Below are 57671 nucleotides of genomic sequence, written 5' to 3' on the forward strand. Positions count from 1 at the left end.
AATGCCGTTGCCGAGCATCAGGGCCAGCGCAGCGCCGATGGCGAGGCCGCCGAGCGCCAGCATCAGCATGAGTCGTTCGGTCTCAACGATGGTGGAATTGGCGCTCGTCTCGATGCGCTGCTGATCGGCAGTCAGTTCCGACCGCAGTTCGTTCGAGAGCTTGAGGATGGACGCCGCGGTCTTGGTCATCTCGCCGTTCAACTTGACGATGACCTTCACGTTCTCGGTCAGCTTCGAGAACGAGGAGCGGTACTGCTTCAGCAGATTGCCGATCTCGGTGACACGGTCGGTGATCTTCTGCTCGTTGGCATAGATCGAGACCAGCAGGGTCTCCAGGAACTTGATGCGGGCGATCACGCCGTCGGCGGTCTTCGGCTCCGGCTTGGCGACGAAGGCGCTCACCGAGGTGGAAACCGCCAGATATTGCGAGGTGACGTCCTTGGCCGTGGTCTGAACCGAATTCAGGCCCGCCAGTGCCGCGGTATCGGCGAGATCGTCGAACTTGAAGCGAATCTTGTTGCCGACGCTGTTGAGCTCGTCGGCCGCGATCTTGCTGTTCTCGCGCGTCAGTGTGATGATCTCGCCGAAAACTTTTGTAAAGCGCTGGAAGTCGGCTTCGAGCTTGCCGACCTGCTCACGGCGCGCCGCGCCCGTGGTCGCCGCCATCGTCTTGGCGATTGCGCCCTTCAGATTCTCTTCGGCCGCCTTGGCCGCGGTCTCGTCATCCGCCGACCCGGTCAGCGTATAGGCCCGCGCCAGACCCTGGTAAGCGATCAGATCACGATCGACCGTCCGCGCGAGGTCCGCTTCCGCCACGCTGGCCCGGTAGGAGGCCACGGCGGCCTGGATCCGCTCGAAGCCGAAATAGGCGAAAGCCATGCTGACGGCGAGAATGGCCAGCACCGCCACGAAACCGAGGATGATTTTTGCACGAAAACGCAAGGTGAGCAGCTTCGATGTGTTCGGCTTCGACTTGACGGGCATTCCCCCACCCCATTCCATTCGCGGAAAACCAGGCGCAGCCCGAAAGCAGCCCGCTTCCCGACTCGTGAGCACGGTAACGGGCAAAGGATAAGCCACGGTAAATTTATAGCGTCGCAACTTGCGGTTAGGTGACGCGGCAAGGTGTGTGGTCCCGGACAAGCGCGCGCAGATCCGGGACGACAATGGTGGATGGCGCTCGGGCGAGGACTTCAGGCGCAGCAAGCCTCAAGCCGCCCGGATATTCCCCATGAAGCGGTCGAGTTCGGCACGGAGGCGGGTGCTTTCGGACGACAGCGTCTTGGCCGAATTCAGCACCTCTTCCGACGCCGAGCCGGTTTCGGCGGCGCCGCGGTTGACCTGGCCGATATCGGTGGCGGCCGTCTGGGTGCCCTGAGCAACGGTCTGGACGCTGCGGGCGATCTCCTGCGTCGCCGCGCCCTGCTCTTCCACCGCGCTGGCGATGGACGTCGAGATCGACGAGATCTGGCCGATGGTGGCGCCGATCTCCTTGATCGCGGCGACCGATTCGGCGGTCGCGCCCTGCATGCCCGCGATGTGGGAGGAAATCTCGTCGGTGGCCTTTGCAGTCTGACTGGCCAGGGACTTCACTTCGCTGGCGACAACCGCAAAGCCGCGGCCGGCTTCACCAGCGCGCGCCGCCTCGATGGTGGCGTTGAGCGCCAGCAAATTGGTTTGCTCGGCGATCGCCGTGATCAGCTTGACGACTTCACCGATCTGCTGCGCGGCATGGGAGAGCTTGCCGATCCGGCCGTCGGTTTCCTTGGCCTGCACGACGGCGGCTTCGGCGATGCGGTTGGAATCGCGGACCTGACGGCCGATCTCCTCGACCGAGGCCGAGAGCTCTTCGGTCGCGGTCGCGACCGACTGCATATTGCTCGAGGCCTGCTCGGACACGCCCGCGACCTGGCTCGACAGTGTCTGCGTGATCTCGGCGGTACGGGTCAGCGTGGACGCGGACGATTCGAGCTGCACGGCGGAAGCCGAGACATTCGACACGATGGCGCCGACAGCATTTTCGAAATCATCGGCGAAACGAATCAGCTCGGAGCGGCGGGCCGCGCTTGCCTCCTTGTTCTGGGCTTCGCTGGCGGCGGCATCGCGCTCGGCCTTGACGACGGCCTGAACCTTGAATTCCTCGACCGCGCCGGCCATCTCACCGATCTCGTCCTTGCGGCCGAGACCCGGCAGCACGACGTCGAAATTGCCCGAGGCGAGCTCGCGCATCGCCTTGCACATCGCGATCATCGGACGCGAGATGCCGGTTCCGAGCAGGAACGCGAGGATCGCACCTAACAGCGTGCCGCCAACGGCCAGCATCAGCACCAGCTGTTCGGTCTTCCCGATGGTCGCTTCCGACTCCGAATCGAGCCGCTGCTGTTCGGCGACGAGGTCAGCCTTCATGGCGGTCGCACCCTGGAGAATCGCGCCGGCCGAGCCGCTCATCTCGGTCACGAGGTCATCGACCATCTTGGCGTTGGCGATCAGCTTCTCCAGCGATTCGCGATAGGCCGTGAGGAGCCCCTTGGCGTCCTTCAGGCCGGCGACAATCTTGTCGTCCATGGAATAGACGGCGCCGAGCGAGTTCTCGACGAATTTCAACCGCGCCAGCGCGCTGGTGGCAATCGCCTGATCCGACGTCAGCACGAAGTTGGTCGCAGCCGAACTTGCGGTCTGGAACTGGGCATTGACCTGCTTGGTGCCGAACTCGATCGCCTGCGCCTCGGAATCGGATGCGTTGTTGCCGATGTCGTCGAGCTTGTATTTCAGGAGGTTGGCGTTGCGCGTGAGCTGGTTCTGCACCAGCAGTGCGCTGTCACGCTTGGCCTGGAGGACTTTTGCGAAGGTCGAGGAGAAGTTGGAGAACTCCTTGGCGAGCTTGCTCAGGCTCTCCTGCCGCGCCGGCTTCTTGGCACTCCTGGTGGCCTGGTCAATGGCGCTCTTCAGGCTGGCTTCGGAATCCAGAGCCGCCTTGGCGTCGTCCTCCTTGCCGGTGACGACGAAATATTTGACGGCCAAACGATAGGCGAGCAGCTCGCGGTCGATGTTGCGGGCAAGGTCGGCCTCCGTCACGCTGGCGCGGTAGAATCCGACCCCGGTCGAGACCCGCTCGAAGCCGAAATAGGAGAAGGCCATGCTGCCGGCGGAGATCACCAGCACCGCGGCGAAGCCCAGGATGATCTTGGCGCGGAACCTGAGGGTCGGAAATATTGTTCGTTTAGACGGCGACGCGATACGCCCGGACATTCCCAACCCCCATTTATTCTATTCGGCCGTGTTCCGGAGGCACCCCGCCTCCAGACCCGGATGCGCAAAACTAGGGCACAATGGATAAGGGGCGGTAAATTCGGCGCGGCCTCCGCAATCTCCGGTATCATCGGCCAAAGGCCGACCGGATGGGGTGACGGCTGGCATCCCACGCGGCCCGCCGACCCGGCCGGCGAATCCCCGGCCTGCCCGACCAAGTCATTGCCCTCACAAGTCATTGCGCCCCCGTCGGGATCGATGACTTTTCCATGACCGCAGCGGCCAAAATCCTAGTTGCAAAGTCCGGGGGCGCTGTCTCTAATTAGAAACAATCAAAATCAATCCCCGGGAGGACTTCACCGTGTCTACAGTCAAACTGACAGTCAACGGCAAGGCCGTTGCTGTCGACATCGAGGATCGCACGCTGCTGGTCCAGCTGCTGCGCGAAAACCTCAACCTCACCGGAACCCATGTCGGCTGCGACACCAGCCAATGCGGCGCCTGCGTCGTCCATATGGACGGGAAGGCGGTGAAGTCCTGCACCATGCTGGCGGGCCAGGCCGACGGCGCCAACGTTACCACCATCGAGGGCATCGCCAAGGGCGACGAGCTGCACCCGATGCAGGCCGCCTTCCGCGACAATCACGGCCTGCAGTGCGGCTATTGCACGCCCGGCATGATCATGTCGGCGATCGACATCGTGCACCGCTACGGCGGCGAGCTCGACGAGACCACGGTCCGTCACGAGCTCGAAGGCAACATCTGCCGCTGCACCGGCTACCACAACATCGTCAAAGCCGTGCTGGATGCAGCCGGACGCATGAAGGTCTCGCAGGCGGCCGAGTAAAGCGGCCCGCCTCGAAAAAGAACCACCGTTGCTGCTTTCGAAGGAAAGCGCAGTCAAAACAATTCCGGTCGGGAGGACCAGACATGGGTGTTGAAGGCATCGGCGCGCGCGTCGTGCGCAAGGAAGACAAGCGTTTCATTACCGGCAAGGGCCGCTACGTCGACGACATCAAATTGCTGGGCATGACCCATGCCCATTTCATTCGCAGCCCGCACGCGCACGCCAAGGTGAAGAAGATCGATTCTTCCGCCGCGCTGAAGATGCCGGGCGTGGTCGCGGTGCTCACCGGACAAGAGATCGTCGACGATAAGGTCGGCAACCTCATCTGCGGCTGGGCCATCACGTCCAAGGACGGCAGCCCGATGAAGATGGGCGCATGGCCTGCGATGGCGCCGGAGACGGTGCGCTTCGTCGGTCAGGCCGTCGCGGTCGTGATCGCCGATACCAAGAATCTGGCGCGCGACGCGGCCGAAGCCGTGGTCGTCGATTACGAGGAACTTCCGGCGGTTGCCGATGTCCACGCCGCCATCAAATCAGGCGCACCGCAGCTTCACCCCGAGGCGCCCGGCAACCAGGTTTATGACTGGGTGATCGGCGACGAGGGCGCGGCGGACGCCGCCTTCGCCAAGGCCGCCAATGTCGTAAAACTCGACGTCACCAACAACCGCCTTGCGCCGAATGCGATGGAGCCGCGCGCGGCGATCGCCGATTATGACGCGGCGGAAGAGCACTTCACGCTCTATACGACGTCGCAAAACCCGCACGTCGCCCGCCTCGTGCTGTCGGCGTTCTACAACATCGCCCCCGAGCACAAGCTGCGCGTGATCGCCCCCGACGTCGGCGGCGGTTTTGGCTCAAAAATCTTCATCTATCCCGAGGAGATGGTGGCGCTGTGGGCCTCGAAGAAGGTCGGCCGTCCCGTAAAATGGACCGGCGACCGCACCGAAGCCTTCCTCACCGACGCGCACGGCCGCGACCATGTGACCCATGCCGAGATGGCGTTCGACGCCCAGAATAAGATCTTGGGCTTGAAGGTGAAAACCTACGCCAATTTCGGCGCCTACATGTCGCTGTTCTCGTCGTCAGTGCCGACCTATCTCTACGCGACGCTCTTGTCGGGCCAGTACAACATCCCGGCGATCCATGCCGAGGTGGTCGGGGTCTACACCAACACCACGCCGGTCGACGCCTATCGCGGCGCGGGCCGTCCCGAGGCCAGCTATCTGATCGAACGTCTGATGGAGACGGCCGCGCGGCAGTTGAAGGTCGATCCGGCCGCGCTGCGCCGGCAAAACTTCATCACCCAGTTCCCCCACCAGACGCCCGTGATCATGGCTTATGACACCGGCGACTTTAATGCCTCGCTCGATGCCGCGATGAAGGCGATCGACTATGCCGGCTTCGCCGGACGCAAGGCCAAGGCGAAGACGGAAGGCAAGCTGCGCGGCATCGGCGTGTCCTGCTACATAGAAGCCTGCGGCATCGCGCCGTCAAAGGCGGTCGGCAGCCTCGGTGCCGGCGTCGGCCTGTGGGAATCCGCGGAAGTGCGCGTCAACCCGGTCGGTACCATCGAGGTCCTCACCGGCTCGCACAGCCACGGCCAGGGTCACGAAACCACGTTCTGCCAGCTCGTCGCGGAGCGTTTGGGCATCCCCATCAGCCAGGTCTCGATCGTCCATGGCGATACCGACAAGGTGCAGTTCGGCATGGGCACCTATGGCTCGCGCTCGGCGGCCGTCGGTCTCACCGCGATCCTGAAGGCGATGGAGAAGATGGAATCCAAGGCCAAGAAGATCGCGGCGCACGCACTCGAAGCGTCGGAGGGCGACATCGTCATCGAGAACGGCGAGTTCAAGGTCGCCGGCACCGACAAGGCGATCGCCTTCCCGATGGTCGCGCTCGCGGCGTACACCGCGCACAATCTGCCTGACGGAATGGAGCCGGGCCTGAAGGAAAGCGCCTTCTACGACCCGACCAACTTCACCTTCCCGGCAGGCTCCTATATCTGCGAGCTCGAAGTCGATCCCGGCACCGGCAAGACCAGCTTTGTCAACTTCGTCGCAGCCGACGACTTTGGCCGGCTGATCAACCCGATGATCGTCGAGGGCCAGGTCCATGGCGGCCTGGTTCAAGGCATCGGGCAGGCACTGCTCGAGCACGCGATCTACGATGCCAATGGCCAGCCGGTCACGGCCTCGTTCATGGACTATGCCATGCCGCGCGCCGATGACGTGCCCTCGTTCAACCTCTCCCACACCACGACGCTGTGTCCGGGCAATCCCCTGGGCATCAAGGGTTGCGGTGAGGCCGGCGCGATCGGCGCCTCCGCAGCCGTGATCAACGCGATCACGGATGCGATCAGCAAGAACAATCTGGAAATGCCCGCAACCCCGGACAGGGTGTGGCGCACGATCCACGCGGCTTAAAGAGGGAGCAACGAAAATGTACCAGACCATTTATCATCGCGCTTCCTCGGTCGACGAAGCCGCCAGCCTGTTTGCCAAGGGCAGCGACGCAAAGTTCCTCGCCGGCGGCCAGACGCTGCTGCCGGTGATGAAGCAGCGCCTTGCCAGTCCCTCCGACGTGATCGACCTCGGCAAGATCAAGGAATTGCAGGGCGTCGAGCTGTCGGGCGACGTGCTGACCATCAAGGCCGGCACGACCTATTTCGACATCATGCAGAATGCCGATGTGAAGAAGGCCATCCCCGCGATTGCCTATCTCACCTCGGTGCTCGGCGATCCCGCGGTGCGTTACCGCGGCACGATCGGCGGCTCGATCGCCAACAACGATCCCGCCGCGGATTATCCGGCCGCACTGCTCGCGCTCGGCGCCACCGTGAAGACCAACAAGCGATCGATCTCGGCGGAGGACTTCTTCCAGGGCCTGTTCACGACGGCGCTTGAGGACGGCGAGATCATCACCGCGGTGTCGTTCCCGGTTCCGGCGAAGGCGGGCTACGCCAAGATGCGGCACCCGGCTTCGCGCTTCGCGCTGACCGCCGTCTTCGTCGCGCAGACCAAGTCGGGCGAGATCCGCGTCGCCGCGACCGGCGCTTCGCAGAGCGGGGTGATGCGCGTTGGCGCGATCGAGGCTGCGTTGAAGGCGAACTGGTCACCGTCGGCACTCGACAGCGTGAACATTTCGGCGAGCAATCTGCTGGCCGATATTCACGGTACCGCGGAGTACCGAGCCAACCTGATCAAGGTCATGGCTCAGCGTGCGGTAACGGCCGCGGGCTGATCTCGCTTTAGCGACTCAACACAAATTTTTCGCGGCGCGCAGCAATGCGCGCCGCTTTTTTGATGCGCCCATGCATGAAAAGCGCTTGCCTCGCTGGCGTGAAGGCTGGAAAAGTTAATCAGCCAATTAACTCGCCCCACAGAGGAACGTCCCGGGCGCTTGCCGATCCATCGGCATCCGCCCGCGATCCGAGGAAACAACAACGTGCTCGATAAATCAGCCCCCTCCGCGTCCGTCCGCACCTCCGGCCCGCTCTCGGGCTTCCGCATCGTCGAATTCGCCGGCATCGGACCGGGCCCGTTCGCCTGCATGATGCTGGCCGACATGGGTGCTGACGTCGTCACGCTCGATCGCGTCGGCGCCAAGAAGAGCATGAAGTCGGTGGCGGGCCGCGGCCGCAAGGTGATCGAGCTCGACCTCAAGGACAAGGCGGCGATCGCAGAGGTGCTCGACCTGCTCGCCAGCGCCGACGCCCTGGTCGAGGGCTTCCGTCCCGGCGTGATGGAGCGGCTCGGCCTCGGCCCCGAATTGGTGCTCGCGCGCAATCCAAAGCTCGTCTATGGCCGCATGACCGGCTGGGGCCAGGAAGGCCCGCTTGCCAACGCCGCTGGCCATGACATCAATTACATCTCCATCACCGGCGCGCTCGCCGCGATCGGACCTAAGGAAGCGCCGGTGCCGCCGCTCAACCTGGTCGGCGATTTCGGCGGCGGCGCGCTCTATATGGTCGTCGGCGTCCTCGCAGCGCTCTTGGAAGCGCAGAAGTCCGGCAAAGGTCAGGTCGTCGACACCGCGATGTGCGACGGCGCGGCATCGCTGATGTCATTCTTCTTCGACATGACCACGCTCGGCCGCTGGACCGAGGGCCGCAACCAGAACTTCCTCGACGGGGGCGCGCATTTCTATGGCGTCTATGAATGCGCCTGCGGCCATTTCGTCTCGATCGGCTCGATCGAGCCGCAGTTCTACGCGCTATTGCGCGAGCACGCGGGCCTCACCGACGCCGATTTCGACGCGCAGATGAACCCCAAGGCCTGGCCCGCACTGAAGGAGAAGCTGAAGGCCGTGTTCAAGGGTAAGACCCGCGAGGACTGGTGCAAGATCATGGAAGGAACCGACATCTGCTTCGCGCCGGTGCTGACCATGTCGGAAGCGACCGAACATCCGCACATGGTCGCCCGTGAGGTCTTCATCGAGCGTCACGGTGTCAAACAACCGGCGCCGGCGCCGCGCTTCTCGCGGACGCCGTCGACGGTTCGTGAGCCGGAAGGTGCGGAGATCGCAGCGGTGACGGCTGCGTGGAAAGCGGGCCGCTAAGGCGCGCCTGAGGGTTGTACGCGGGCACCTTTTGCGTCACTTCGCGTTCCATAAAAGTGACACAAGGTACTTCCCGTGGAACAAACTGACCGCCCGCGTCCCTCTCAAACCATGCGCGTCGGCGCAGCCATTCTCGGCAACGCGCTCGAATTCTACGACTTCACCGTTTACGCGGCGTTCGCCGTCTGGCTCGCCAAGGCGTTCTTTCCAGCGGACAATCCGAACACGAGCCTGCTGCTGACGGTTGCGACTTTCGGCGTCGGATTCGTGGCGCGGCCGCTCGGCGGTATCGTGATCGGCGCCTACGCCGATCGCTACGGCCGCAAGCCGGCGATGACGCTGACCATCTGGCTGATGGCGCTGGGCACCGGCATGATCGGCCTGCTGCCGACCTACGAGCAGATTGGATTGCTGGCGCCGGTCCTGCTGGTGTTCGCGCGGCTGCTGCAGGGTTTTTCGACCGGCGGCGAGATGGGACCGGCGACGACCTATCTGCTTGAGAGCGCACCCTCGCACCGCAAAGGTTTCTTCGGAAGCTGGCAGCTCGCCAGCCAGAACATGGGCAGCCTGTTCTCTGCGCTCGTCGGCCTTGGCCTGGCTTTCCTGATCACCCCTGGTGCCAATGAAAGCTGGGGTTGGCGTGTTCCCTTCCTTCTCGGGATCCTGATTGCGCCGGTCGGCTACTTCATCCGCCGCAATCTCGATGAAACTCTCGATGCCGAGGAGGCCCATGCCAGCGTCGGCGGCGTGCTCTCCGACATCCTGGCGAACCACTCGGGCAAGATCGTGCTGTGCATTTTGCTGATCTCCGGCGCCACCATCGGCCAGTACTTCTTCCTCTACACCGCTACCTACGCCATCAACACGCTGCATTTCAGCCAGGGCTGGGCGATGACGGCCAACTTCGCCACTTTCGCGAGCGGCACGATCTTCGCTCTGGTCGGCGGTGCGCTCGCGGACAGATACAGCCTCAAGACCATCGCCGTGGTCCCGCGCATCATCGTGACATTGCTGTTCTATCCCGCATTGCTTCTGGTGGTGTCGTCGGGCTCGCCGCTCGTGTACGTGGTCACCGTCGCGGTGCTGATGGCGTTCCATGCGATGTCGGGGGGCGCCGGCATCATCCTCATCCCGCTCATCTTCCCCGCGATTGTCCGCACCAGCGGGCTGTCGATCGCCTATGCTCTCGGTGTGACTATCTTTGGCGGCACGGCGCAGCTCGTATTCACCTGGATCATCGGGTCGACGGGCGACAAGCTGTCATGGGTCTGGTACGTCATCGCCATGGGCATCGTCAGCTTGCTCGCCACGATGGCAATACGCGTGCCGGAAGGGGTGGAGCGGCGGCGGGACAGTGCAGCAGCGGGCGCAGTGGCGGCGGGCTCGTCTCGTTAGCGGAGCGACGAGCACGCTCTCGTAGGGTGGGCAATGGCGCAGAGCGCAGTGCCCACCGTCTCTTTCCGATGCCGATAAAAGTGGTGGGCACGCTTACGCTTTGCCCACCCTACGGCGGCGTCGCTACGCAGCGTTATCGACCTTCAACACCCCACGCCGGATCTGGTCCTCCTCGATCGACTCGAACAGGGCCTTGAAATTGCCTTCACCAAAGCCGTCGTCACCCTTGCGCTGGATGAACTCGAAAAAGATCGGGCCGATCGCGTTCGCTGAGAAGATCTGCAGCAGCACCTTGGTCTGGCCGCCGTCGACCACGCCCTCGCCATCGATCAGGATGCCGTTCTTCAGAAGACGTGCGACATCCTCGCCGTGCTTGGGCAAGCGCGCGTCGATTTTCTCAAAATAAGTCTCGGGCGGTGACGGCATGAAGGGCAGGCCGGCGTCGCGCAGGCCTTCGATCGTGCCGTGGATCTCGCGGCAGCCGCAGGCGATGTGCTGGATGCCCTCACCGCGATAGACCTTCAGATATTCCTCGATCTGGCCGGAATCGCCGGCGTCCTCGTTGATCGGAATCCGGATCTTGCCATCGGGGCTCGTCAGCGCGCGCGAGAACAGGCCGGAGGCGCGGCCCTCGATGTCGAAGAAGCGGATCTGGCGGAAGTTGAACAACTTTTCGTAGAAGCCCGTCCACACATCCATGCGGCCGCGATGGACGTTATGGGTGAGATGGTCGAGATAGAACAAGCCGGCGCCGACCGGCCGCGGATCACGCGGGCCGAGCCATTCGAACTCGGCCTCATAGGCCGAGCCCTTGGCGCCGTAGCGATCGACGAAGTACAGCAGGCTGCCGCCGATGCCCTTGATGGCGGGGACATCGAGCGTCTTCTGCGCCGATGACACATCGGCAGGCTCCGCGCCGAGCGAAATCGCGCGGTCATAGGCCGCCTTCGTATCGACCACGCGAAACGCCATCGACGGTGCACAAGGGCCGTGCGCGGCAACGAACTCGTAACCGTGGGTGCCGGGCTCCTCGTTGACGAGGTAGTTGATGTCGCCCTGGCGATAGACCGTGATCTTCTTGGCCTTGTGGCGCGCGACGGCCGCATAACCCATCAGCTTGAACAGCGCGTGCAGCTCTTCCGGATTGGGGTGCGCATATTCGACGAACTCGAACCCGTCGGTGCCCATTGGATTGTCGGCGGTGATCGTGGCCGGCGGTGCATCGTGCGGAAACGGACCCATGGTGTTCTCCCAAATGGCTGCTGGGACGAACTATCCTTCATGGGAGGCGCAAGGAGCGTGCAAACGAGACGTCTTTTGGCTATCATATGCACGATCCGTGCATCAAATGGACGAAACACGCATGATTCCGGTGGATGCCTTCGACCTCAAGATCCTCGGCGCGCTCCAGGACGACGGCCGCCTCACCAACCAGGAGCTTGCCGATCTCGCGGGCCTCTCCGCCTCGCAATGCTCGCGGCGGCGGATGCGGCTGGAGGAGGAGAAGGTGATCGCAGGCTATCATGCCGACCTCTCCAGCGAGGCGCTCGGCTTCGGCGTGATCGCCTTCATCCAGGTCGGGCTTGCGACCCACTCGCCGGACAATTCAAAACGCTTCCGCGCGCTGGTGAACCGGATCGACGAGATCCAGGAGGCCTATTCGCTGACGGGCGATGCCGATTACGTGCTCAAGGCGGTGCTGCGCGATCTCAAGGGCCTTTCCAACCTCGTCAACGACGTGCTGATGCCGCACCAGAGCGTGGCGCATGTGCGCTCCTCGATCGTGCTCGACCGACTGAAGGAAAGCTCAAAGCTGCCGCTAAAGGATTTGAAGGCTGGCTGAAATCGAGGGAACTACGTCATTCGCGCCCCGCGCGCGATCTGCGATCATCCGGCCAATCCGCGGAGATTCAACCATGGCCCTCCAGCTTCGACCGAACTGCGAATATTGCGACCGCGACCTGCCGCCTGATGCAACGGATGCACGGATCTGCTCCTATGAATGCACGTTCTGCGCGGACTGCGTGGAGACAAGGCTCTCCAACGTCTGCCCGAACTGCGGCGGCGGCTTTGCGCCGCGCCCGATCAGGCCGACGCAAGAATGGCGGCCGGGCGTGTGCACGACGAAGCAGGCGCCGTCCGACAAGCGGGTGCATTTGAAGTACAGCGTGGAGGACGTCGCTGCACATTGCGCGAGGATCAAGGACGTGGCGCCGGAGAAGCGATAGCTCTCGTAGGGTGGGCAAAGCGCAGCGTGCCCACGTCTTCGCTGCCGTCGGGAAGATGGTGGGCACGGCGCAAGAGCGCCTTTGCCCACCCTACGAGACCGGAGCGCGTCGCAATCATTCCGCCGCCGAGATCGTCCCCTCGACCTCACCGAACCCGACGCGATAACCGTTGCCCTGGCACCAGCCGCGCATGACGAGGCTGTCGCCGTCCTCCAGGAACGTGCGCCTGGCGCCGCCGGGGAGCTCGACCGGCTCGGTGCCGTTCCAGCTGATCTCCAGCAAGCTGCCGCGCTGGTTCTTCTCCGGGCCGGAGATGGTGCCGCTGCCGAGGAGATCGCCGACATTCATCGCGCAACCGCTGGAGGCGTGGTGCATCAACTGCTGTACCGAGGACCAGTACATGTATTTGAAATTGGTGCGGCTGATGCCCGCGGGCGCATTGGCGCCGGCGGCGCGCAGGGAGATGTCGAGCTCCAGATCGTAGTTCTGCGGCTTCGCTTGCTTGAGATAATCGAGCGGCACCGGCTCCTGCTCCGGCCCCTTCAGGCGGAACGGTTCCAGCGCCTCGCGCGTCACCACCCAGGGGCTGATTGAAGTGGCAAATGCTTTCGCGAGGAACGGCCCCAGCGGCACATATTCCCATTGCTGAATGTCGCGCGCGCTCCAGTCGTTGAGCAGCACGAAGCCGAAGATCATCTCTTCGGCCTGATGCTCGGTCAGCATGCCGCCCATCGGCGAAGGCTGGCCAACCACGACGCCCATCTCCAGCTCGAAATCGAGCCGCTTGCACGGTGCAAAGCTCGGCACCTCAACATTCGGCGGCTTCAGCTGCCCGTGCGGGCGCTTCACTTTTGTGCCGCTGACGACGACAGTCGACGCACGGCCGTTATAGCCGATCGGCATGTGCAGCCAGTTCGGTTGCAGCGCGTTGTCCTTGCCGCGGAACATCACGCCGACATTGGTCGCGTGCTCTTTCGACGAATAGAAATCGGTATAGCCGGAAACGGCGAAAGGCAGATGCAGCTTTGCATCGCGCATCGGCACCAACGCCTGCTGGCGCAGCTCCTCGTTGTCACGCAGTTCCGGATGATCGTGGCGCAGCAGCTCGCTGATCCGCGCCCGCGTCTTCGCCCAGACTTTTGGTCCCAGCGCCATGAAGGGATTGAGCGAGCCCCCGGAGAATACGCCGAGCGGTCCGACGTCGAGCCGGGAGTCCTGCTCGAGCTCCCAGAGATCGAGCACGTGATTGCCGATTGCGACACCGACCCGCGGCGTCGGGTTGGCCTCGGTCGAGAACACGCCATAGGGCAGGTTCTGGATCGGGAAATCGGAGGCGGGATCGACGTCGATAAAGGAGCGGAGGCTGGGATCGTTGGGGTGGGTTGTCACTTTTCGCTCGGTTCTTTTTTCCTTCTCCCCTTGTGGGAGAAGGTGGCGCGAAGCGCCGGATGAGGGGTTCTATCCGCGAGTCCAAATGAGAGAGGTTCACTCGCGGATAGAACCCCTCACCCGTCTCGCCGCTTCCGCGGCGAGCCACCCTATCCCCGGTCTGAACACACACAAGGGGAGAGGGGAAGACCGTCACGGCCTGTTCGGATCGAACCGCTTCTCCAAACCCTTCCAGCAATCCGCGTAATCGTCTTGCAACGTCGCTGAGTTCGCGGCATGCGCTGTCACGCGCTGGGCATAGCGGGTCTCGAACATGAAGGCCATCGTCCCCGTCAGCTTCACGGGCTTCAGCTCGCCGTTGCTGGCGTGCTCGAAGGCGTCGCGGTCGGGGCCGTGCGGCAGCATGCAATTGTGCAGCGAGACGCCGCCCGGAACAAAGCCCTGCGGCTTGGCGTCATAGACGCCGTAGATCAGGCCCATGAACTCGCTCATGATATTCATGTGGTACCACGGCGGACGGAAGGTGTTGTCGGCAACCATCCAGCGTTCGGGGAAAATGACGAAGTCGATATTCGCGGTGCCCGCAGTCTCGGACGGTGAGGTCAGCACCGTGAAGATCGAGGGATCAGGATGATCGAAGCCGATCGCGCCGACCGGCGAGAACGTGCGCAGATCGTATTTGTAGGGCGCATAATTGCCGTGCCAGGCGACGACGTCGATCGGCGAATGCGGCAGCGTCGTCTTGAACAGCGCGCCGCCCCATTTCACGAACAGCTCGGTCGGCGTATCCTTGTCCTCGTAATGCGCGACCGGTGTGAGGAAATCGCGCGCGTTGGCGAGGCAATTGGCGCCGATCGGGCCACGCTCCGGTAGCGTGAAGGCGCCGCCATAGTTCTCGCAGAGATAGCCACGCGCAGGACCATTCGGAATCTCGACGCGGAATTTGACGCCGCGCGGGATCACCACGATCTCGCCGGGCTCGGCGTCGATGCGGCCGAACTCGGTGGCGACGCGCAGCTTGCCCTGCTGCAGCACGAACATCAGTTCGCCGTCGGCATTGTAGAAGTGCTGGTCCACCATCGACTTGGTGATGAGATAGATGTGCGCGGCCATGCCGGCCTGCGTGTTGACATCGCCGGCGGTCGTCATGGTCTGCACGCCCTGAAGGAAGGTCGTGTCCTCCTTCGGGATCGGCGCCGGGTCCCAGCGCAGCTGCGCGATCGGCAGATCGTATTCATGACAGGGCGCCGAGCGCCACAGGCCGCCATCGGCCTTCTCGAAGCGGCCAGAATGCTTCACCGAGGGGCGGATACGATAGAGCCACGAGCGCTCGTTGGTGCCGCGCGGCGCGGTGAAAGGCGAGCCGGAGAGCTGCTCGGCATAGAGCCCGTAGGCGCAGCGCTGCGGCGAGTTGCGACCGATCGGCAGCGCGCCCGGCAGTGCTTCGGTCTCAAAGCTGTTGCCGAAGCCGGACATGTAGCCCGGTGTCACCTGCGCCGAGCTGCGGATGATCTGATCAGGCGAGGTATTGATGTTCATGACTATCCTCCTTGCAAAGCGGCCCACATCTCCTGGTCGCGCTTGTCGGTCCAGATCACGGGATCGTCGATCCCCGATGCTTCGTCATAGGCGCGCGAGACGTTGAACGGCAGGCAGTGCTCGTAGATGGCAAAACTGTGGAACTTCGGATCCATCACTTCGCGCGTCGCGGCCATCGATTCCTTCAGCGTGCGTCCCTTGGCGACCGAGATTTCGGCTGCGCCATAGAGCGAGGTGACGAAATCGCGCGTCATCGCGATGGCTTCGCGCACGGTGGCCGTGCCCTTGAGCGCGTCGCCGCGGCCCGGCGCGATCGCCTTGGGATTGAAGTTGCGGATCTCGTTCAGCGTCAGCGGCCATTCGCGCAGATGCGCATCGCCGCAATAGCAGGCCGAGTGATATTCGATGAGGTCGCCGGAGAACATCACCTCGGCGTCCGGCACCCAGGCGACGATGTCGCCGGAAGTGTGACCGGCGCCCAGCTGCATCAGCCGCACTTCGCGTTTTCCCAGGTAGATCGACATTTCGCCTTCAAAGGTGAGCGTCGGCCAGGTCAGGCCGGGGATGCTCTCGGCATCCTGGAACAGGCGGGGGAATCGGCCATATTCGGAATCCCAATCCTGCTGGCCGCGCTCCTCGATCAGCCGATGCGTTTCCTGCGAGGCGACGATTCCTTGCGCGTTGTAGGCAGAGGCGCCGAGCACGCGCACGGCGTGATAGTGCGACAGCACGACATATTTGATCGGCTTGTCGGTGACGGCCTTGACGCGCTCGATCACCTTGTTCGCCATTGCGGGCGTCGACTGCGCGTCGAACACCAGGCAGCCGTCGTCGCCGACGATAATCGCGGTGTTCGGATCGCCCTCGGCGGTGAAGGCGTAGAGATCAGTGCCGATCTCGGAGAAGGTGATTTTCTTCTCGGAGAGATCGCCGGTGGATGCGAAGTTCTTCGCCATCAGTTTGTCCTTAAGGTCTTGGGTTATTGTTGCTGCTGTTGTTGCTGCTGGCCGTCGATCATGCGGCGTTTTGCCAGCACGAGCGCCTCCCGCAGCACGTCGATGTCGCCGATATGGTTGGCAAGGATCAGCACCAGCGCGGCGTCGAAATCGGCGCTCTGCTCGTCGGTCAGGCCGCGATGCGCCTCGACAATGGCGCGAAAGGCATCGTCGGGCCGCGCGAAGTTGGAACTGGTAGAGAGCGGCATGCAAAACCTCAATTCACGCCTGCCGCCCGCGACAGCGCGGCGGCGATGACCTCGCGCGTCGGATGACGGAAACGTGCTGCGATATAGCCATCGGGCCTGAGCAGATAGGCCGCACCTGGCTCGGCGTCGTAGCGCTTTGCGACAAGGCCCGACGGATCGGCAAGTCCGCCTTCACCACCGATGCGGATGTCCTTCACGCCATCTGGCGCATCGATTGCCGCGCCATTGCTGAACGACAGCAAGGTGAAGTCCGTTCCGTTGCGGCGGAAGGCATCCGTCAAATAAGCCTGCTCGCCAACTGGCGCGTCGAGCATGGAACAGCCCGGCGACGGCCCACCGCGCCACGCATCCACATCGAGCGATGACAGCGGCGAGTCGTAGCTGCACGGCACCGACAGTCGGCCGCCATTGACCATGCGCTTGCCGAACTCAGTTTCCTTCGCCAGCGACAGCACGGCCTTGCGCAGTCGCGCTTCCTGGTGCGAGTTCGGCGCCATGAAATCGGTCGAGCGGGTGGACTCGCGGATATTCTCGTCGGCCGCGAGGCTGCGCTCAACGTGATAGCTTTCGAGCAAACTCGCGGGCGAGATCCCGCGCAGCACACGATCGAGCTTCCAGGAAAGGTTTTCGGCGTCCTCGAGTCCCGAGTTCGCGCCGCGCGCACCGAAGGGCGAGACCTGATGCGCGGAGTCGCCAGCAAAGATCACGCGGCCGTGGAGGAAGCGATCCATCCGCCGGCACTGGAATTTGTAGAGCGAGATCCACTCGAACTCGAACTTGTCGTGCCCGAGCATGCGCGCGAGCCGCGGCCGCACGTTTTCGGGCTTCTTCTCGACGACAGGATCGGCATCGCGGCTGAGCTGAAGATCGATGCGCCAGACATCGTCGGGCTGGCGATGCAGCAGCGCCGAGCGTCCGGCATGAAACGGCGGGTCGAACCAGAACCAGCGCTCGGTCGGAAATTCCGCCGTCATCTTGACGTCGGCGATCAGGAACTGGTCCTCGAACACCTGTCCCGCAAAGTCGGCGCCGACCATCTGCCGCAGCGAGGAGCGCGCGCCGTCGCAGGCGACGACATATTGCGCATGGAGGCGATAGGCCCCCTCGGGCGTTTCGATCGTCAGCACGACGGAATCGTTGCGCTGTTCGAGCGCCGTCACCTTGTTGCGCCAGCGCAGGTCGATGCCGGGCAGATCGCTGATGCGATCGACCAGATAGGCCTCGGCGTAATATTGCTGAAGGTTGATGAAGGCGGGGCGCTTGTGGCCATCCTCCGGCAGCAGGTTGAACTGATAGAGCTGCGACTCCCCGTGAAAGATGCGGCCGACGCTCCACACCACGCCCTTGTCGACCATGCGGTCGGCAACGCCAAGCCGGTCCCAATATTCCAGCGACCGTTTCGAGAAGCAGATCGCGCGGGAGCCCTCGCCGATGCGATCGGCATCATCCAGAAGGACGACGCGCTGGCCGCGCTGGGCGAGATCAATCGCCAGCGACAGGCCCACGGGCCCTGCGCCGACAACCACGACCGGATGCTCGGCCGCGCTCTGGCCGGGACGGTCCTGGTCGGAGTGACGGCGATAGCCGAACTGGGATTTGGCCTGATACGTATTGGCCTGCGCCATGCACTAACCTCGGCTCTGGTCAGGAGCGGACTGATCTGCTAGATAGTCTCACGTGCAACTATTTTGGACCGGAGCCGGCCGGCCGTCAACTGGAATTCGGAGCGCATGCCTTGGCGAGAACATCCAGCGACGCGGCGCTGAAGCGACGAGAGATGGACGAGGCCTCGCCGCAACCGAAGGCGCGGCTCGATCTGTTCAGGTTCGTGCCGTTCCGTCTCAACCGGCTTGCGGCGGAAGTCAGTTCCGCGCTTGCGGTCGAATATCAGGAGCGTCACGGCCTCGACATTCCGGCCTGGCGCGTGATCGCAACGCTCGGCTTCCGCAACGATGCCTGCAGCGCGCAGTACATCTCGCAATGCACCCGCACGCACAAATCCACCATCAGCCGCGCCGTGACCACGCTGTTGCACGAAGAACTGATCGAGCGGGTCGAGAACGAAGCCGACCGCCGCGAATTCCGCCTGCAACTGACGAAGAAGGGCCGCACGCTTTACGAAGAACTGTTCCCGCAATTGTTGCGGCGGGAAGACGAGATCCTCGCCTGCCTCTCCGCGCAGGAGCGCAAGCAGCTCTCGGCCCTGCTCGGCAAGATCGAGCAGAGCCTCGATTTGATCCAGACCAGCGAAGAGGCGGATGCCAAGCAGGCGTATTAGCCTGCACCGTCATTTCGCAAACGACCGCGACGGCGGCAAATGCAGCGCCCAGGCGTCGACCTTGTCGCTGGCGCGCGGATAGATTTCCGTTACGATCGGATCGTGGCCGGGAATGAACCTGTCAGGATGGCCGGCGAGGCGTTCGACCGTCTCCCAGCCCTGCGCCATGTCGCCGACATTGTAGACGATCGGGAACGGACTGCGACGCTGGAGATTCGCGTAGTAATGCGCGGCATCGGACGCCAGCACCACCGGCCCGCGCGCAGTCTCGACCTTGACCACCTGCAAGCCGTCCGAATGGCCGCCGACGCGGTGCACGGTGACGCCGGGCGCGATCTCGCCGTCGCCCGAATAGAAATTGACGCGCTCGCCATAGACATGGCGCACCATCTGCGTGACGTGCTCGACCGAGAACGGATGTCGCAATAAACCGCTGCACATGCACCGGCCCGTCGCGTAGGCCATCTCGCGCTCCTGGAGATGGAAGCGTGCATTCGGAAAGCGATCGAGATTGCCGGCGTGATCGTAATGCAGATGTGTCACGATAATGTCGCGAATGCTCGATGCCGCGACGCCAAAGCGCTCCAGGGCATCGACCGGATTGAGCGTCAGCTTGCGCGCCCGCGCGCTCGCCTCCTCGGCGTTGAAGCCGGTATCGACCAGAATCTCCCGGCCCTGCCCGCGGATCAGCCAGACGAAATAGTCGAGATCCTGCGCCGCACTGTCATGCGGGTCGGGTTGAAGGAAGTTCATGCTGGGGGTGCGCGGCGACATCGTCGCATAGCGCAGTGCGTAGATTTCGTAGGCGTTTCCCATGGCTCTTGCTTTTCTGAGTTGGATCTTGGGGGACGATCGCGGGCACCAAGCCATTGTCCGCCGGAAAGGTCAAACGCGGCGCGCCACGACAGCGGCAGGCCTGCCATGTGAGACCAATCACACTAACGTCCCCATCGCTGCACTAACATGGCACCCGTCAGACCCAACCAGATCGTATCGAGTGCAACCGTGACAGTCCGTTTATTCCCCTCGCAGCGTTCCCATGCATCGCGGTCAATTGTCGCGATAACCCCTGAACTCCAAGCGGTTGACGCCTTCCTTCCCCGGTTTGATAATGCACTTTGCGTAAGTTAAGGTCGCCGCGGCGCAAGCTGGTAACGGCGCCTTTTTGGCTGGACCGCGCTCATTATGAAAATTCGCTTCCTTTTTCTTCTGCCCCTGCTCGTCTCGCTGGTCCCGGCCACGCCATCCTTGGCCGCCGGCGACCGTTTTGCGCTGATCATCGGCAACTCCAAATACCCGGACGCGGACGCCCCGCTGAAGGAACCGCTCAACGACGCACGCGACGTCGCCGACGAGCTCAAACGCGACGGCTTTTCCGTCGAGATCGGCGAGAACCTGACCGGCGACGGCATGCGCCGCGCCTTCGACAAGCTCTACGGCAAGATCAAGCCGGGCTCGGTGGCGCTGGTATTCTTCAGCGGTTTCGGCATCCAGTCGGCGCGCCAGAGCTACTTGCTGCCGATCGACGCACAGATCTGGACCGAATCCGACGTGCGCCGCGACGGCGTCAGCCTCGAGACCGTGCTCGGCGAGCTCAACACCCGCGGCGCCGGCGTCAAGATCGCGTTGATCGACGCCTCCAGGCGCAACCCGTTCGAGCGCCGGTTCCGCAGCTTCTCGGCCGGCCTGACGCCGGTCATCGCGCCGAACGGCACGCTGGTGATGTATTCGGCGGCGCTGGCCTCGGTGGTGTCGGATGCCGGCGGCGAGCACAGCCTGTTCGTCCAGGAACTGCTCAAGGAGATCCGCGTCCCCGACCTGATGGCCGAGGAGACGCTGAACCGCACCAAGATGGGCGTCACCCGCGCCTCGCGCGGCGAGCAGGTGCCGTGGATATCCTCTTCACTGGCTGAAGATTTCTCGTTCATTCCGGGTGCCGCCGGGTCCCGCCCACCGCCGCCTCCCGCGCCGCCGCCGGTCGTAGCCAACAACCCGCCGCCGGCACCACCATCACCGCCTCAGCCGCCGAAGCCAGCCGATACGGTTGCAGCTCCCGCACCTCCCCCGACGCCGAAGCCGCAGGTCGAGGCCGCCTTGCCGCCGCCGCCCCCGCCGGTGAAACCGACCGAGACCACCCCCGCGCCGAGCATGGATAGCGGGCCGAACCCGGCCGTGCTGGCGGAAGACCCCACCATCAAGGGCCTGACGGCCAAGATCGCAGCCAATCCTGATGACGTGAACGCGCTGTACCGGCGCGGCCAGGTCTATGCCAGCAAGGGTGCCTACAACCTCGCGATCAAGGATTTCGACGAAACGCTCCGGATCAACGCGAAGGATGTCGAGGCGCTCAACAACCGCTGCTGGACCCGCACCGTGATCGGCGACCTCCAGGGCGCGCTGAAGGATTGCAATGAGGCGCTGCGGCTGCGCCCGAACTTCGTCGATGCGCTGGACAGCCGGGGACTCGTCAATCTGAAGTCGGGAGCGGCGAAGAACGCCATCGCCGATTTCGACGCGGCCTTGCGGATCAACCCGCGCCTGACCTCCTCGCTCTACGGCCGGGGCATCGCCAAGCAGCGCAACGGCTCGGCCCAGGAAGGGGCACTGGACATCGCCAATGCCAAGGCGATGGACCCGAACATCGTTCAGGAATTCGCAAGCTACGGAGTACGCTAGTATTTTTTTGAGTTGAGGCCACAGGCGCCTCGAACCCTCGGCGACCCCAGACAGACTAATGAACGGATGCCGCAGGCGGCCTTTCCGGGGGCCTATTGCAGGAATTTTGGAACGAGCAGGTTAGCTGCGCAGGAGGGACTGGCAATGAGATTGGCTGCAAAAGGATTTACCGCGATCCTGTCCATCATCACCGTCAGCGCTGCTCTGTCGCTGACGATCCCGTTCGCGTTTGCCGGCGATGACGGCAACAGCAAGAACGTCACCGAGGACGAGATCGTCCGCGCGCTGGCGCCGGCGCCGAAGAAGCCGCTGACCCGCGGCCTCTCGATCGCCGCCCCGCAGGCCGATCCCGCCCCGAGCGCGGCTGAGACCAAGCTGATTCAGTCCGTGCGCGGCCGCTCGACACGGTCGCTGTCCTCGACCGAGCGTGAGGAAATCGCTTCAGTCGCCAAGGACAAGCCGAACATCGATCTCGAGATCACCTTCGACTACAATTCGGCGAACATCAGCGCCAAGTCGACGGCTTCCGTGCAGGCGCTCGGCCGCGCGCTGACCAGCCCCGACCTGAAAGGCTCGACCTTCGTGGTCGCCGGCCACACCGACGCCGCCGGCGGCGAGGGCTACAATCAGGATCTGTCGGAACGCCGCGCGGATTCGATCAAGCGCTATCTGGTTGAGAAGTACAGCATCCCGGCGACCGATCTCGTCACGGTCGGCTACGGCAAGAGCAAGCTGAAGGATCCGAGCCAGCCGATGGCGGAGGTCAATCGCCGCGTGCAGGTCGTCAACATGGAAAACAAGACCACCGCATCGAAGTAAGCACGACGCAATCCGTTGAAGTGACCCGTCGTGATGTGGTGTAAAGTCATGCTTCCAAAGCGCGTCCCGCAGCCTTGCGGGACGCTGCTTTGTTTCAGGGAAATGCTCTCAGCGGGCCTCGTGCGGACGGCCGTGAGCCAGGCCAGGATGATCCGGCGATGAACCTCTCCGACTATCTCAAGCCGGCCGGAACCGTGGTCTTCGTCGTGGCCCTCGGCGTCGGCTATTATCTGTTTGAGCATCGGCATCGGCCCGAGGCGAAGGAAACGCCGGGCGAGGCGCTCGTCATCGTGACGAAGTCGACCAATGCCTGCTTCTCCGACCTCGTCCGCGTGACCGGATTCTTCGTGCCCCGCCGCGAGGCCGTGGTCGTCGCCGACCAGGAGGGATCCAGGGTCACCGACCTCTTCGTCACCGAAGGCACCATGGTCACCGACAACCAGGAACTGGCGCGCCTGACGGCGCCGCCGCAGATCCCGGGCCAGCCGCAGCGACCCGGTGCGCAAGGCCCGGTCTCGCTCAAGGCGCCGGCGCCGGGCCTCGTCACCGAGGTGCGCACCATCGTCGGTGCGCCCGCTTCGCCGCAGGCCGGGCCGATGTTCCGCATCGCGGTCAATAACGAAATCGAGCTCGACGCCCAGGTCCCGGCCGTGCACATGCCCAAGCTCAGCGCCGGCGCCACCGTGCGGATCAGCCGCGACGACGCGCCCGATCTGATCGGGCGGGTCCGGCTGGTCGCCCCGGAAATCGACCGCGCCACGCAGCTTGGCCGCGTCCGCATCAGCGTCACCAACAATCCCTCGCTGAAGATTGGCGTGTTCGCCCGCGCGTCCATCGACGCCAAACGAAGCTGCGGCGTCGCGGTTCCCAAGACCGCGATCGACCATCTCACCGTGCAGGTCGTCAAAGGCAACACGGTTGAAACGCGCAAGGTGCGGGTCGGACTGACGTCCGACAGCCAAACGGAAATTCTGGAAGGGCTCGACGTCGGCGAAATCGTCGTGGCCGACGCCGGCTCTTCGCTGCATGACGGCGACCAGATCAAGACCATGTTCGCCGATGAACTCGATCGCACGCGGGTACGCTGATGGCTCTCAATATCTCGGCATGGTCGATCCGGAATCCGCTGCCGTCGGTGGTGTTTTCGATCATCCTCCTGATCCTCGGCTGGACCTCCTTCAGCAAGCTCGCGATCACGCGACTGCCTTCGGCCGACATTCCCGTGATTTCGGTCGCGGTATCGCAGTTCGGCGCCGCGCCGACCGAGCTCGAATCCCAGGTCACCAAGACGGTTGAGGACGCCGTCTCCGGCGTCGAGGGCGTGCGGCACATCACCTCGTCGATTACCGACGGCGTGTCCGTGACCACCATCCAGTTCGCGCTGGAGACCAACACCGATCGCGCGCTCAACGACATCAAGGACGCGGTGACGCGCGTCCGCTCCAACCTGCCGCAGAACGTCACCGAGCCCCTGATCCAGCGCGTCGACGTGATCGGCCTGCCGATCGTCACCTATGCCGCGATCTCGCCGGGCAAGACTCCGGAGCAGCTGTCCTATTTCGTCGACGACGTGGTCAAGCGCGCACTTCAGGGCGTGCGCGGCGTCGCCCAGGTCGAGCGCATCGGCGGTGTCGAGCGTGAGATTTTGGTCTCGCTCGATCCCGACCGGCTCCAGGCCATGGGCCTTACCGCCGTCAATGTCAGCCAGAGCCTGCGCGGCACCAATGTCGACGTCGCCGGCGGCAGGGCCGAAATCGGCAAGAACGACCAGGCGATCCGCACGCTCGCGGGCGCCAAGACGCTGGGCGATCTCGCCGGCACCATGATCCCGCTGTTCGGCGGCGGCGAGGTCCGGCTCGACGATCTCGGCACCGTCACCGACACCATCGCCGACCGCCGCACCTTCGCCCGCTTCAACGGCGAGCCGATCGTCGCGCTCGGCATCAAGCGCTCCAAGGGCGCCAGCGACGTGAAGGTGGCGGAGGCCGTGCAGAAGCGCATCGACGCGCTGAAAGCCGCCTATCCCGACGTCGACCTGAAGGTGATCGACACCTCGGTCGAATACACCAACGGCAATTACGAAGCGGCGATCTCGACACTGTTCGAAGGCGCCATCCTGGCCGTCGTCATCGTGCTGCTGTTCCTGCGCGATTTGCGCGCCACAATCATCGCCGCGATCTCGCTGCCGCTGTCGATCTTCCCGGCGTTCTGGGCGATGGACCTTCTCGGCTTCTCGCTGAACCTCGTCAGCTTCCTCGCCATCACGCTGTCGACAGGTATTCTCGTCGACGATGCCATCGTCGAGATCGAGAACATCGTCCGGCACATGAACATGGGCAAATCGCCCTATCGTGCCGCACTCGAAGCCGCCGACGAGATCGGCCTCGCCGTGATCGCGATCTCGCTGACCATCATCGCGATCTTCGCGCCCGCGAGCTTCATGTCGGGTATCGCCGGGCAATTCTTCAAGCAGTTCGGCATCACCGTCTCGGTGCAGGTGTTCTTCTCGCTGCTCGCCGCGCGCTTCGTCACGCCGGTGCTGGCCGCCTACTTCCTCAAGCACGGCAATCACGAAGAGCCGCCGCCCGGCCGCGTGCTGCGATCCTATCATCGGATCGTCGCCTGGTCGGTGAAGCACTATTTCATCACGGTGCTGATCGGCTTCGGCATCTTCGCCGCCTCGATCTGGAGCATCACGCTGCTGCCACAGGGCTTCCTGCCGGCGCAGGACAGCTCGCGCTCACTGGTTGCGCTCGAGCTGCCGCCGGGCACGCAGCTCGCCTACACCGAAAAGGTCACCGAGGACATCGTTGCGCGCCTGCGCAAGCGGTCCGAGGTGAAGAGCATCTTCGTCGACGGCGGGCGCGTTCCACCGGGTACCCAGGAAGTCCGGCGCGCCGCCCTGATCATCAACTACACGCCCAAGGCCGATCGCGACATCACCCAGCGCGAGCTGGAATTCTCGATCAGCCAGGAACTCGAGAACATTCCCGACATCCGCTTCTGGTTCCTCGACGAGAACGGCCTCCGCGCCATCTCGCTGGTGGTGACCGGTGTCGACGCCAACATCGTCAACAACGTCGCCAGCGAGCTTGCGACGCAGATGAAGCGGATTCCGACCATCTCCAACGTGATTTCTGAAACCACGCTGGAGCGGCCCGAGCTGCGCATCGAACCGCGTGCCGATCTCGCCGCGCGCCTCGGCGTCTCGACCGAAAGCCTGTCGCAGACCATCCGCGTCGCCACCATCGGCGACGTCGGGCCTGCGCTTGCCAAGTTCGACGTCGGCGACCGTCTGGTGCCGATCCGCGTCCAGCTCGAGGATGCCGCGCGCGGCAATCTCAAGACGCTCGAACAGTTGCGCGTGCCGCTCGGCGAGCACGGCGAGAAGGGCGGCGTACCGCTCTCGGTCATCGCCGACGTCAAGCTCGACCAGGGTCCGACCAGCATAAACCGCTACGATCGTGAACGGCAGGCAACCGTCGCAGCCGATCTCGTCGGTTCTGCCGCACTCGGCGACGCTACCAAAAAGATCTCCGAGCTGCCGGTGATGAAGAGCCTGCCGAAGGGCGTGAGGGTCTCACCGTCCGGCGACGCCGAAAGCCTGAACGAACTGTCCGACGGCTTCGCCACCGCGATCACCGCGGGCCTGATGATGGTCTACGCGGTGCTGGTGCTCTTGTTCGGCACTTTCCTGCAGCCGATCACCATCCTGTTCTCGCTGCCGCTCTCGATCGGCGGCGCGATCGCGGCCCTGCTCATCACCGGCAAGCAACTCACCACGCCGGTGTGGATCGGCATCCTGATGCTGATGGGCATCGTCACCAAGAACGCGATCATGCTGGTGGAGTTCGCGATCGAATCCATTCACTCCGGCAGGCCGCGCGACGAAGCCATGATCGACGCCGGCATGAAGCGCGCACGCCCGATCGTGATGACCACGATCGCGATGGCCGCCGGCATGATGCCGAGCGCACTCGCGGTCGGCGCCGGCGGCGAGTTCCGCTCGCCGATGGCGCTCGCGGTGATCGGCGGCCTGATCTTCTCGACCATCCTGTCGCTGGTGTTCGTGCCCGCGATGTTCATGGTGATGGACGATCTCGGCGCCCTGATCTGGCGTTTCGGCAAGCGGCTGGTCGTCCACAGCGAGGATATGGAGACCGCCGGTCATCACGGAGCTGCGCCAGCCGAGCCGCCGCCCGTGTCGAAGAACATCGTGCATCCTGCGGCGGAGTAGCCTAGGTAGCGAGCTGGGGCTCTTCTGAAGAATTGCCTCGTCCCGATGGGATTAAGGTGAGCAGCTAAAGCCTTACTCGTTCCGCGCGATCGCGGTCAGCCTGGTCATGTTCCGCAACAGGATGCGGCCGCGCTGGAGATCCAGGATCGCTTCCTTGCGCCAGGCCTGAAGCTGGCGGTTGACGCTTTCGCGGGCGGCGCCGACGAAGACGCCGAGCTGCTCCTGCGAGATGTGCACCTCGGAGCCGAAATCGGCGGCAAGCGCGCAGAGCCGCCGCGCCAGGCGAACCGGCAGCGGCTGTAACATAGATTCTTCCATGCGCTCGCTCTGCCAGCGGATGCGCTGGCACAATAATGCGATGATCTTGATCCCGACCTTCGGCTCGCGCTCGAGAAAGGCGAGAAAGTCTTCGCGCCGCAGCACGAACAATTCGCTGACTTCGCCCGCGGTGGCATCCGCGGTGCGGCTCTGGCCGTCCAGCACCGCGACCTCGCCGAACAGGTCGCCCGGGCCCATGAAATTCAGCGTCAACCGGCTGCCGTCCGAGGCGCCGGTCTCGATGCGGACTTGGCCTCGGCGCACGCCGAACAGCGCGTCCCCGGCATCGCCCTTCTGGAACAGCACCTCGCCATTCCCCAGATGCTGGGTGTGGCAGAGATTGGACAGCCGCTGGAGCTCGTCCCCGCCGAGGTCGGCGAACATCGGGTTCATCTTCAGGATGACCGCAAATTCGGCCTGCTTGCTCATTTCAACTTCCTTGTGAACTTGCTTGTCAATTTCGTCGTCAAATTGTCTGGAACCGGCAACGTCAGAATCGTGTAAAACCGTGCCGGAGAAGTGTGTCATAAGTCACATAACTTTGCAGCACCCCCAGACTATTTTTGATCGCTTGGAGCGGCTTGCCGTCCCGGGATAAACTCACGCGCAACGGGCGGGTGGGCGGCCGGGTTCGGCGCGGTTCGTCCGTCGTTGGAAAGTCGACATGAGAGCAGTGAAATTCGCCGGCGCCGCAGTCGCCGCAATCATCATCGTGATCGCGCTTCTGCTCGTGGTCGGAATCCCGTCGGGCTTCCTGACCTCGACGATTGCCGCGCGCGTCGAGAGCGCGACCGGCTATCGCCTGTCGATCGACGGCACCACCAAGATCAGCCTGTGGCCGACGCTGAACGTCACCTTGAACGATCTGACGCTTGCCGACCCCAAGGACCGCAGCGGCATCACGCGCGTCACGATCGACAGGGTGCAGGCCGACATGTCGCTCTCGAGCGTGTGGTCGGGCAGCCCTGAGATCAGCGAACTCGTCGTCACCCATCCCGTGCTCTACCAGCCGCTGCTGCGCGAGCGCCTGCCGAATGCGAGCGCATCGTCGAAGCCGCTCGCGCTCGACGCCAATGCTGCGAGGATCGACCGCGTCAAGGTCACCGACGGCGAGGTCGCCTTCGCGCGCCAGCGCGATCGCGTCGAGGGACGTATCAGCGCCATCAACGCCGACGCGACCGTTGGCCGGGATCGCAAGATCAACATCACCGGCACCGCGCGCGTCGGTGAGCACCCGACCAAGTTCGACATCAAGGCGACGGCGCCGGCGCCGCCCGCCGATCGGCCGACGATCCCGGTGGATTTCGCCATCGACATGCCCGATGTGCTGAAGTCTCAGCTCGCAGGTCACGCCGAGATGCGGCTGAGCGGCGATCTCGTGATGATCAACGGCGTGAACGGCACGCTCGGCGATGGCGCGTTCAACGGCTGGGCTTCGGTCGACATCGCGAGCAAGCCTCTCGTCAAGGTCGATCTCGACTTCCAGCGACTCACAATTCCGCTGGCGAAGTCGCCGGACGGCGCGCCCGGGCGACCCTGGAGCGATGCGCCGATTGACGTGTCCGGGCTCAATTATGTCGATGCGCAGCTGCGGATCTCCGCGAACGAGGCCGTGATCGGCGATGCGCGCCTTGCGCCGCTGGCGCTCGATGCGAAGCTCGCCGGCGGCGTGCTGAAGGCCGGCACCGCCAATCTCGGCGCCTATGGCGGCCAGGTCTCGGGCGAGGTGATTCTGGATGCGACCACCGGCGCACCGAGCTTTGCCATGCATTCCGATCTCGCCGGCGTGCGCGCGCTGCCGCTGCTCCAGGGCCTTGCCGAATTCGACCGGATCGACGGCAAGCTGCAAGCCAAGCTCGCATTGCGCAGCGCCGGCACCAGCCAGCGCGCCCTGATGGCGAACATGCAGGGCACCGCCTTCGTCAATTTCCAGGACGGCGCCATCCGCGGCGTCAACGTCGCGCAGATGATCCGCTCGCTGACATCGGGTACGCTGTCGGGCTGGCAAGACAACCAGAACAACAGTCAGGAACAGAGCACGGATCTGTCGCAGCTCTCGGCCTCCTTCCGCATCGACAAGGGCCAGGCCGTGACGACCGATCTCAATCTGATCGGGCCGCTGGTGCGCGTGACCGGCGCCGGCACGATCGCACTCGACACCAAGCTGATGGGCTTTCGTGTCGAGCCGAAACTGGTGATGACGACCGAAGGCCAGGGCCGCACCTCCGACCCGGTCGGCTTCGGCATTCCCGTGATGATCACCGGCCCTTGGTCGCAGCCGCGGATCTACCCTGACATGGCGGGCATGCTCGACAACCCGGATGCCGCCTACGCCAAGCTGCGCGAGATGGGCAAGGGCCTGTTCGGACCTGATGGCGCAGGCCTCGGCAACATTTTGGGCAGCCTCGGTAACCTCGGGCTCGGCGGCACGACCGTGCCGGGCGGCGGCAACGCCGCCGGCAATGCCAATCCGCAAACCCAGCAGCCGGGACAGAACAATCCGCTCGGCGGCCCCTTGGGCGAGGCGATCGGCAATCTGATCCAGCAAGGGCTTTCCAGCGGCGCGGCAACCGGCACGGGCGCAGGAACTGCCACGGGCACCGGCCGCAGCCGCAGCCTGCCGGCAACACCCTCCACACCCGCGCCGCAGCCTTCGCCTGCACCGCCCACCCAGGGGGACGCGCCGGTGGCGCAGCAGGACAGTCAGCCGATGAACGACGTGCTGCGGCAGCTCTTCAATCGATGATGGGCGGACCAACGCTCTGGACTCCACGCCAATCCCTTAACCCGGCTCTGCCTCCGCCCGCTTCATCCGAACGGATGAGGCTGCGACAATTCGGCCCAAGCCGGCGTCCGCGGCGGGTAACCAAGCCCGCCGGTCCACCGGTCGTCCGGCCCAAATTATGGTAGAAGGACGGCTGGGCCCGTACGGCCCGTAGCGCGCAGCGTCGATGGCGGCGCGAGAGGATCCGGATGGCGGGAGCGAACGACAAGACACGGTTTCTGCGCGAGGGCCTGTTCGCCAAATACGTCGTCTCCCTCGTCGGCCTCGTCGTGTTCGTGCTCGCCGTCAACGGTGCGATGGAGACCTGGATCTCCTATCGCGCCACCAAGACGTCACTGACCGACGGGCTGGAAGACAAGGCGCAGGCCGCGGCCCGGCGCATGGAGCAATCCGTCTCCGAACTCGAGCGCCAGATCAGCTGGGTGACGACGGCCAGCCGGGACACGCTCGAGAAGCGTCGCGCCGACTACGCCCAGCTCTTGCAGCAGGTCTCTGTCGTCTCCCAGCTGTTCCAGCTCAACGGCGACGGCCGCGAGGTGCTGCGCGTCTCGCGCCAGTCGACCACGACCGGCAGCAATGCCGATCTCTCTCGCGACATGCGCTTTACCGACACGGTTGCCCGCGGCGTCAGCTATGCGCCGGCTTATTTCGTCGACCAGAGGCCGATGATGTCGATCTCGGTGGCGCATTCCGGCTTCAATGCCGGCGTCACGGTCGCCGAGATCGATCTCAGCTTCCTCTCCGACTTCCTGTCCGACACCCAGGTCGGCAAGGCGGCCTTTGCCTATGTGGTCGATCCGCGCGGCCGCGTGCTGGCGACGTCATCGAAGGGACCCGATGTCGGCAAGGACCTTTCGAAGCTGCCGCAGGTGGCGGCCGCGATCGCGCCCGGTGGCGCGCCCGACACGTCGGGCACCGATTTCAACGGCCATTCGGTGCTGTCGGCCGCGAGCACCGTGCCGAAGCTCGGCTGGAGCGTGCTGTTCGAGCAGCCGACCACGCAGGCCCTGATGCCGATCCGCGACCAGCTGGTGCGCATAGCGCTGCTGATCGGAATGGGCCTGATGGTCGCGATCCTCGCCGGCACGTTGCTGGCGCGCCGCATGATCATCCCGATCACGGCGCTGCGCGACGGAGCGCACAAGCTCGGCGAAGGCGACTTCAACCACCGCATCGACGTGCACACATCCGACGAGCTGGAAGATCTTGCGAGCCAGTTCAACCGCATGGCCGGCCAGCTCCAGGAAACCTATTCCAATCTCGAAACCAAGGTCGACGAGCGCACCCGCGACCTCGCGCAGTCGATCAACGAATTGAAGGTGCTGGAAGAGGTCGGCCGCGCGGTCGCCTCCTCGCTCGATCTCAACGCCGTGCTGCCGACCATCGCGGCGCGCGCGATCGAGATCACCCATGCCGACGCCGTGCTGATCTACGGCTACGATGCCGAGACGCGCCGCTTCAACCTGGTCGAATCCAACGGCATCGACAAATCGGCCGAAGGCGCGCATGTCACGATCGGCGAAGGCGAGACCATTCTAAGTAACGCGGCCGAAAGCGGCGAGCCGATCGCGATTGCCGATCTCGACCTGGCCTCTGGGCAGCCGCTGCGCGATGTCGCGGTCGATGCCGGCTTCCACTCGGTGCTGGTGGTGCCGCTGGTGGACCAGCAGGGCACGCTCGGCTCGCTGGTGGTGCTGCGCCGCGCCAGCGGCGAGTTCGCCGGCAGCGTCACCGGGTTGATGCGCACCTTCGCCAACCAGGCGGTGCTGGCGATGCGCAATGCGCGGCTGTTCACCGAGGTCGACCACAAGAGCCACGCGCTGGAGGCGGCGAACGAGACCGTGCGCGCCCAGGCCGACAAGCTCAAGCAGCAGACCGAGCAGCTCAAGGACTGGAACAAGTCGCTGGAGGAGCGCGTCGAGACCCAGCTCGGCGAGATCGAGCGCATCCGCAAGCTCGAGCGTTTCCTGGCGCCGCAGGTGGCGCAGCTGATCGCCTCCTCCGACAGCCCCGAGGGGCTGCTCACCAGCCAGCGCCGCGAGGTGACCGTGGTGTTCTGCGACCTGCGCGGCTTCACCGCGTTCACCGAAGCGACCGAGCCGGAAGAGGCGATGAACGTGCTGCGCGAATATCACGCCGCGCTCGGCACGCTGATCTTCAAGTACGAGGGCACGCTCGACAAATATGCCGGCGACGGCGTGATGATCCTGTTCAACGCGCCGATCCAGTTCGAGGACCACGTCCAGCGCGCCGTGAAGATGGCAGTGGAGATGCGCGACACCATCGGCCCGCTGACCGAGCGCTGGCGCAACCGAGGGCACAGCCTCGGCTTCGGCATCGGCATTGCGCTCGGCTATGCCACGCTCGGCCAGGTCGGCTTCGAGCAGCGGCTGGAATATGCCGCGATCGGCAGCGTCACCAACCTCGCCTCCCGCCTCTGCGGCGAAGCCAAGGCCGACCAGATCGTGGTCAGCCGCCGCGTCTACGGCATGGTCGAACCTTTCGTCGAAGCCCGCGCGCTCGACGATCTCCAGCTCAAGGGTTTTAACCACCCGGTGCTGGCGATGGAGATTTTGAGCTGGCACGACGACGAGGCGGACGCGGTGGATGCGTCGGCGGCACGGCGGCGGGGGTAGCTAAAACAAAAAAATGCGAAAACAACCCCATGCACAGTAGACAGGGTCTGTGGAATCAATGAGTTACGGGGACGCGAAGGCGGTTTGATTTGTCGGGCAAAACACCGGCAAAATGGCATCATCTTCCCCACCCCTCCCACGAACCACATCCCTCCTCCCCGCGACTAACCATCGCCTCAACGACGAGGCCTGAGTTCGGATGGGAGAGACCTGTGGCGTTTGCCTTGCCTTCGCGTGCGTATGATTTGCAGATGCTGGACCGGCCCGCCGATCGCGCGCGCGATCAGGGCTGGGTCTATGGGCTGCCGCCGGGCATCACATCCGAACAATGGCCGCTCGATCCCGTCACCGGGTTTCCGCTGATGCACGGTTTTACCTTGAAGCTGCCGGACGATTATCGCGTGCATGGCGCGGATATCGTCGCGGTGTCGTTCTTTGCGACTGCGCCCGATCACAATGACGGCGGCGCGCCTGACGATCCTGAAATCCGCGAGGCCGTGACGGCGCGCGCCGCGCATCCGCGGCTCTCGCGCATGACCGACATTCTCGATTATGAATATGCAGCGCTGCTGCTCACCCAAGCGGAGTACGAGGGCGCATTCGCGACGCCACCGGTGCCGCTTGCGCTGGCGACGGCGGATCGACCGCGCTGGCTCGACGTCGGCGGCGCCTGCGCCTTCTTCGAGGCGGCCGCGCCTTACGCGAAGAAAATGTTTGCCACCTCGCCGCGCACCGATCTCAGCGAGACCCGCGCGATTGCGCTGGTGCCGCGCGCGAGCGATCCCAATGCCGGCAAGGGCCCGCAGGACGAGCACACCAGCCGCAATTCGCCGACCGGCTATCAGCCGTTTTACTACTATGTCGGCGGCGTGCCGAGCCGCGACAATTTCCGCCTGCACGATTGGGGCAAGGACCACGCCCACAATCATCTCGGCGGCACCATGCGGCCGTGCCAAGCGGTGCCGGAGATGAGCCCGTTCTACATCGAGTTCGAGGAATATTTTGGCGGCTACAATTTTGGCGGCGGCAACGCGCAGCTCGACTTCAAGGACATGAAATTCGACTGGGCGTGCGGCTAGAGCCCCGTTCCGATGGAATCGGAACGAGACTCTCGTTCTTGTTTGGACGCGTTTTCTTCACGCGAATCGGTATCCACTTCGCTCGAAAACGCTCTAATCACGCCCCGCGCTTCGGCCCCATCGCCTCGAAGCCAGCCTTCTGCTCGTCGCTCAGATCCGCTTCGAAATCATCGAGCGCATCGCCGACACCCTTGACCGCTTGCAGCATCGTCTCCAGCCGTGCCTTTACGGCAGCGAGGCGGGCCTGCGGTGTCGCGGCGGCCTTGGTCGGGCAGGCGCTGAGCGTCTCCATGGTGCGCAGCGTGGTGTCCTGGAGCACGTCGAGGCGCGCGCGGGCAATGTCGTCGAGTTTTAGCGTGGACGCGATGTCGGCGGCTGGCCATTGCTGCTGGACGAGCTGCTCATATTGGCGCTGCGCCTTGACGTCATAGCGGGGATCATTGTCCGGATCGCAGGCGGCTTCCGCCCGCGCATCCTTGCGCTGGCCGGCTGCGAGCGCGGCGCGGCGCTCGTTCGCCAGTGCGTCGAGCTTTGCTTTCTGCCCATCATCGAGCAGATCGACGAATTTTGCGAGCTGCGGCGCGATTGTGTCCGTCGCCTTGATCATGGCTTCGAGGCGCTCGCGCATCAGGCCGAGGCGCTCCGTTGCGGTCGCGGGCACCTGCGTCGGGCAGGCCGAGCGAATGCTGTCGCGGGCAGAAAGCCAGGCAGCACTGAGATCGTCGAGCGCGGTGCGATGCAATTCGCTCAGTTGCACGGCGGCGGCGATGCGATCCGCGGGAAAGCCGGCGGGATCGCTGACATCGCAAATGTTCTGCGCCGACGGAATTTTGCGCGCGCGCCTGCCTTGCGGCGCGGTGTAGGCGGCAAGCTCCGTGGCCGCATAGGGCGCGAAGATCGCGGCGTAAATGTCGCCATAGCCATAGAGCGAGATGCTGGTCGCATCGGCGAAGATCACCGCATTGGTGAGATCGTCATGCGCGAACGGCCAGAACACCGGGCCGGCCCAGCCATAGCTGCCGTCGGGGTGGCGCCACCAGCCCTGCGGACGGCGGCCGCCGCGCCAGCCTGACAGCGCAGCCTGCGCCGAGAGCGCCGCGCGCAGGATGTAGGGATTGGATAATTGCTCGCGTTGGGCGCCGCGCGGATCTTGCGACCGCAACGCGGCGGAACGGTAGCGCCCGCCCCGCACCGCCATCCGGGCGTGACGCAATCGCGAAAGGCCGATCACGTGACCGACGGCGAAGCGGGCTACGCCTAGCGGCCCGCCGCCCAGTCCGAACTGCGCCTCGGCCCTGTCAGGCAGCAGCACTGCGAGAGCCAAAGCGGCACCTGCCAGTGCCAATCCCATGCGTGATTTCGACCTGACTACCGAGCCGACCACGTCCCGGTCCTCCTCCAGCGCCAAGCGCGCATCGCGCCGCATGGAGAAGACGCGCCGGGGAACCAAATGTTCCGCGGTGAGACGGTCAAAGCGTCGCGGTCTCTCTTCTCCCTCGCCCCGCTCTTGCGGGGAGAGGGTCGGGGTGAGGGGTCCTCTCCACGCGCGAGATTCATCGATAGACCTGTACCCCCTCACCCGGAACGCATCTGGCGATGCGTTCCGACCTCTCCCCGCAAGCGGGGCGAGGTAAGGCAGCCGCGTCGAAGCGTCAGGAGATGCAAGCCGGAACAGCGAGAACCGTCGCGCCTCACTGCGTCTTTTGCGGCATCACAAAGGTCTGACCGGGATAGATCAGGTTGGGATTGTGGATCTTCTCGCGGTTGGCGTTGACGATCACCGCGTAGCGGGCGCCGTCGCCGTAAGCGAGACGGCTCAGCGCCCAGAGGCTCTCGCCGCGGGAAATCACGTGGCTGCCGCCAGCCTCCGCCGGTGTCGTGTTGAAGACATCCGCGGGCGAAGCCGATGCGACCGTCGCGGCGGCCGCCGGCACCCTCGCCATGACCCTGGGTTTGGGTGCGCCCATCATTCTCGGCCGAACCGCTGACCTATCAGGCGTCGCGGCAAGACGCGGCGCCGGCAGGGACGCCACGACGTCCGATTTGTCGTCCGGCTTCTCAGCCTGTTTCGCGGCCGGTGCCGGACGCGCGGGCGGCGGCGCAGCTTCGGCGATCGTCACCGGCATGGTGCGGGCGGACTGCGTAACGGTGCCGTCGGGCGCTTTCGCCCGCAAGGTCAATTCGTAAGAGCCTGAAGGAAGCTGCGGCGGGGTCATCACGAACTGGCCGGAGGCATCGGCCAGCACTGTGTCGAGTGTCTTGCCGTCGCGCAGCAGCTCGACCTTGGCGCCCGGCGCGGCCTGGCCGGCGATCACCGCAGCTTCGCCATGATCGTCGATGCGCCCCACGTCGAAACGAGGAGCGCCGTCGGTCGCGGCGGCCGGCGGCTTGACCGGCACAAGATCGGCCAGCGCCGTGACCTGCTTTTGCGTCTCGGCCAGCGCATCAGCCTTCGGCGGGGCCGCGGCGAGCTTTGGCTCGGCCGGCTTGGATTCGGCCTTGGATTCGGCCTTGGATTCGGCTTTGGGTTCGACCTTGGCTTCAGGCTTTGCCTCTGGCTTGGCCGCCGCGACGACCGCGGTCTTCTCCCCGCCCGGCAACAGGCGGCGCAGCTCGGTGGGACCGATCACCAGCACGGTGCCGGCCAGTGCGAGCAGACAGAATGCAATGAAGGCCTTGGAAGCGGTGATCATCAGAAGCGAACCTCAACGAACCCTGAACGAACCTTGCAAATCAGCCGAGGGCGGCAAATTGCGCCGATTTGGCTACGGCAGCAAGACGGTCGAACGGACGATCGCCCCCTCAAATGAACCGGCACGGCCCGGCCGGAGTCAAACGAGCGAGGCCGCAACACGGCATTTTTTCAAGGATTTTCCTCGTGAACGCATTTTGCCGCACCGCGCCATGGCTGGCGCTCGCCTTGACGCTGGCCGCCTCTCCCGCACTCGCCGCCTCCGGCCCGCCGCCGGGGTTCGCCCTCACCGACAATGCCGATCTCGCCTTCACCTCGCCCGACGGCGCCACCAGGCTCGAGCAGTACATGAAGGACGGCGGGGATTTCGACGTCAAATGGCAGGTCTGGGCCCGGCGTGGCGAGCAGATGACGGAGCTGAAGCCGGAGCAGGGCTATGGCGCCGGCTTCCGCTTCACCAACGATTCGCAATGGCTGGTGCGGATGCAGAAGACCGGCTCCGGCGAGCAGGATCTGTTCCTCTACCATGTCGAGAACGGCGCCTTCGTCAGCGCGACCAGGAAATCGCTCAGCGATCTCGCCTGGGACTATTTCTACGCTCGGCCGGAGACGAAGCATTTCGCCAAGCTCGACTACCACATCACCGCCAATCTGATGAAGGGCACGGAAGAGGGCTATCGCTGGCTCGGCGTGGACTGGCCCGACAACCGCTACCTCGTGATCTCGCTCAGTGGCGCATTCGACAAGCACCCGAAGAACGTCGCCGTGAAAGGACTGGGCGGCTGGCAATGCCGCTATGACCTCAAGACCGGCAAGTTCGATGTGCCCAGGATGTTTGCCAAGGAGAATGCGGAAGCACTGAACTGGGAGATCAAGCGGTAACGCCGGTTTCGTGGGGTGGGTTAGCCGAAGGCGTAACCCACCACGGTCTCTATCCGCGGAAGAAAGGCGGTGGATTACGCCTTCGGCCAATCCAGCCTACGGAACCCGCTGATTCCGCACCGATTCATATTTTCCTAACCCTCAATGGTAACTGGCTCTTGTCGGTTTTGCTGCATCTTGCATCCCACGGGAGGGCTGGATGGGCGCATCGATCCGATGGACCGCGCGACTACGCGCGCTGCTCCGCCGTTGGCGCGGGGCGCCGCTGACGTGGCTGATCGTCGGCGGCTTCGTGCTGATGCTTGCGACCGCCATCGGCACCGCACTCACCGTCGACCGCTTCCGGCAGAACGCGATCGAAAGCGGCCGCGACAGCCTTGAAAACTCCGTCCGTCTGCTAGCCCGGCATTTCGACCGCGAATTCGCAGACTTTGCGGTGCTGCAGAAGAGCGTCATCGCGGAACTCGAAGGCCACGGCATCGCCTCCGACGATATCTTCCGCAGCGAGATGGGCACCCTTGCGATGCATGAGGTGCTGCGCGCAAAAGCCAGTGGCTGGTCCGACGTTGCCGGCGCCAACGTCTTCGACGCCGGCGGCATGCTGATCAATTCGTCGCGGCGCTGGCCGGTCGCCGACATCTCGGTCGCAGACCGCGGCTATTTCAACCGGCTCAAGAACGATCCGGCGGCGCAGAAGGAGGTCGAGGTCGTGCGCGGCCGGATCGGCAACGGACCGGCGATCGTGTTCGCGCAGCGCATCTCCGGCCCGCACGGCGAATTCCTGGGGATCGTCTCGCGCGCGATCACGCCCGAGCAGCTCGAATCCTTCTTTGCCTCGGCCGGGCTCGGCGAGGAATCCTCGATCGCGATGCATCACCAGAACGGCCAGCTGCTCGCGCGCGTCCCGCATGTCGATGACATGATCGGGCAGAATTTTCGCGAAGGCACGTCGGACCAGATGGCGGTGTTCGAGCGCACCTTCGTCACGACCAGGCTCACGAGCCCGATCGACGGCAAGGACCGCATCGTCGCCTCGCGCCTTCTCACCGGCGAGCCACTGGTCGTGGTCGCGACCAAGTCGTTGGACGCAACGCTCGCCACCTGGCACACGCAAACCAAATTCTTCGTCACCGTCGCCGTGCTGTCGATCGGCCTCCTGGTGCTGACGCTGTCCCTGATCTTCCGCCAGGTGACGCACCGCGTCTCGCTGGAGAAGCAGCGGCTCGACACCGCCATGAACACGATGACGCAAGGCCTGCTGATGTTCGACCAGGACGAGCGGCTCATCGTCTGCAACCGCCGCTACATCGAGATGTATCAATTGTCGGCGGGCGTGGTGAAGCCCGGCGCCTATTTCCGCGACGTGATCCAGCACCGCCATGACACCGGCTCGTTCGAGGGTGACGTCGATTCCTATTGCGACGGCGTCTTGAGCAGTGTCGGACTGACCCAGAGCGCGATCGTCGAGACCGCCGACGGCCGCCTGATCGAGGTCAAGAACCAGCCCGGCGCCGCAGGCGGCTGGCTCGCCACCCATAACGACGTCACCGAACGCATCCGCGCCGACGAACGCATCGCACATATGGCGCATTATGATGCGCTGACCGACCTGCCCAACCGCGTGCTGATGCGCGGCCATCTCGAGCGCCGCGTCGCGGAGCTCGCCCAGGGCAAGCCGTTCGCGATGCTCTATATCGACGTCGACGAATTCAAGGGCGTCAATGATTCGCTCGGCCACGAGGTCGGCGACGAGCTGCTCCGCCAGGTCGCAAACCGCCTGCGCGCCTGCGTCAGCGGCAACGATCTCGTCGCACGGCTTGGGGGCGACGAATTCGCCGTCATCAAGGCCGGAACCAGCGACCGGGCTGAGCTGTCGGCGCTCGCCGACACGATCCTCAACGCGCTCCGCGCGCCCGTGAGCTGCAAGGACCAGGACATCCAGACCGATGCCAGCATCGGCATCGCGATCGCGCCCGACCACGGCGACAATCTCGACGAGCTGCTCAAGCGCGCTGATCTCGCAATGTATGCGGCGAAATCGGAAGGGCGCGGCACCTTCCGCATCTTCGTGCCCGAATACGACGCCAAGGCGCGGCAGCGCCGCCAGCTCGAGCTCGATTTGCGGCAGGCGCTCGCGCGCGGCGAGTTCGAGGTGCATTACCAGCCGCTGGTCGACCTCGCGGCCAATGTCGTAAACGGCTGCGAGGCGCTGCTGCGCTGGCACCATCCCGAGCGCGGCATGGTCTCGCCCGCGGACTTCATTCCGGTCGCAGAAGACACCGGACTGATCGGCGAGATCGGCGAATGGGTCTTGAGGCAGGCCTGCACCGAAGCGGCATCATGGCCCGGCGACATCCACATCGCTGTCAACGTCTCGCCGGTGCAGTTCCGCTCCAGGACGCTGGCGCTGAAGGTCGCCGCCGCGCTCGCGGAGTCAGGCCTTGCGCCCGGCCGGCTCGAGCTCGAAATCACCGAAACCGTCCTGATCCGCGACGACGCGGAGGCCCTGACGATCCTCCAGCAGCTGCGCGAGCTCGGCGTGCGCATCGCGCTCGACGATTTCGGCACCGGCTATTCGTCGCTGAGCTATCTGCACCGCTTCCCGTTCGACAAGATCAAGATCGACCGCAGCTTCATCAGCGACATCGGCCAGTCCGAGGACTCTTCGCCGATCGTCCAGGCCGTGGTGCACATGGCCGCCGCCCGCCACATGGCGACGACCGCCGAAGGCGTCGAGACCGAAGCGCAGCGCGAAGTGCTGCGAAAGCTCGGATGCAGCCAGATGCAGGGCTGGCTGTTCAGCCCGGCGGTGCCGGCGGCGAAGTTGAAGCAGCTGTTGTCGGCGCAGGCGGCGGCAGCTTAGCTGCTAACTTCGTCGATAATCCAAGGCACGAGACATCCGCCTCATCGCTTCGTTTTCCAGATGGACGATCCCGTTCGCCGCCGAGCCGTCGACGAATTCGGCCACGAAGGCGCGTCCGATGTCGTCCTGCTCGATCACACCAAACGATCCCGGAATGAGGCGCCCTAGCCAGGCGACGTAGCCCGGGGTGTGAGCATTGCCTGCGATAATTCCCGGACGAAAAATCGCGAGGCGCTGGAAGCCTGCGTTTTGGACCGCCTCTTCCTTCAGGCCCATGACCCGCACATAACGGAACCTGCTTTTCGCGGTGCTTCCCACGGCCGAAAGCAGGGAGAAGCGTGTGATGCCGCCGGCATGGCAACCCCTCGCAAAACCACCGACGACGCCGATTTCGAGCGCCTTCAATTCTTCTTCGCTCCAATTCATGCTGCCCTTGCCGACGCCGACACAGGATGCCCCGTAGACAGGATCACCTTGCGCGACCAGGCCGTGCGCAACCTTGGTCAGCTCTGCTGAAAAGCGGGCATCGGCCGTGTCCAGGATCAGCTGCCGCACGCGCGAGTTGGCGTTCGCAGATGCCGCCTTGCGATTGACCATCACGATTTCTGCGCACGACGGCTCTGCCACGAGCGCACGCACCACGGCAGCTCCGACCTGTCCCGTGCCGCCGATGATCAAGACGCGAAATGTCATTCCCAGCCTTAATGAAGGACGTTGCAGCGGCGCATCCGCGCGCTGGCTTTCTTTCCTAACGGCATGTTGTGCTGGCGCAAGGCCCCGTCCCGACCCGTTCCTCCGCATCTTGTATTCGCGCGGCGGTCCCTTATCTCATCGGCATGATGAAGCTCACACCCGTTCAGGACCAGGCGATCCAGGCGCTCGTCGCGGGCGCCGTCGGCGCCGAGGCATTCGATCGCGTCTTCGCCGGCATCCGCTTCGACGAAATCGAGAGCACGATGCTCTACGCCTTCGCCAGGAACGAGGACGTCGCGTCCGACATCGAGGACAGCTATTCGCCTCTCATCGCCGCAGTCGCATCGCGGGTGCTCGACAAGCAGGTCGACGTCGTCGTCGTGATGCCGAAGGTTCTGCAATAGGGTTTGGTCTCAGCGGCTTCGCTCAGTCGAGGAAGGCTGCGAGCTCCTCGGGCGCGCCCGAAGGAAACGCTTCCTTGAGGCAGTCGAGAAACGCGGATACGCGCGCGCTCAGCAGTCGGCGCGATGGATAGAGCGTCCAGAGCGTGATCTCGGGTCCGTCGATATCACCCCAATGCACAAGCTTCCCGGCCTCGAGGTCCCGGCTCACGAGCGAGACTGGGAGCCGCGCGGCACCGGCGCCCGCCCGGACGGCATCGCGGATCATGATCAGCGACGACAGGCGAAGCACCGGCTCGACCGCGAGACGCAAATTTCCACCCGTTGCGACCACATCCCAGCCGGACGTCAGATCGCCCGTCTCGCGCACCACGGCCGGCACGGCACGATCGTCTGCGTGGCGGCCAAGGCGCGGGCTCGCCACGACCACCAGCCGATCGCGCAGAAAGATTCGCCCCACGAGCGTTTCGTCCGGATCCGGATTGACGCGGATCACAAGGTCATAGCCTTCCTCGACCATGTCGACGGCGCGATCTTCCGTCGTGACCTCAAGCCGAACTTCCGGATATTTCAGCGCGAACAGGGCGGCCAGTTTTCCCATTGCGGTCTGCGAAAACAGCAGCGGTGCGCTGATCCGAAGCCTGCCGCGCGGCCTGTCTCCACCGGAGGCGATTGCCGCTGCGGTCTCGTCGAGTTCGGCGAGCAGTGCCCCCGTCCGCTCGTGGAGTGCCCGCCCTTCCTGCGTAAGTTTCAGGACGCGCGCTCCGCGCTCGAACAGACGCAGATCGAGGCTGCTCTCCAGTTCCGAGACCCGGCGGGACAGCGTCGCTTTCGGACGGCCCGAGGCCCGTGCGGCCCGGCCAAACCCGCCATGGCGGGCGACCAGATTGAAGTCAGCGAGGGCAAGGAGATCCATCTGTTCCACCAATGAGACACATGGTCTATAATTAGCGTCTATCGGCCCGAATGTGGATCACTAATTTGCGGATGTGTTCTTCACATCCCAAACAGGAGTGACCCCCATGACCATCCTCGTAACCGGCGCCACCGGCCGTGTCGGCCGCCACATTGTCCAGCAACTCGTCGCGCGCGGCGCCGATGTGCGCGTGCTGTCCCGCGATCCCGCAAAGGCCGAATTCCCGGCCGGCGTGAACATCGTGAAAGGCGATTTGCTCGATCTCGACTCGCTGCGTGCAGCGTTCAGCGGCATCAAGACGCTGTTCCTGCTCAACGCGGTGACCGGCGACGAATTCACCCAGGCGCTGATCACGCTGAACGTCGCGCGCGAGGCGGGCGTCGATCGCCTCGTCTATCTCTCGGTGATCCACGCCGATCGCTTCGTCAACGTGCCGCACTTCGCGGTGAAGTTCGGCGCCGAGCGGATGATCGAACAGATGGGTTTTGGCGCCACGATCCTGCGTCCGTCCTACTTCATCGACAATGATCTCACGATCAAGGATGTCATCCTCAACCACGGCGTCTATCCGATGCCGATCGGCAGCAAGGGTCTCGCCATGGTCGACACGCGCGACATCGGCGAGGTCGCGGCGATCGAGTTGATCCGGCGCGAGCAGGCGCCAGGCAAGCTGCCGGTCGAAACCATCAATCTGGTCGGCCCCGATACGCTGACCGGTTCGGACGTCGCCACGATCTGGTCGGAGGTCCTTGGGCGCCCCGTCGCCTATGGCGGCGATGATCCCACCGGCTTCGAGCAGAATCTGGCGACTTTCATGCCGAGATGGATGGCCTACGAAATGCGTCTGATGGCCGAGCGCTTTGTCAGCGACGGAATGATCCCCGAGAACGGCGACGTCGCACGTCTCACCAAAATGCTGGGACGTCCGCTGCACTCCTATCGCAGCTTCGCGACCCAGATCGCGGCGACCGCGAAGCCGGCCTGACGGTTGCGGCAAGCCAGACTCGATGCTTTGCACCACCCCCGGACGTCGCCACGTCCGGGGTTGGAATTTGGCGCGTGCGTGACCTCACGATAAATCCGCGCTAGCTTCCTCTGACAAGAACAAGAGGAAACGCCAATCGTGTACGACTTCATTATCGTGGGCGGCGGCTCGGCGGGGTCCGTGCTGGCCCACCGGCTGTCTGCCAAGAGTGCCAACAAGGTCCTGCTGTGCGAAGCCGGACAGGACACACCTCCCGGCAACGAGCCGGCCGAAATCCGAGACAGCTATCCGGGCACGGCGTATTTCGATCCGCGCTTTCACTGGACCGAGCTCAAGGTCACGACGCAGGTCGTCAGCCACAACAATCCGAACGAAGCGCGCCCGCCTTTGCGCAAATACGAGCAGGCGCGCGTGCTGGGCGGGGGATCGTCGATCAACGGCCAGATGGCCAACCGCGGCGCACCGACCGATTACGACGAATGGGATGCGCGCGGCGCCGAGGGGTGGACCTGGAACGACGTGCTGCCGTTCTTCAAGAAGGTCGAGCGCGACCTCGATTTCGACGGTCCCTATCACGGCAAGGACGGCCGAATTCCGGTGCGCAGAATTCCAAGAGAGCACTGGACGCGGCATTCGCAGGCTTTCGCCGATGCCTTCCAGCAGGCCGGCCATCCATTCGTAGCCGACCAGAACGGCGAGTTCGTCGACGGCTATTTCCCGGTGACGCACTCCAACCAGGCCGAGCAGCGCGTCTCGGCCGCGATGGGCTATCTCGATCGCGACACGCGCAAGCGCGCCAATCTGACGATCTCCACCGGCACGCAGGTGAGAGAGCTGCTGTTCGAGGGCACGCAATGCGTCGGCGTGAAGGCAGTGGTCGATGGGCGCGAGCAGGAATTCCGCGGACGTGAGATCATTCTCTCCTCGGGCGCGATCCATTCGCCGGCGCATCTCTTGCGCGCCGGCATCGGCCCGGTCGGCCACCTCAAGGATCTCGGCATTCCCGTCCTGATGGGGCTGCAAGGCGTCGGCCAGCGCCTGATGGATCATCCCTCGATTTCGCTGTCGTCCTTTGTTCGCCGCGGCGCGCGCATGAACGAGCATACCAGGCGCCACATGCAGCTGGGCCTGCGTTACTCCTCCGGGCTCGCGGGCGTCCCCAAGGGCGACATGTTCGTCGTCCTGCTGAGCAAGTCGGCCTGGCACGCGGTCGGCGAGCAAATCGGTTCGCTCCTGACCTTCGTCAACAAGACCTATTCGGAGACCGGACAGGTCAAGCTTGCCTCGCGCGATCCCTCGGCCGAGCCGATCGTCGAGTTCAATCTGCTGTCCGACCGCCGCGACCTCGATCGCCTGATGAGCGGCTTCCGCAAGATGGCGGCGGTGCAGATGAGCGACGTGGTCAAGGCTGTGACGGACAAGCCGTTTCCGGCCGCCTATACCGACAAGGTCCGCAAGATCGGCGTGGTCAACACCAAGAACAGGATTTTGACCAGGATCGCCGCGGCGCTGATGGACGGGCCGGCGGCGCTGCGCCACTACATGATCGACAATTTCGTCGTCGAAGGTTTCACCTTCGACCAGGTGATCAACGACGACGATGCGCTGGAAGCGTTCGTGCGCAAGGCGACCATCGGCGTGTGGCACGCCTCCTGCTCATGCCGCATGGGCCTGGTCAGTGATCCGATGGCGGTGGTCGACAACCAGGGCCGCGTCAAGGGCATCCAGGGCCTGCGCGTCGTCGACGCCTCGATCTTCCCGGTGGTGCCGTGCGCCAACACCAATTTTCCGGTGCTGATGACGGCGGAGAAGATCGCAGCAGCGATGCAGTGATCCGATCCTGGCGAGACGAGGCCCGGAAACGGAGGCGAATCCAAACCGGACCTTGGACCGCGAGCTTTGCCGTGAAGGCAGGCCAGCGATCGGGAGCCAACGTCTCAGCAAGTACGGAAGTTCACACTCGTCGGTTTGGCGCGTGCACTTCGACAAATTCAGCATCTGGATGTGTAACGATGGTCGCGAACATGATGCCGCTGATGATGAGCGACCAGGCGGTGTCCCAATAAATCCAAAACACGTGCCAGCCTCCGTTTCGATCTCCTCCGCCCGCAGGACCAAGGTAACGGCAAGGCGAGGCTGCTGTTCCCAATGCGAGCGCGGCGCGGGCGAGGCGCTATTTTGGTTTGGTCGGCGGGGAGCCGCGATCGGTTTGACCGGTGTGGCGCTTTGCCACGACGTCCTCGTCGCGCGGATCCTGGCGCGGGCGTTGCGGCGGCTTGGGCTGACCGGCCTGGCCGCCATGCTTGCCGCCCATGTCGGGCTTGCCTTCAAGGTCGTTTTCGCGGGGCATGACGGGTTAATGCGCTCGCGCGGCATTGGTTCGCAATCGCGCCGGCCGCTGTGAACGAGTTCATAGGATCGTCGCCGGTTGCAGTGCACGATGATCGACATGCCTCGGTGCATTCATTGGACGGACGGATCTGGCCTATGCGGAAACAACTCGTCGCCTGGACCATTTTGACCTCGGCGCTGCTCGCAATCGCGGTATGGACCGTGCTGGGGCCGCCGGATCGCCCGGCCGGCCCGCATCTGCCCTCCCGCGACCTGACGGCAGCGGTGCGCTAGCCATCCACGGCCCAACCGATACAATTTCGGCATCGATCAATCTCAATTGGAATTTGGTGCGGCGACGCACCTGCCGCTATCCTGCCCGGCAAAACGACAATTTCGCACGTCCAGGAGGAGCCCATGTTGAGACCGACCAGCCGCACCGCGTCCCGCGCTGCGATCGCCACCACCCTCACTTTTCTCACCCTCATTTCGGGAGTCCGCGCCGGCATGGCCGAGACCTTCGCCTATGTCGGCAACGCCGACAGCAACGACATCAGCGTGTTCAAGCTTGCCGAGAGCGGCGAGATGACCCCGGTGCAGACGGCCGCTTTCACGGGTGTCGAAAAACCGGGCTCCTCGACCCCGCTCGCGATCACGCCCGACCACCGCGTGCTGATCGCAGGCGTGCGCTCGCAGCCGTTCCTCGCGGTGAGTTTTGCGATCGACCCGAAGACGGGCCAGCTCAGCCCGATCGGCAACGGGCCGCTCGCCGACAGCATGGCCAACATCGCCACCGACCGCGGCGGCAAGGTGCTGTTCAGCGCCTCCTATGGCGGCAACAAGGTCGCGCTGAATCCGCTTCAAGCGAGCGGCGTCGTGGCCGAGCCGAAGCAGGTGATCCCGACCGGGCTGAACGCGCACGCCTTCCTGCCCTCGCCCGACAACCGCTTTGTGTTCGCGACCAATCTCGGCTCCGACCAGATCCTGGCCTTTGCCTTCGATGCCACGGCGGGCACGCTGACGCCGAACGATCCGCCGGTCATCAAGGTGCCGGAGAAATCGGGACCGCGGCACTTCGTGTTCCACCCCAATGGCAAGTTCATCTATCTCATCCACGAGCTGAACGGCGACGTCGCGGCGTTCGGCTATGAGGCCAAGAGCGGTGCGTGGTCCGAGATCCAGCGCACCACTGCGCTGCCGGAAGGATTTAACGGAAAACCCTGGGCCGCCGACATCCACATCACCCCGGACGGCCGCTTCCTCTACGCCTCCGAGCGCACCACCAACACGCTCACCGCCTACAAGGTCGACGCGACAAGCGGCAAGCTGACCACGATCGGCAGCGTGCCGACCGAGAAGCAGCCGCGCGGCTTCAACATCGATCCTTCCGGCCGCTACCTCGCCGCAGTCGGCGAACTCTCCGACGGCATGACGGTCTATGCCATCGACCAGAGCAGCGGCGCACTCGCCAAGCAAAAGTCCTATCCGACCGGCAAGAAGCCGAACTGGGTGGAGTTTTTGAGTTTGCCGTGAAGCTTTTGCTTATCCTCCCCTGGAGGGGGAGGGTAAGAAGCGGCGAACCTCGTCGCCATTTCCGCGACTAATTCAACGGGCGGCATCGCGCCGCCTGTGCTGCGGCATTCTCATCCGGCCGGACCATGATCTATTCTTGGCCCACCGCTGGCGCTTCTGCTATCGATGAGGCCGTCAAGGCCCCAACCGGAATGACCGATGCGTCAATTGCCTGCGCGTTCCCTTTCCCGAAAATTCGTTGCGCTCACCGGATTGCTGCTGCTGTCCGCCCCGCTCGCGCGCGCCGCCGAAGACGATGCGCCCAAGGGGCCGGCGGTCACGGTGCTGAAGGTCGCAAAATCCTGCTTCTCCGACATCGTCGAGGCCACCGGCACGATCATCGCGCGCGAGGAGACGTCAGTACGGCCCGAGCGTCCCGGCCTGAAGGTGACGGAGGTGCTGGCGGAAGCCGGCGACACCACGACGGCCGGACAGGTGCTGGCGCGGCTGGCGCTGCCCGAAGGCGGCACGCTTCAGGTCACGGCGCCGGTGGCAGGCGTGATCGCGACCTCGACCGCGCAGATCGGCAACCTCGCCTCGGCCAAGGGCGAGGCGCTGTTCACGATCGTTGCGCGCAGCGAATATGATCTCGTCGGCCTGGTCGCGACCACCGATATCCGCAAGCTCGCGATCGCCCAGCCGGCGACCGTGCGCATTGCCGGCGCCGGCGATCTCGACGGCAAGGTGCGCCGCATCGGCCCGACCGTCGAGCCGAACATCCAGCAAGGCATAGTCTATATCGGCATCTCCTCGCAGAAGCGGCTGCTGCTGAATGCGAGCGGGCGCGCGCTGATCAAGACCGGCCAGAGCTGCAACGTCGCGGTGCCGCTCACCGCCGTGCAATATTCATCCGCCGGCACCGTGGTGCAGGTGATCCGCCGCAATCGCGTCGAGACCAAGCGCGTCGAGGTCGGATTGATGTCGGGCGGCAATATCGAGGTTCGCGACGGGCTCAACGAAGGCGACGTCGTCGTCGCCCGCGCCGGCGCGCTGCTGCGCGAAGGCGATCCCGTGCGCCCGGCGATGGCCGCGGAAGCGGCGAAGTAACGGACGGTCTCGTAGGGTGGGCAAAGCGAAGCGTGCCCACGTCTTCTATCGAAGTTCTGGAAAGATGGTGGGCACGGCGCTTTGCGCCTTTGCCCACCCTACGGGAGCTGTGAAGAAACTAGCCGCCGGCCTGGTCGAAATGCACGTCTTCGAGCAGCGATGACGACACGCTCGGGACCTGGTCGCCTTCGCTAGCGCGGGAGATGGCGACGCGGGTCTTGTTGAAGACGCTCTCGGCGCTGCCCTGCGCATTGATGTTGCCGATGAGCTCGCTGACCAGCACGCTATGTTCGCCCTTGCCGTCGTCGACGACCTTGCCGGGCGAGGCCGAGGACAGGATCAGCGCATTGTCGGGCGTGCCGATCGGCGCGAGGCCGTGGCTGTAGGAACGGAAGCGGCGCTCGTAAGGGTTACGGCGGGACGCATCGACGACGACGAGCTTGGCCTTGGCGCCCTGCTCTTTCATCATGTTGAGCACGCCCTCGATGGAGATGCCCTGGCGGCGGACGTCGCTTTCCTTCCAGATCGCGGCATCGACCGGCAACATGTAGCTCTCGCGGCCGGCCTGCACGCCGTAGCCGCCGAAGAACAGCATGACGACGGTATCGCGCTTGATCCGGGACTTCAGGCGGTTGACCGCGCGGACCATGTCGTCCTTGGTCGCGTCTTCCACCATGTCGACGTCAAAGCCGCTCTTGCGCAGGGTCGAGGACAGCGCGCGGGCGTCGTTGATCGACTGCGTCAGCGGCGCGCTGGCGTCGGGATAATGTCCATTGCCGATGACGAGGGCGAGCCGCGAGGTCTGGCCGATCGAGCCAGTGACCTGGTCGGTCGTAACAGCCTTGGCGGCATCGAGCGCACGCATGTTGAGGGCAGCATGGGCACCGATCACGAGCGAGACCGTGCCGATGAGAGCTGCGGCCACCGCGATCGTACGTCGGGAAATGTCGAGCTGCGTTACATTCATCTCGCTTCATTCCTGTCAGTGCCAAAGACCAGCCAAGCGCGCGCACACAGATTGAGTAGCGCGATAGCGTCTTCAGGTTTGAGGGATTGGCCGGGGATGTGCCCCCGAACTGCGCGCAATTTGCGGCGCCGCACCAAACAAACCCTTAACCGGATATAGCCTCCCCGGCAATAGATCGCCCAAAAATTGAGCTAAGTTGCTGAATGTGTTGGTTAATCCCCCGAGCCGAAGTGGGGCATTTTTTGATCCCCAGTAGTCTTCCGGGGCTCAATCATGCAGCCTTCGTGCCGGCTTTTGCTGTGACTGCCATCACATTTGTATTTCCCGCGAATCCGGATAGCTTTTTCAAAGACTTGCAGGGGGTGGCGTGCGGACGGGTGCTTGCTCGCCGGCCCTGGGCAAGGCCCCGCGACCAGGTATTTCATGAGCTTTCATTATTTTGCCGGCGCCGCCTGCCGGGCGCTGACGGCGCGGAAAGACGGGCCCTCGCTTTACGATGTCTGCGATCCCGTTTTGTCGGGTGCGGCCGGCGGCGATCCGCATCTGTCCAAATTCTACAAGACCGCGCTCGGCAATCCCGCATTGCGGGTGCTGCTGCGACGCGCCGGCCTGCCCGAGCTGCGCGACGAGACCAGACTGAGCCGGCTGCGCGAGGCGCTGGCGCGCGCTCGCGACGAGGCCGAGCCCGACTGGGCGGCCGTTGGCCAGCCCGTGGCCGATCTCGTCGATACCATCGCGCTCGATCATCCCAAACCGCCGCCGGCCATTTTCGCCGGCGCCATGCCGCCGCAGGCGCAGATCGACGGCGTGATCCGCGACTGCGCGCAGCATCTGCTCGGCTCGTACCGCAAGAATGGTTTTCTGCCGACCTATGCCGCCTTCAACCTGATCGGCGACCCTGATTTTCGCGGCCGTGAGCTGATCATGGCGCTCACCGGGCTGAACGCACGCGGCTACAAGAACTCCTCGCTGCTGTTCAACCTCGCCCGCGTTTTCATTGCGCGCTCGCCGGCAGCCGCCGTAGTCAATCCGCCATGGCGAGGGATTGCCGAGCCGATGTGGGAGCCGATGCAGATCCGCCACCGCTCGGCCTATTACGATGCGTTCTTCATCGAGGCGCTGCTCAGCTTCGTCGAGACCGGGCTCGCCTCAACCGCGGACAAGAACGCGGCCGAGCGTGCGATCGCCGACATGGTGGATTTCTGCGTCAACACCAGCCGCGAGGAGGTCGAGGGGAGCGACGGCGCGCGCTTCAACGTCATCACAGCGCTGGCGCCAGCACCACATCCGCGCTTTTCCCGCTATTTCGCGCAGATCAAGCAGGACCTCGGCTTCGGCGTCTACGTGCCGGATTGCGACACCACGGCGTGCTCGATCTCCGCGGCGACGCAGGCCGGCTGCACCGATCCGATCCTCGACCAGCCGCTGCTGGATTTCTATTCGGGCTACCAGGTGCGCGCCGGCGTCAACGAGCCGCGCGTGACCGTGCCGATCAACGACAATATCGACTATGAGGGCGGCGTTGCGACCTGGATCGACAACCTCAGGGGCGAGCGTCCCTACGGCAACGATCTCGATCCGACGCTCAATCTCGACATTCTCGAGGTCAGCTTTCGCAACCTTACGCGCTGGAAAGTATTGGAGACGCCGGCGCGGCTCGCCACGGTGCATCGGATCATCGGCTTCCAGAAACGGCTGGCGGCCAGCGGCGCCTTCGCCAATCCGCGCTCGCACATCTATTATCTGCCGGAGCTGTACAGCGCCTATTTCGGCCGCTGCTACGTGGCCTTCCTGGCGCTGCCGCTGGCGGCACAGGCGGCGATCGATCCCGACGGCGATTTCGATTTCATCCGCCATCGCGTGCTCTCTTACGTCAAGGGCGAGCTGATGGCCGCGGAGATGAACGTGTTCGACGCGGCGCTGGCGCTGATCGCGCTCGGCCATCTCGGCGCCGACCCGCGCGCCTTCGCGCCGGCGCTGAACGTCATCGTCACCGCCTTAAGCGAAGGCGGGCGCCGCGGCCCGTTCCGGGCCTATGAGTGGAACAAGATGAAGACCCCGACGCGGATTCTGGTCGGCGGGCCCGAGGTGACGTCGGCGTTCGTGCTGATGGGGCTTGCGGTAGCGAAGCGGGCGATGGCGCGGGGGTGAGGTGGTCTCGTGCCCCGGACGCAGCGCAGCGCCTCTTCGGCGGTGCGCTGCAGAGCCGGGGCCCATGCCGCCAAGACCTGCGCTGGCGGCTTTCTGGGTCCCGGCTCAGCGGAGCGGCGTTACACGCCGCACCGCGTCCGGGACACGAGAGGTGTTCGTCCAATGACAGGAAGTTGAAAGCCCATCCGTTAGGCATAAGCTGGCCCGGAGGCCAAAAGCCGACCACAATTGCGGGCTCTATCGAGGTTTTCATCACACGCGGACCGGCATGTTGCGAAAATTCCTGATTGCGCTGTCTTTGCTTGCCATCTCTGTGCCCGGCTTGCCGTCGCTGGCCGAGGCCGCCGACATCACTGGCACGGCAAAAGTCCGCTCCGGCGATGCCGTCGTGATCGGAAACACGCGCATCCGGCTCGGCGGCATCGACGCGCCCGCGGTCGACCAGCTCTGCCTCAACACCAAGAGCGAGCGCTGGACCTGCGGCATCGCCGCCCGTGACGAGCTCGCCAAGTACACCGAAGGCAAGAGCTGGGTCTGCCATGCACGGTCGATCGACCGCCGCGGCCGCACCGTGGCGCGCTGCGACGTCGGCGGCGAGGATATCCAGAAATGGCTGGCGCGCGCCGGCTGGGCCCTGTCCTACACCCGCGTCTCGCATGACTATGAGGCCGACGAGGCTGCCGCGCGTGAGGCCAAGGCCGGCATGTGGCAGGGCGCCTTCATCGCGCCCTGGGACTGGCGCGTCCGCAACAAGAAGACGACGATATTGGGTGCCACCAAGCCGCCGGACGGGGCGCATGCGATCCTGCTCGCCTCCGCCTCGGGCCCGGTCGCGCCCTCACCCGACTGCACCATCAAGGGCAACGTCAACACCGCCGGCGAGTGCATCTATCACCAGCCGACCAGCCGCTGGTACACCCAGATCAAGATGAAGATCAGCAAGGGCACCCGCTGGTTCTGCTCGGTCGAAGAGGCGGAGGCCGCCGGGTGCCGGGAGACGAAGAGGTAGGGCATGGTCCGGACCCGAAGGGCCGCGTTAGCGCAAAGTGTGACGCGGTTTTCCGACAAGACCATGCTCAAAACATAAGGCCACCCCAGCCCTGCGTTTTGGGTGCTTTTCTTGCATGGCACCGCCGCGTAAAACTCGGATTCAGCAACCCACCATCCTGTTCTCAAGCAACAAGGACTGATAGCAATGACCGTTCGCGCGGGCCGGGAATTTCTGGCCATCCCCGGGCCCACCACGATGCCCGACGAAGTGCTGCGGGCCATGCACCGTCCGGCAATCGACATCTACTCCAAGGAGATGCACGAGCTGACCGACAGCCTGCTCGGGGACATCTCAAAACTGTTTGCGACCAAGGGTAAATCCTACATCTACATCGCCAACGGCCACGGCGCCTGGGAGGCCGCACTGAGCAACGTGTTGTCGCGTGGCGACAAGGTGCTGGTGCTCGAGAGCGGACGGTTTGCGATCGGCTGGGGTAATGCGGCAGCGCTGATGGGCGCCGAGGTCGAGGTGCTCAAGGGCGACTGGCGCCGCGCGGTGCGGCCTGATGAGGTCGAGGAGCGCCTGCGCCGCGACAAGGAGCACAAGATCAAGGTCGTCGTCGTCGTCCAGGTCGACACGGCCTCCGGCGTGCAGAACGACATCGAGGCGATCGGCAAGGCGATCAAGGCCAGCGGCCATCCCGCGCTGTACATGGTCGACACCGTCGCCTCGCTCGGCTGCATGCCGTTCGAGATGGACAAATGGGGCGTCGACGTCGCGATGTCCGGCTCGCAGAAGGGCCTGATGACGCCGCCCGGCCTCGGCTTCGTCGCCGCCAATGCGCGCGCGCGCGAGGTGCAAAAGACGGCGAATATGTCGACGCCCTATTGGAGCTGGAGCGAGCGCGAGGGCACCGAGAATTATCGCAAATATGCCGGCACTGCGCCGGTGCATCTGTTGTTCGCGCTGCGCCAGGCGATCGACATGCTGCACGAGGAAGGACTGGAGAACGCGTTCCGTCGCCACAGCCTGCTCGGCGAGGCCGCGCGCCGCGCGGTCGGCGCATGGACGGAAGGCCAGGTGCTCGGCTTCAATATCGCCGAGGCCAGCGAGCGCTCCAACACCGTGACAACCGTGACCATGAGCAACGGCCATGATCCGGCGATCCTGCAACGCTATTGCAAGGAGAAGTGCGGCGTCGTGCTCGGCACCGGCATCGGCGACCTCTCCGGACAAGCCTTCCGCATCGCTCATATGGGCCATGTCAATGCGCCGATGCTGCTGGGTACGCTCGGGGTCATCGAGATCGCCCTGAATGCGCTGAAGATCCCCCATGGCAAGGGTGGGCTGGAGGCGGCGGTCGCGTATCTCGGCGAAGAGGTGGCGGTGTAAGAAATTGCTGCTCGTGCCCCGGACGCAGCGCAGCACGGAGTGATGCGCTGCAGAGCCGGGGCCCATGTGACTGAAATGGGTCCCGGCTCTGCGGAGCGGCACTTCGCGCCGCACCGCGTCCGGGACACGAGACGAAGAATCGATCGCAGTTTTTTACCCGAAGTGAGCGAACCGACAGCCGCGATCTTGCGCGAGGCCCGCTAAGGCAGCCGCGGCACCTGATACGCCCAAACCTGCGCCTTCAACTCCTCCAATGCCCCCAGCGGCGTCTTCGGATCGACCCGGTACTCCCCGCTCGCCAGCCACTGCAACACCATGGCATCCACCACCGGCGAGTGGTGAATAACATCACCGTAATTGTTCAGATCATGCGTCACCGCCTTGATCGCGCGGAAATCATGAAGACGGACATTGGGAAGCTGCGTCAGGCGGGTCGCAATCACCGCGGTGAGATCGGTGACGATCTTCAGCGTCGCAGGTGACGCATCCCGCATCGCGACGAATTGCAGGATCGAATAAGGCGGGAAGTAGATGTCAAAGGTCACGTCCGGATGGCGCGCGATCAGGGCGACGGCATCATGCTCGAAATGCCGGACCATGGCCTCATAGCCATAGCCTTCGCCGAGAAAGCGGCTGCGCACGGGGTTGGTGATGTAGGCGAATGCAGCGAGCGTCCTCTCCGCGTTGTAGCCACGCGCGACGTCGAAATCCCGTGGCAGTGCGTAGATGTCATCGACATCGGAGAGCGCGAACTTGACGGGCAGATAAGGCGCAGCGCGGGTCAGCGGCTCTTTCAGAAGCGGGGTCGACCTCAGCAGCGCGAACAGGGATTCCTTCGCCATCGCAGCGCTGAACAGATAGGATGCGATGCCCTTCGTTGTCCTGCGGTAGAGATCGACCGGCAGAAAAGGATCGGCCTCGATGTCGGCGGCATCGACAAAGATAAAATCGTCCATCTCCCAGATCACGCGCCGGGCGCCGCGATCGATTGCCTGTTCCAGGACAAAACCCTGCTGGCGCGAATTGGAGCCGGTCATCGCCAGCTTGAGTGAATGCACACCGAGCGCGCGATCGATGTCGCTCTGGCGATAGTGGATCGCAAGCGAGGTGCCCATGAACGCGGTGTCGAACGACTGGCTGCGGATCAGCCCTGCATTCTGCACGCGCGTATCGTCCGAATAAAAGGCGAGACGCGAGGGACGAAACAGCTGCAAGGGATCGACTGCAAAAGTGAGCGCCGCCGCGCCGAGCGCGCAGACCGCGCTCGCGAGCAGAAGACGCCTCAGATGTGTGAACGGCCTGCGCATCAGAACCGGAAATAGATGAATTCGCTGTGGCTCTGGATGCCCAGAATTCCGAATGCGAGCACCAGCGATGCGCCGTAGAGAAACAGCGGCCGCATACGCCCTGCCCGCAAGTTTTCGCCGACCCTACGATTGGCATGATCGTAGCCCATGATCGCTTGCGTGTTTGGCGCGAGCCACACCAGCGCGGCATAGATCGAGACCTGCACCAGCGCCGCGATTTCTTCGCGGCCGGAGACGATGGTCGAGAGATCAGTCATGGCGGTGAGGATCCGCATGGCCCAATCGACCCGTTCTGCCCGGAAGAACACCCAGGCGACGACGACGGCGAGGAAAGTCAGCACGGCGCCGGCGATGCGGACCGGGCGTGCAAGCGGCGTCGGGATGGTCGGCACCAGCGCATTGAAAGCATGGTTGACGCAGAGATAGGCCCCGTGCAGCGCGCCCCAAACGACAAAAGTCCAGGCCGCGCCGTGCCAGAGCCCGCCGAGCAGCATCGTGATCAGCAGGTTGACGTAGCGCAGCACGCGGCCGTGGCGGTTGCCGCCGAGCGGGATGTAGAGATAGTCGCGCAAAAATTGCGACAAGGTCATGTGCCAGCGGCGCCAGAACTCGACGATGCTGGTGGCCTTGTAGGGCGAGTTGAAATTGACGGGCAGGAAGATGCCGAACATCAGCGAGATTCCGATCGCCATGTCGGAATAGCCGGAGAAGTCGAAATAGAGCTGGAACGTGTAGGCGAGCGCGCCGAGCCAGGCTTGGTCGAAGCTCGGGAAGCGCGCATCGAAGGCGAGCGCGACCAGCGGCTGGATGCCGTCGGCAAGGCAAGTCTTCTTGAACAGGCCGATGGCGAAGATGATGACACCGCACAGGATCAGATGCGCGTCCGGATGTTTCGACTCCTCCCGCTCGAATTGCGGGATCATGTCCTTGTGGTGGAGGATCGGCCCAGCGATCAGATGCGGAAAATAAGTCACGAACAGCGCGTAATGCGGCAAGGCGTAACGCGCGACCTGGCCACGATACGCATCGACCAGGAACGCGATCTGGGTGAATGTGTAGAAGGAAATACCAACCGGCAGCAGGATGTGGACCGCGACATGCGTACCGAGCAGCGCGTTGAGATTGTCGGCGGCGAAGCCGGCATATTTGAAGATGCCGAGCACGAGGAGATCGCCGGCGACGCCAATGGCGAGCGCCGCCTTTCGTTGCGACGGGCCGAGCTTCGCCACGATCAGGAGATGGCCGACGCCATAGTTGAACGCGATCGACAGCAGCAGCAGGGCCACGAACTGCCAGTTGCCGATCGCATAGAAGGCGAGCGAGGCCAGCGCCAGCCAGATCACCGGCGTCAGATTGCTGCGCCGCCCCAGCCAGAAATAGCCGGCCAGCACCACGGGGAGGAACAGCAGGATGAGCGGGTAGGAATTGAACAGCATCAGGCTGGACCGGCGGCGGGGATGTGGTCCCTAAAGCATACAAGCGGGGGATCAACAACCCGGCGACTTGGCCCAGTCCCGCTGGCAATTCATGGAATCAGGACGATATAAGGCGAGACGCATCTTCTCCCTCTCCCCGCTTGCGGGGAGAGGGTCGGGGTGAGGGGGAGTCTCCGCAAGGTCGGCGAGACTTGGACTCGCGGAAAGCCCCCCTCACCCGAATTCGATCTGCGATCGAATTCGACCTCTCCCCGCACGCGGGGAGAGGTGAAGAGAGAGCGCGCATACGAGATGATGAGGATCGAGTGACCCAGGCCAAAACACCTTCCCAGCCCCCCGTCGCCCCGCGCCGGCCGCATTCCTTCACCCACCACGGCATCACCGTGACCGACGACTATGCCTGGCTGAAGGATGAGAAATGGCAGGAGGTGCTGCGCGATCCCGCGGTGCTCGATCCCGACATCCGCAAATATCTGGATGAAGAGAACGGTTACACCGACAGCCTGCTCGGCCATACCTCGCCTCTTCAGAAAATTCTGGTGCGCGAGATGCGCGGGCGGATCAAGGAGGACGATTCCAGCGTGCCGTCGCCGGACGGGCCGTTCGCCTATTTCCGCAGGTTTCGCGAGGGCGGGCAACATGAATTATTCGGCCGGATGCCGCGCGACGGCGGCGAGGGCCACATCGTGCTTGACGGCGACGCGCTCGCCAAAGACCACAAATATTTCAAATTCGGCGGCAGCCGGCACTCGAACGATCACAAGCTGCAGGCCTGGAGCGCCGACACCAAGGGCTCGGAGTATTTTACGATCCGCGTCCGCGACTGGGCGACGGCTAAGGATTTTGACGATCTCGTCGAGGAGACCGACGGCGGCGTGGTCTGGAGCGCGGATGCAAAATCCTTCTTCTATGTGAAGCTCGACGACAACCATCGCCCGATGCAGGTGTGGCGGCACAAGCTCGGCACCAAACAAGCCGACGACACGCTGGTCTACGAGGAGCAGGATTCCGGCTGGTTCACCCATCTGCATGAGAGCACCAGCGGCCGCTTCTGCGTGATTGCCGGTGGCGATCACGAGACCTCGGAGCAGCGGCTGATCGATCTCGCCAACCCCGAGGCACCCCCGCGCCTCGTCGCAGCGCGCGAGGAGGGCGTGCAATATTCGCTGGCCGACCGCGGCGACGAGCTGTTCATCCTCACCAATGCCGACGACGCCATCGACTTCAAGATCGTCACGGCGCCGCTTAGCCAGCCCGAGCGCAAGAACTGGCGCGATCTGATCCCGTATCGCCCGGGCATCTACGTCATCGACCTCGATCTCTATTCCGGCCATCTGGTGCGGCTGGAGCGGGCCAATGCGCTGCCGTCGATCGTGATCCGCGATCTCACGAGCAAGGAGGAGCACGCCATCGCCTTCGACGAGGCCGCCTATTCGCTGGACACGATGGGCTCCTACGAATTCGACACGACGAATTTGCGCTTCGCCTATTCGTCGATGACGACGCCGTCGGAAGTCTATGACTACGACATGGTCAAGCGGACGCGCAACCTTCGCAAGCGCCAGGAGATCCCGTCCGGCCACGATGCGGCCGACTATGTCACCACGCGCATCATGGCAAAGGCGCAGGATGGCGCCGAAGTCCCGGTGTCGATCCTCTATCGCCGCGGGCTCGAGCTCGACGGCTCGGCGCCGCTGCTGCTCTACGGTTACGGCTCCTACGGCATGGCGATGCCGGCCTCGTTCAGCGCCAACCGCCTGTCGCTGGTCGACCGCGGCTTTGTTTACGCCATCGCCCATATCCGTG

At 64.3% G+C, this 57671-nt stretch carries 44 protein-coding genes and 1 pseudogene (1 of these 45 only partly in view); 27 read left to right on the forward strand and 18 right to left on the reverse strand.

Annotated features, from left to right (window positions below; genetic code table 11):
* Both IVB29_RS15620 and IVB29_RS15625 read right to left on the reverse strand, forming a co-directional pair.
* Positions 1–984 (reverse strand): annotated as a pseudogene (locus IVB29_RS15620) (methyl-accepting chemotaxis protein); the annotation flags it as partial.
* Between the two features lie 225 nt (positions 985–1209).
* Positions 1210–3249 (reverse strand): HAMP domain-containing methyl-accepting chemotaxis protein, encoded by a 2040-nt coding sequence (locus IVB29_RS15625; protein WP_247504241.1) that lies wholly within the window; start codon positions 3247–3249, stop codon positions 1210–1212.
* Positions 3250–3610: 361 nt separating this feature from the next.
* Between IVB29_RS15625 and IVB29_RS15630 the strand changes: the two genes are divergently transcribed.
* From IVB29_RS15630 to IVB29_RS15650, 5 genes are all read left to right on the forward strand, one after another.
* Entirely contained in the window at positions 3611–4096 is a 486-nt protein-coding gene (locus IVB29_RS15630; RefSeq protein WP_247504242.1) for a (2Fe-2S)-binding protein, read from the forward strand.
* An 83-nt stretch (positions 4097–4179) separates the two neighbouring features.
* Positions 4180–6522 (forward strand): xanthine dehydrogenase family protein molybdopterin-binding subunit, encoded by a 2343-nt coding sequence (locus IVB29_RS15635; protein WP_247504243.1) that lies wholly within the window; start codon positions 4180–4182, stop codon positions 6520–6522.
* A gap of 16 nt (positions 6523–6538) precedes the next feature.
* Complete coding sequence (locus tag IVB29_RS15640) at positions 6539–7339, forward strand: xanthine dehydrogenase family protein subunit M (protein WP_247504244.1); 801 nt, start codon at positions 6539–6541, stop codon at positions 7337–7339.
* Between the two features lie 204 nt (positions 7340–7543).
* On the forward strand, positions 7544–8656 hold the full coding sequence (locus IVB29_RS15645; protein WP_247504245.1) for a CaiB/BaiF CoA-transferase family protein: 1113 nt from the start codon (positions 7544–7546) through the stop codon (positions 8654–8656).
* 75 nt (positions 8657–8731) lie between these two features.
* Positions 8732–10051 (forward strand): MFS transporter, encoded by a 1320-nt coding sequence (locus IVB29_RS15650; RefSeq protein ID WP_247504246.1) that lies wholly within the window; start codon positions 8732–8734, stop codon positions 10049–10051.
* Positions 10052–10174: 123 nt separating this feature from the next.
* On the opposite strand, the gene hppD is transcribed toward IVB29_RS15650, so the two are convergent.
* Complete coding sequence (hppD, locus tag IVB29_RS15655; RefSeq protein WP_247504247.1) at positions 10175–11293, reverse strand: 4-hydroxyphenylpyruvate dioxygenase; 1119 nt, start codon at positions 11291–11293, stop codon at positions 10175–10177.
* Between the two features lie 121 nt (positions 11294–11414).
* On the opposite strand from hppD, the gene IVB29_RS15660 reads away from it, so the two are divergent.
* Together IVB29_RS15660 and IVB29_RS15665 are read left to right on the forward strand one after the other, a co-directional pair.
* A complete protein-coding gene (locus IVB29_RS15660) occupies positions 11415–11894 on the forward strand; it encodes an Lrp/AsnC family transcriptional regulator (RefSeq protein WP_247504248.1) in 480 nt (159 codons plus the stop codon).
* 73 nt (positions 11895–11967) lie between these two features.
* A complete protein-coding gene (locus IVB29_RS15665) occupies positions 11968–12279 on the forward strand; it encodes a DUF1272 domain-containing protein (protein WP_247504249.1) in 312 nt (103 codons plus the stop codon).
* 114 nt (positions 12280–12393) lie between these two features.
* Here IVB29_RS15665 and fahA read toward each other — a convergent pair whose 3' ends face one another.
* The 5 genes from fahA to IVB29_RS15690 all read right to left on the reverse strand — a co-directional run bounded on the left by fahA (position 12394) and on the right by IVB29_RS15690 (position 18036).
* Complete coding sequence (gene fahA / locus IVB29_RS15670; protein ID WP_247504250.1) at positions 12394–13668, reverse strand: fumarylacetoacetase; 1275 nt, start codon at positions 13666–13668, stop codon at positions 12394–12396.
* Between the two features lie 192 nt (positions 13669–13860).
* A complete protein-coding gene (gene hmgA, locus IVB29_RS15675; RefSeq protein ID WP_247504251.1) occupies positions 13861–15207 on the reverse strand; it encodes a homogentisate 1,2-dioxygenase in 1347 nt (448 codons plus the stop codon).
* 2 nt (positions 15208–15209) lie between these two features.
* Complete coding sequence (locus IVB29_RS15680; RefSeq protein WP_247504252.1) at positions 15210–16163, reverse strand: MBL fold metallo-hydrolase; 954 nt, start codon at positions 16161–16163, stop codon at positions 15210–15212.
* Positions 16164–16186: 23 nt separating this feature from the next.
* A complete protein-coding gene (locus tag IVB29_RS15685) occupies positions 16187–16411 on the reverse strand; it encodes a DUF2783 domain-containing protein (RefSeq protein ID WP_008137646.1) in 225 nt (74 codons plus the stop codon).
* Positions 16412–16419: 8 nt separating this feature from the next.
* Positions 16420–18036 carry an FAD-dependent oxidoreductase gene (locus IVB29_RS15690; protein ID WP_247504253.1) on the reverse strand — a complete coding sequence of 539 codons (1617 nt, stop codon included), beginning with the start codon at positions 18034–18036 and terminating at the stop codon, positions 16420–16422.
* A 110-nt stretch (positions 18037–18146) separates the two neighbouring features.
* On the opposite strand from IVB29_RS15690, the gene IVB29_RS15695 reads away from it, so the two are divergent.
* The gene (locus IVB29_RS15695; RefSeq protein ID WP_247504254.1) at positions 18147–18689 is read left to right on the forward strand and encodes a MarR family transcriptional regulator; all 543 of its coding nucleotides are present in this window, start codon (positions 18147–18149) and stop codon (positions 18687–18689) included.
* Between the two features lie 9 nt (positions 18690–18698).
* Here IVB29_RS15695 and IVB29_RS15700 read toward each other — a convergent pair whose 3' ends face one another.
* Positions 18699–19505: an N-acyl homoserine lactonase family protein gene (locus tag IVB29_RS15700; protein ID WP_247504255.1), complete on the reverse strand. Its 807-nt coding sequence runs from the start codon at positions 19503–19505 to the stop codon at positions 18699–18701.
* A 369-nt stretch (positions 19506–19874) separates the two neighbouring features.
* Between IVB29_RS15700 and IVB29_RS15705 the strand changes: the two genes are divergently transcribed.
* The 4 genes from IVB29_RS15705 (at position 19875) to IVB29_RS15720 (ending at position 26421) form a co-directional block, all read left to right on the forward strand.
* Positions 19875–21365, forward strand: a complete 1491-nt coding sequence (locus IVB29_RS15705) for a caspase family protein (protein ID WP_247504256.1) — start codon at positions 19875–19877, stop codon at positions 21363–21365.
* 144 nt (positions 21366–21509) lie between these two features.
* Positions 21510–22184, forward strand: a complete 675-nt coding sequence (locus tag IVB29_RS15710) for an OmpA family protein (protein ID WP_247504257.1) — start codon at positions 21510–21512, stop codon at positions 22182–22184.
* 158 nt (positions 22185–22342) lie between these two features.
* Entirely contained in the window at positions 22343–23272 is a 930-nt protein-coding gene (locus IVB29_RS15715) for an efflux RND transporter periplasmic adaptor subunit (protein WP_247504258.1), read from the forward strand.
* Positions 23272–26421 (forward strand): efflux RND transporter permease subunit, encoded by a 3150-nt coding sequence (locus IVB29_RS15720; protein ID WP_247504259.1) that lies wholly within the window; start codon positions 23272–23274, stop codon positions 26419–26421. The genes IVB29_RS15715 and IVB29_RS15720 overlap by 1 nt, the downstream gene beginning before the upstream one ends.
* Positions 26422–26493: 72 nt before the next feature.
* On the opposite strand, the gene IVB29_RS15725 is transcribed toward IVB29_RS15720, so the two are convergent.
* Positions 26494–27168: a Crp/Fnr family transcriptional regulator gene (locus IVB29_RS15725; protein ID WP_247504260.1), complete on the reverse strand. Its 675-nt coding sequence runs from the start codon at positions 27166–27168 to the stop codon at positions 26494–26496.
* A 235-nt stretch (positions 27169–27403) separates the two neighbouring features.
* On the opposite strand from IVB29_RS15725, the gene IVB29_RS15730 reads away from it, so the two are divergent.
* From IVB29_RS15730 to IVB29_RS15740, 3 genes are all read left to right on the forward strand, one after another.
* The gene (locus IVB29_RS15730) at positions 27404–29485 is read left to right on the forward strand and encodes an AsmA family protein (RefSeq protein ID WP_247504261.1); all 2082 of its coding nucleotides are present in this window, start codon (positions 27404–27406) and stop codon (positions 29483–29485) included.
* A 227-nt stretch (positions 29486–29712) separates the two neighbouring features.
* The gene (locus IVB29_RS15735; protein ID WP_247504262.1) at positions 29713–32160 is read left to right on the forward strand and encodes an adenylate/guanylate cyclase domain-containing protein; all 2448 of its coding nucleotides are present in this window, start codon (positions 29713–29715) and stop codon (positions 32158–32160) included.
* Positions 32161–32411: 251 nt separating this feature from the next.
* The gene (locus tag IVB29_RS15740; protein ID WP_247504263.1) at positions 32412–33239 is read left to right on the forward strand and encodes a hypothetical protein; all 828 of its coding nucleotides are present in this window, start codon (positions 32412–32414) and stop codon (positions 33237–33239) included.
* A gap of 97 nt (positions 33240–33336) precedes the next feature.
* Here IVB29_RS15740 and IVB29_RS15745 read toward each other — a convergent pair whose 3' ends face one another.
* Together IVB29_RS15745 and IVB29_RS15750 are read right to left on the reverse strand one after the other, a co-directional pair.
* The gene (locus IVB29_RS15745; protein WP_247504264.1) at positions 33337–34590 is read right to left on the reverse strand and encodes a Spy/CpxP family protein refolding chaperone; all 1254 of its coding nucleotides are present in this window, start codon (positions 34588–34590) and stop codon (positions 33337–33339) included.
* Positions 34591–34930: 340 nt separating this feature from the next.
* A complete protein-coding gene (locus IVB29_RS15750) occupies positions 34931–35932 on the reverse strand; it encodes a LysM peptidoglycan-binding domain-containing protein (RefSeq protein WP_247504265.1) in 1002 nt (333 codons plus the stop codon).
* 185 nt (positions 35933–36117) lie between these two features.
* On the opposite strand from IVB29_RS15750, the gene IVB29_RS15755 reads away from it, so the two are divergent.
* A complete protein-coding gene (locus tag IVB29_RS15755; protein ID WP_247504266.1) occupies positions 36118–36813 on the forward strand; it encodes a hypothetical protein in 696 nt (231 codons plus the stop codon).
* Between the two features lie 199 nt (positions 36814–37012).
* Positions 37013–39676: an EAL domain-containing protein gene (locus tag IVB29_RS15760; protein WP_247504267.1), complete on the forward strand. Its 2664-nt coding sequence runs from the start codon at positions 37013–37015 to the stop codon at positions 39674–39676.
* Between the two features lie 3 nt (positions 39677–39679).
* On the opposite strand, the gene IVB29_RS15765 is transcribed toward IVB29_RS15760, so the two are convergent.
* Positions 39680–40369: an NAD-dependent epimerase/dehydratase family protein gene (locus IVB29_RS15765; RefSeq protein WP_247504268.1), complete on the reverse strand. Its 690-nt coding sequence runs from the start codon at positions 40367–40369 to the stop codon at positions 39680–39682.
* A gap of 143 nt (positions 40370–40512) precedes the next feature.
* Between IVB29_RS15765 and IVB29_RS15770 the strand changes: the two genes are divergently transcribed.
* Positions 40513–40773: a hypothetical protein gene (locus IVB29_RS15770; RefSeq protein ID WP_247504269.1), complete on the forward strand. Its 261-nt coding sequence runs from the start codon at positions 40513–40515 to the stop codon at positions 40771–40773.
* Between the two features lie 22 nt (positions 40774–40795).
* Here IVB29_RS15770 and IVB29_RS15775 read toward each other — a convergent pair whose 3' ends face one another.
* Positions 40796–41686 carry a LysR family transcriptional regulator gene (locus IVB29_RS15775; RefSeq protein ID WP_247504270.1) on the reverse strand — a complete coding sequence of 297 codons (891 nt, stop codon included), beginning with the start codon at positions 41684–41686 and terminating at the stop codon, positions 40796–40798.
* Between the two features lie 106 nt (positions 41687–41792).
* On the opposite strand from IVB29_RS15775, the gene IVB29_RS15780 reads away from it, so the two are divergent.
* Together IVB29_RS15780 and IVB29_RS15785 are read left to right on the forward strand one after the other, a co-directional pair.
* Positions 41793–42671 (forward strand): NmrA/HSCARG family protein, encoded by an 879-nt coding sequence (locus tag IVB29_RS15780; RefSeq protein ID WP_247504271.1) that lies wholly within the window; start codon positions 41793–41795, stop codon positions 42669–42671.
* Positions 42672–42809: 138 nt separating this feature from the next.
* On the forward strand, positions 42810–44504 hold the full coding sequence (locus IVB29_RS15785) for a GMC oxidoreductase (protein WP_247504272.1): 1695 nt from the start codon (positions 42810–42812) through the stop codon (positions 44502–44504).
* A 340-nt stretch (positions 44505–44844) separates the two neighbouring features.
* Here the strand turns inward: IVB29_RS15785 and IVB29_RS15790 are convergent, their stop codons facing one another.
* Positions 44845–45021, reverse strand: coding sequence for a hypothetical protein (locus IVB29_RS15790; RefSeq protein WP_247504273.1), 177 nt, complete (start codon positions 45019–45021; stop codon positions 44845–44847).
* A gap of 137 nt (positions 45022–45158) precedes the next feature.
* Here IVB29_RS15790 and IVB29_RS15795 point away from each other — a divergent pair, with 137 nt between their 5' ends.
* The 3 genes from IVB29_RS15795 to IVB29_RS15805 all read left to right on the forward strand — a co-directional run bounded on the left by IVB29_RS15795 (position 45159) and on the right by IVB29_RS15805 (position 47621).
* The gene (locus IVB29_RS15795) at positions 45159–45296 is read left to right on the forward strand and encodes a hypothetical protein (protein WP_247504274.1); all 138 of its coding nucleotides are present in this window, start codon (positions 45159–45161) and stop codon (positions 45294–45296) included.
* 123 nt (positions 45297–45419) lie between these two features.
* Complete coding sequence (locus IVB29_RS15800) at positions 45420–46535, forward strand: beta-propeller fold lactonase family protein (RefSeq protein ID WP_247504275.1); 1116 nt, start codon at positions 45420–45422, stop codon at positions 46533–46535.
* A gap of 198 nt (positions 46536–46733) precedes the next feature.
* Positions 46734–47621 (forward strand): HlyD family efflux transporter periplasmic adaptor subunit, encoded by an 888-nt coding sequence (locus tag IVB29_RS15805; RefSeq protein WP_247504276.1) that lies wholly within the window; start codon positions 46734–46736, stop codon positions 47619–47621.
* Positions 47622–47739: 118 nt separating this feature from the next.
* Here IVB29_RS15805 and IVB29_RS15810 read toward each other — a convergent pair whose 3' ends face one another.
* Positions 47740–48588 (reverse strand): caspase family protein, encoded by an 849-nt coding sequence (locus IVB29_RS15810; protein ID WP_247504277.1) that lies wholly within the window; start codon positions 48586–48588, stop codon positions 47740–47742.
* Between the two features lie 423 nt (positions 48589–49011).
* Here IVB29_RS15810 and IVB29_RS15815 point away from each other — a divergent pair, with 423 nt between their 5' ends.
* From IVB29_RS15815 to IVB29_RS15825, 3 genes are all read left to right on the forward strand, one after another.
* Complete coding sequence (locus IVB29_RS15815) at positions 49012–50739, forward strand: hypothetical protein (RefSeq protein ID WP_247504278.1); 1728 nt, start codon at positions 49012–49014, stop codon at positions 50737–50739.
* Between the two features lie 268 nt (positions 50740–51007).
* Complete coding sequence (locus IVB29_RS15820; protein ID WP_247504279.1) at positions 51008–51748, forward strand: thermonuclease family protein; 741 nt, start codon at positions 51008–51010, stop codon at positions 51746–51748.
* 186 nt (positions 51749–51934) lie between these two features.
* Complete coding sequence (locus IVB29_RS15825) at positions 51935–53122, forward strand: aminotransferase class V-fold PLP-dependent enzyme (protein WP_247504280.1); 1188 nt, start codon at positions 51935–51937, stop codon at positions 53120–53122.
* 200 nt (positions 53123–53322) lie between these two features.
* On the opposite strand, the gene IVB29_RS15830 is transcribed toward IVB29_RS15825, so the two are convergent.
* Complete coding sequence (locus tag IVB29_RS15830; protein ID WP_247504281.1) at positions 53323–54429, reverse strand: hypothetical protein; 1107 nt, start codon at positions 54427–54429, stop codon at positions 53323–53325.
* The gene (locus IVB29_RS15835; protein ID WP_247504282.1) at positions 54429–55865 is read right to left on the reverse strand and encodes an MBOAT family protein; all 1437 of its coding nucleotides are present in this window, start codon (positions 55863–55865) and stop codon (positions 54429–54431) included. Before IVB29_RS15835 ends, IVB29_RS15830 begins: the two co-directional genes overlap by 1 nt.
* Positions 55866–56170: 305 nt before the next feature.
* On the opposite strand from IVB29_RS15835, the gene IVB29_RS15840 reads away from it, so the two are divergent.
* A protein-coding gene (locus IVB29_RS15840; RefSeq protein WP_247504283.1) for a S9 family peptidase crosses the window boundary here: on the forward strand, positions 56171–57671 show its 5' portion. Its footprint extends 608 nt past the window's final position; only the first 1501 of its 2109 coding nucleotides appear in the window; it begins with the start codon at positions 56171–56173; the stop codon falls past the right edge of the window.

It is taken from the genome of Bradyrhizobium sp. 1, assembly GCF_023073315.1.
Lineage (GTDB): Bacteria > Pseudomonadota > Alphaproteobacteria > Rhizobiales > Xanthobacteraceae > Bradyrhizobium.

Bases quoted from the DNA above. Each gene is read 5' to 3' on its own strand.
- hmgA (WP_247504251.1), bottom strand. From the start codon at position 15,207: ATGAACATCAATACCTCGCCTGATCAGATCATCCGCAGCTCGGCGCAG.
- IVB29_RS15660 (WP_247504248.1), top strand. From the start codon at position 11,415: ATGATTCCGGTGGATGCCTTCGACCTCAAGATCCTCGGCGCGCTCCAG.
- hppD (WP_247504247.1), bottom strand. From the start codon at position 11,293: ATGGGTCCGTTTCCGCACGATGCACCGCCGGCCACGATCACCGCCGAC.
- IVB29_RS15720 (WP_247504259.1), top strand. From the start codon at position 23,272: ATGGCTCTCAATATCTCGGCATGGTCGATCCGGAATCCGCTGCCGTCG.
- IVB29_RS15665 (WP_247504249.1), top strand. From the start codon at position 11,968: ATGGCCCTCCAGCTTCGACCGAACTGCGAATATTGCGACCGCGACCTG.
- IVB29_RS15830 (WP_247504281.1), bottom strand. From the start codon at position 54,429: ATGCGCAGGCCGTTCACACATCTGAGGCGTCTTCTGCTCGCGAGCGCG.
- IVB29_RS15680 (WP_247504252.1), bottom strand. From the start codon at position 16,163: ATGGCGAAGAACTTCGCATCCACCGGCGATCTCTCCGAGAAGAAAATC.
- IVB29_RS15805 (WP_247504276.1), top strand. From the start codon at position 46,734: ATGCGTCAATTGCCTGCGCGTTCCCTTTCCCGAAAATTCGTTGCGCTC.
- IVB29_RS15800 (WP_247504275.1), top strand. From the start codon at position 45,420: ATGTTGAGACCGACCAGCCGCACCGCGTCCCGCGCTGCGATCGCCACC.
- IVB29_RS15810 (WP_247504277.1), bottom strand. From the start codon at position 48,588: ATGAATGTAACGCAGCTCGACATTTCCCGACGTACGATCGCGGTGGCC.
- IVB29_RS15715 (WP_247504258.1), top strand. From the start codon at position 22,343: ATGAACCTCTCCGACTATCTCAAGCCGGCCGGAACCGTGGTCTTCGTC.
- IVB29_RS15825 (WP_247504280.1), top strand. From the start codon at position 51,935: ATGACCGTTCGCGCGGGCCGGGAATTTCTGGCCATCCCCGGGCCCACC.
- IVB29_RS15765 (WP_247504268.1), bottom strand. From the start codon at position 40,369: ATGACATTTCGCGTCTTGATCATCGGCGGCACGGGACAGGTCGGAGCT.
- IVB29_RS15750 (WP_247504265.1), bottom strand. From the start codon at position 35,932: ATGATCACCGCTTCCAAGGCCTTCATTGCATTCTGTCTGCTCGCACTG.
- IVB29_RS15705 (WP_247504256.1), top strand. From the start codon at position 19,875: ATGAAAATTCGCTTCCTTTTTCTTCTGCCCCTGCTCGTCTCGCTGGTC.
- IVB29_RS15635 (WP_247504243.1), top strand. From the start codon at position 4,180: ATGGGTGTTGAAGGCATCGGCGCGCGCGTCGTGCGCAAGGAAGACAAG.
- IVB29_RS15815 (WP_247504278.1), top strand. From the start codon at position 49,012: ATGAGCTTTCATTATTTTGCCGGCGCCGCCTGCCGGGCGCTGACGGCG.
- IVB29_RS15625 (WP_247504241.1), bottom strand. From the start codon at position 3,249: ATGTCCGGGCGTATCGCGTCGCCGTCTAAACGAACAATATTTCCGACC.
- IVB29_RS15700 (WP_247504255.1), bottom strand. From the start codon at position 19,505: ATGGGAAACGCCTACGAAATCTACGCACTGCGCTATGCGACGATGTCG.
- IVB29_RS15730 (WP_247504261.1), top strand. From the start codon at position 27,404: ATGAGAGCAGTGAAATTCGCCGGCGCCGCAGTCGCCGCAATCATCATC.
- IVB29_RS15820 (WP_247504279.1), top strand. From the start codon at position 51,008: ATGTTGCGAAAATTCCTGATTGCGCTGTCTTTGCTTGCCATCTCTGTG.
- IVB29_RS15640 (WP_247504244.1), top strand. From the start codon at position 6,539: ATGTACCAGACCATTTATCATCGCGCTTCCTCGGTCGACGAAGCCGCC.
- IVB29_RS15725 (WP_247504260.1), bottom strand. From the start codon at position 27,168: ATGAGCAAGCAGGCCGAATTTGCGGTCATCCTGAAGATGAACCCGATG.
- IVB29_RS15835 (WP_247504282.1), bottom strand. From the start codon at position 55,865: ATGCTGTTCAATTCCTACCCGCTCATCCTGCTGTTCCTCCCCGTGGTG.
- IVB29_RS15780 (WP_247504271.1), top strand. From the start codon at position 41,793: ATGACCATCCTCGTAACCGGCGCCACCGGCCGTGTCGGCCGCCACATT.
- IVB29_RS15685 (WP_008137646.1), bottom strand. From the start codon at position 16,411: ATGCCGCTCTCTACCAGTTCCAACTTCGCGCGGCCCGACGATGCCTTT.
- IVB29_RS15795 (WP_247504274.1), top strand. From the start codon at position 45,159: ATGCGGAAACAACTCGTCGCCTGGACCATTTTGACCTCGGCGCTGCTC.
- IVB29_RS15745 (WP_247504264.1), bottom strand. From the start codon at position 34,590: ATGGGATTGGCACTGGCAGGTGCCGCTTTGGCTCTCGCAGTGCTGCTG.
- IVB29_RS15690 (WP_247504253.1), bottom strand. From the start codon at position 18,036: ATGGCGCAGGCCAATACGTATCAGGCCAAATCCCAGTTCGGCTATCGC.
- IVB29_RS15770 (WP_247504269.1), top strand. From the start codon at position 40,513: ATGATGAAGCTCACACCCGTTCAGGACCAGGCGATCCAGGCGCTCGTC.
- IVB29_RS15790 (WP_247504273.1), bottom strand. From the start codon at position 45,021: ATGCCCCGCGAAAACGACCTTGAAGGCAAGCCCGACATGGGCGGCAAG.
- IVB29_RS15740 (WP_247504263.1), top strand. From the start codon at position 32,412: ATGCTGGACCGGCCCGCCGATCGCGCGCGCGATCAGGGCTGGGTCTAT.
- IVB29_RS15735 (WP_247504262.1), top strand. From the start codon at position 29,713: ATGGCGGGAGCGAACGACAAGACACGGTTTCTGCGCGAGGGCCTGTTC.
- IVB29_RS15760 (WP_247504267.1), top strand. From the start codon at position 37,013: ATGGGCGCATCGATCCGATGGACCGCGCGACTACGCGCGCTGCTCCGC.
- IVB29_RS15775 (WP_247504270.1), bottom strand. From the start codon at position 41,686: ATGGATCTCCTTGCCCTCGCTGACTTCAATCTGGTCGCCCGCCATGGC.
- IVB29_RS15710 (WP_247504257.1), top strand. From the start codon at position 21,510: ATGAGATTGGCTGCAAAAGGATTTACCGCGATCCTGTCCATCATCACC.